The sequence below is a fragment of the Allosphingosinicella vermicomposti genome (assembly GCF_003012815.1).
GTDB lineage: Bacteria > Pseudomonadota > Alphaproteobacteria > Sphingomonadales > Sphingomonadaceae > Allosphingosinicella > Allosphingosinicella vermicomposti.
On record NZ_PXYJ01000003.1, the window covers coordinates 1 to 54,674 of the forward strand.

Annotated in this window: 64 protein-coding genes (1 of these 64 running past the window's edge); 35 read left to right on the forward strand and 29 right to left on the reverse strand. The window is 60.8% G+C overall.

The genetic code is table 11. The features are described 5' to 3' along the window. Positions 1-177: 177 nt before the first annotated feature. Both C7I56_RS08650 and C7I56_RS12345 read right to left on the reverse strand, forming a co-directional pair. Positions 178-582 carry a type II toxin-antitoxin system death-on-curing family toxin gene (locus tag C7I56_RS08650; RefSeq protein ID WP_106640234.1) on the reverse strand — a complete coding sequence of 135 codons (405 nt, stop codon included), beginning with the start codon at positions 580-582 and terminating at the stop codon, positions 178-180. Next, complete coding sequence (locus C7I56_RS12345; protein ID WP_158703063.1) at positions 579-716, reverse strand: hypothetical protein; 138 nt, start codon at positions 714-716, stop codon at positions 579-581. Before C7I56_RS12345 ends, C7I56_RS08650 begins: the two co-directional genes overlap by 4 nt. Positions 717-825: 109 nt before the next feature. Between C7I56_RS12345 and C7I56_RS12735 the strand changes: the two genes are divergently transcribed. Then, positions 826-954, forward strand: coding sequence for a hypothetical protein (locus C7I56_RS12735; protein WP_280951964.1), 129 nt, complete (start codon positions 826-828; stop codon positions 952-954). 475 nt (positions 955-1,429) lie between these two features. Further along, entirely contained in the window at positions 1,430-2,092 is a 663-nt protein-coding gene (locus tag C7I56_RS08655; protein ID WP_158703064.1) for a hypothetical protein, read from the forward strand. Here the strand turns inward: C7I56_RS08655 and map are convergent. Both map and C7I56_RS08665 read right to left on the reverse strand, forming a co-directional pair. Beyond that, positions 2,075-2,863, reverse strand: a complete 789-nt coding sequence (gene map / locus C7I56_RS08660) for a type I methionyl aminopeptidase (RefSeq protein WP_106640236.1) — start codon at positions 2,861-2,863, stop codon at positions 2,075-2,077. The two genes, C7I56_RS08655 and map, sit on opposite strands and share 18 nt — an antisense overlap. After that, complete coding sequence (locus C7I56_RS08665; RefSeq protein WP_106640237.1) at positions 2,860-3,072, reverse strand: ParD-like family protein; 213 nt, start codon at positions 3,070-3,072, stop codon at positions 2,860-2,862. Before C7I56_RS08665 ends, map begins: the two co-directional genes overlap by 4 nt. A gap of 216 nt (positions 3,073-3,288) precedes the next feature. Between C7I56_RS08665 and C7I56_RS08670 the strand changes: the two genes are divergently transcribed. The 4 genes from C7I56_RS08670 to C7I56_RS12350 all read left to right on the forward strand — a co-directional run bounded on the left by C7I56_RS08670 (position 3,289) and on the right by C7I56_RS12350 (position 4,306). Then, positions 3,289-3,468, forward strand: a complete 180-nt coding sequence (locus C7I56_RS08670) for a hypothetical protein (protein WP_106640238.1) — start codon at positions 3,289-3,291, stop codon at positions 3,466-3,468. A gap of 161 nt (positions 3,469-3,629) precedes the next feature. Continuing rightward, on the forward strand, positions 3,630-3,836 hold the full coding sequence (locus C7I56_RS08675; RefSeq protein ID WP_106640239.1) for a cold-shock protein: 207 nt from the start codon (positions 3,630-3,632) through the stop codon (positions 3,834-3,836). 82 nt (positions 3,837-3,918) lie between these two features. After that, positions 3,919-4,146, forward strand: coding sequence for a hypothetical protein (locus C7I56_RS08680; protein ID WP_106640240.1), 228 nt, complete (start codon positions 3,919-3,921; stop codon positions 4,144-4,146). A gap of 7 nt (positions 4,147-4,153) precedes the next feature. Next, positions 4,154-4,306, forward strand: a complete 153-nt coding sequence (locus C7I56_RS12350; protein WP_158703065.1) for a hypothetical protein — start codon at positions 4,154-4,156, stop codon at positions 4,304-4,306. 6 nt (positions 4,307-4,312) lie between these two features. Here the strand turns inward: C7I56_RS12350 and C7I56_RS08685 are convergent, their stop codons facing one another. Then, complete coding sequence (locus tag C7I56_RS08685) at positions 4,313-5,434, reverse strand: S41 family peptidase (RefSeq protein WP_158703066.1); 1,122 nt, start codon at positions 5,432-5,434, stop codon at positions 4,313-4,315. Between the two features lie 491 nt (positions 5,435-5,925). On the opposite strand from C7I56_RS08685, the gene C7I56_RS08690 reads away from it, so the two are divergent. Beyond that, positions 5,926-6,195, forward strand: coding sequence for a hypothetical protein (locus tag C7I56_RS08690; protein ID WP_199792374.1), 270 nt, complete (start codon positions 5,926-5,928; stop codon positions 6,193-6,195). A 97-nt stretch (positions 6,196-6,292) separates the two neighbouring features. Here the strand turns inward: C7I56_RS08690 and C7I56_RS08695 are convergent, their stop codons facing one another. Continuing rightward, positions 6,293-7,198: a peptidylprolyl isomerase gene (locus tag C7I56_RS08695; RefSeq protein ID WP_106640664.1), complete on the reverse strand. Its 906-nt coding sequence runs from the start codon at positions 7,196-7,198 to the stop codon at positions 6,293-6,295. Positions 7,199-7,708: 510 nt separating this feature from the next. On the opposite strand from C7I56_RS08695, the gene C7I56_RS08700 reads away from it, so the two are divergent. Continuing rightward, complete coding sequence (locus C7I56_RS08700) at positions 7,709-7,963, forward strand: hypothetical protein (RefSeq protein ID WP_106640242.1); 255 nt, start codon at positions 7,709-7,711, stop codon at positions 7,961-7,963. 8 nt (positions 7,964-7,971) lie between these two features. Beyond that, positions 7,972-8,283, forward strand: a complete 312-nt coding sequence (locus C7I56_RS08705) for a DUF1905 domain-containing protein (protein ID WP_106640243.1) — start codon at positions 7,972-7,974, stop codon at positions 8,281-8,283. Between the two features lie 3 nt (positions 8,284-8,286). Here C7I56_RS08705 and C7I56_RS08710 read toward each other — a convergent pair whose 3' ends face one another. The 7 genes from C7I56_RS08710 to C7I56_RS08740 form a co-directional block, all read right to left on the reverse strand. Beyond that, entirely contained in the window at positions 8,287-9,048 is a 762-nt protein-coding gene (locus C7I56_RS08710) for a hypothetical protein (protein WP_158703067.1), read from the reverse strand. Between the two features lie 10 nt (positions 9,049-9,058). Further along, positions 9,059-9,766 carry a hypothetical protein gene (locus C7I56_RS08715; RefSeq protein WP_106640245.1) on the reverse strand — a complete coding sequence of 236 codons (708 nt, stop codon included), beginning with the start codon at positions 9,764-9,766 and terminating at the stop codon, positions 9,059-9,061. A gap of 97 nt (positions 9,767-9,863) precedes the next feature. Next, positions 9,864-10,631, reverse strand: a complete 768-nt coding sequence (locus C7I56_RS08720; RefSeq protein WP_207789944.1) for a hypothetical protein — start codon at positions 10,629-10,631, stop codon at positions 9,864-9,866. Between the two features lie 40 nt (positions 10,632-10,671). Beyond that, the gene (locus tag C7I56_RS08725; RefSeq protein WP_106640247.1) at positions 10,672-11,124 is read right to left on the reverse strand and encodes a hypothetical protein; all 453 of its coding nucleotides are present in this window, start codon (positions 11,122-11,124) and stop codon (positions 10,672-10,674) included. Between the two features lie 16 nt (positions 11,125-11,140). Then, the gene (locus tag C7I56_RS08730; RefSeq protein ID WP_106640248.1) at positions 11,141-12,649 is read right to left on the reverse strand and encodes an aldehyde dehydrogenase family protein; all 1,509 of its coding nucleotides are present in this window, start codon (positions 12,647-12,649) and stop codon (positions 11,141-11,143) included. A gap of 352 nt (positions 12,650-13,001) precedes the next feature. Beyond that, entirely contained in the window at positions 13,002-14,915 is a 1,914-nt protein-coding gene (locus tag C7I56_RS08735; protein ID WP_158703068.1) for a glycosyl hydrolase family 18 protein, read from the reverse strand. A 368-nt stretch (positions 14,916-15,283) separates the two neighbouring features. Then, entirely contained in the window at positions 15,284-16,870 is a 1,587-nt protein-coding gene (locus C7I56_RS08740) for a lysine--tRNA ligase (RefSeq protein WP_106640250.1), read from the reverse strand. A gap of 37 nt (positions 16,871-16,907) precedes the next feature. On the opposite strand from C7I56_RS08740, the gene C7I56_RS08745 reads away from it, so the two are divergent. The 3 genes from C7I56_RS08745 to C7I56_RS08755 are packed head-to-tail and all read left to right on the forward strand — an operon-like array spanning position 16,908 to position 20,694. After that, positions 16,908-19,637 (forward strand): ATP-dependent DNA helicase, encoded by a 2,730-nt coding sequence (locus C7I56_RS08745; RefSeq protein WP_106640665.1) that lies wholly within the window; start codon positions 16,908-16,910, stop codon positions 19,635-19,637. After that, the gene (locus tag C7I56_RS08750) at positions 19,634-20,173 is read left to right on the forward strand and encodes a SixA phosphatase family protein (RefSeq protein ID WP_106640251.1); all 540 of its coding nucleotides are present in this window, start codon (positions 19,634-19,636) and stop codon (positions 20,171-20,173) included. Before C7I56_RS08745 ends, C7I56_RS08750 begins: the two co-directional genes overlap by 4 nt. Continuing rightward, entirely contained in the window at positions 20,173-20,694 is a 522-nt protein-coding gene (locus C7I56_RS08755; RefSeq protein WP_106640252.1) for a DUF3828 domain-containing protein, read from the forward strand. Before C7I56_RS08750 ends, C7I56_RS08755 begins: the two co-directional genes overlap by 1 nt. Here C7I56_RS08755 and C7I56_RS08760 read toward each other — a convergent pair. From C7I56_RS08760 to rpmF, 6 genes are all read right to left on the reverse strand, one after another. Further along, positions 20,691-21,416 (reverse strand): energy transducer TonB, encoded by a 726-nt coding sequence (locus C7I56_RS08760; protein WP_106640253.1) that lies wholly within the window; start codon positions 21,414-21,416, stop codon positions 20,691-20,693. The genes C7I56_RS08755 and C7I56_RS08760 overlap by 4 nt on opposite strands. Before the next feature lie 194 nt (positions 21,417-21,610). Further along, entirely contained in the window at positions 21,611-21,976 is a 366-nt protein-coding gene (locus tag C7I56_RS08765; protein WP_106640254.1) for a MerR family transcriptional regulator, read from the reverse strand. Then, on the reverse strand, positions 21,976-22,299 hold the full coding sequence (locus tag C7I56_RS08770; RefSeq protein WP_245409653.1) for an integration host factor subunit alpha: 324 nt from the start codon (positions 22,297-22,299) through the stop codon (positions 21,976-21,978). The genes C7I56_RS08765 and C7I56_RS08770 overlap by 1 nt, the downstream gene beginning before the upstream one ends. An 84-nt stretch (positions 22,300-22,383) precedes the next feature. Next, positions 22,384-23,343, reverse strand: coding sequence for a beta-ketoacyl-ACP synthase III (locus C7I56_RS08775; protein WP_106640255.1), 960 nt, complete (start codon positions 23,341-23,343; stop codon positions 22,384-22,386). Next, on the reverse strand, positions 23,340-24,389 hold the full coding sequence (gene plsX, locus C7I56_RS08780) for a phosphate acyltransferase PlsX (protein WP_106640256.1): 1,050 nt from the start codon (positions 24,387-24,389) through the stop codon (positions 23,340-23,342). Before plsX ends, C7I56_RS08775 begins: the two co-directional genes overlap by 4 nt. A 30-nt stretch (positions 24,390-24,419) precedes the next feature. Then, positions 24,420-24,599 carry a 50S ribosomal protein L32 gene (gene rpmF / locus C7I56_RS08785; RefSeq protein WP_106640257.1) on the reverse strand — a complete coding sequence of 60 codons (180 nt, stop codon included), beginning with the start codon at positions 24,597-24,599 and terminating at the stop codon, positions 24,420-24,422. 193 nt (positions 24,600-24,792) lie between these two features. Here rpmF and C7I56_RS08790 point away from each other — a divergent pair, with 193 nt between their 5' ends. Then, a complete protein-coding gene (locus C7I56_RS08790; RefSeq protein ID WP_106640258.1) occupies positions 24,793-25,254 on the forward strand; it encodes an MAPEG family protein in 462 nt (153 codons plus the stop codon). Here the strand turns inward: C7I56_RS08790 and C7I56_RS08795 are convergent. Together C7I56_RS08795 and C7I56_RS08800 are read right to left on the reverse strand one after the other, a co-directional pair. After that, entirely contained in the window at positions 25,215-26,135 is a 921-nt protein-coding gene (locus tag C7I56_RS08795) for a cation diffusion facilitator family transporter (protein WP_106640259.1), read from the reverse strand. The genes C7I56_RS08790 and C7I56_RS08795 overlap by 40 nt on opposite strands. Further along, a complete protein-coding gene (locus C7I56_RS08800) occupies positions 26,132-26,587 on the reverse strand; it encodes a hypothetical protein (protein ID WP_106640260.1) in 456 nt (151 codons plus the stop codon). The genes C7I56_RS08795 and C7I56_RS08800 overlap by 4 nt, the downstream gene beginning before the upstream one ends. 144 nt (positions 26,588-26,731) lie before the next feature. Between C7I56_RS08800 and C7I56_RS08805 the strand changes: the two genes are divergently transcribed. The 3 genes from C7I56_RS08805 (at position 26,732) to C7I56_RS08815 (ending at position 31,960) form a co-directional block, all read left to right on the forward strand. Beyond that, on the forward strand, positions 26,732-29,911 hold the full coding sequence (locus tag C7I56_RS08805; protein WP_106640261.1) for an amidohydrolase family protein: 3,180 nt from the start codon (positions 26,732-26,734) through the stop codon (positions 29,909-29,911). Positions 29,912-30,123: 212 nt separating this feature from the next. After that, positions 30,124-30,438: a PilZ domain-containing protein gene (locus C7I56_RS08810; protein ID WP_106640262.1), complete on the forward strand. Its 315-nt coding sequence runs from the start codon at positions 30,124-30,126 to the stop codon at positions 30,436-30,438. 67 nt (positions 30,439-30,505) lie between these two features. Next, the gene (locus C7I56_RS08815; RefSeq protein ID WP_199792375.1) at positions 30,506-31,960 is read left to right on the forward strand and encodes an AMP nucleosidase; all 1,455 of its coding nucleotides are present in this window, start codon (positions 30,506-30,508) and stop codon (positions 31,958-31,960) included. Between the two features lie 127 nt (positions 31,961-32,087). Here C7I56_RS08815 and C7I56_RS08820 read toward each other — a convergent pair whose 3' ends face one another. Beyond that, positions 32,088-32,735, reverse strand: coding sequence for a queuosine precursor transporter (locus tag C7I56_RS08820; RefSeq protein ID WP_106640263.1), 648 nt, complete (start codon positions 32,733-32,735; stop codon positions 32,088-32,090). Positions 32,736-32,853: 118 nt separating this feature from the next. Between C7I56_RS08820 and C7I56_RS08825 the strand changes: the two genes are divergently transcribed. The 4 genes from C7I56_RS08825 to C7I56_RS08840 all read left to right on the forward strand — a co-directional run bounded on the left by C7I56_RS08825 (position 32,854) and on the right by C7I56_RS08840 (position 36,789). Further along, a complete protein-coding gene (locus tag C7I56_RS08825) occupies positions 32,854-33,843 on the forward strand; it encodes an adenosine kinase (RefSeq protein WP_106640264.1) in 990 nt (329 codons plus the stop codon). Next, complete coding sequence (locus C7I56_RS08830) at positions 33,840-34,409, forward strand: LOG family protein (protein WP_106640265.1); 570 nt, start codon at positions 33,840-33,842, stop codon at positions 34,407-34,409. The genes C7I56_RS08825 and C7I56_RS08830 overlap by 4 nt, the downstream gene beginning before the upstream one ends. Positions 34,410-34,440: 31 nt before the next feature. Further along, positions 34,441-35,703: a NupC/NupG family nucleoside CNT transporter gene (locus C7I56_RS08835; RefSeq protein ID WP_106640266.1), complete on the forward strand. Its 1,263-nt coding sequence runs from the start codon at positions 34,441-34,443 to the stop codon at positions 35,701-35,703. Between the two features lie 144 nt (positions 35,704-35,847). Next, positions 35,848-36,789: an isopenicillin N synthase family dioxygenase gene (locus C7I56_RS08840; RefSeq protein ID WP_106640267.1), complete on the forward strand. Its 942-nt coding sequence runs from the start codon at positions 35,848-35,850 to the stop codon at positions 36,787-36,789. A gap of 81 nt (positions 36,790-36,870) precedes the next feature. Here the strand turns inward: C7I56_RS08840 and C7I56_RS08845 are convergent, their stop codons facing one another. Then, positions 36,871-37,326, reverse strand: a complete 456-nt coding sequence (locus C7I56_RS08845; protein ID WP_106640268.1) for a cytidine deaminase — start codon at positions 37,324-37,326, stop codon at positions 36,871-36,873. Positions 37,327-37,365: 39 nt separating this feature from the next. Beyond that, positions 37,366-37,740 carry a hypothetical protein gene (locus C7I56_RS08850; protein ID WP_106640269.1) on the reverse strand — a complete coding sequence of 125 codons (375 nt, stop codon included), beginning with the start codon at positions 37,738-37,740 and terminating at the stop codon, positions 37,366-37,368. Between the two features lie 390 nt (positions 37,741-38,130). On the opposite strand from C7I56_RS08850, the gene C7I56_RS08855 reads away from it, so the two are divergent. After that, positions 38,131-39,180 carry an NAD(P)-dependent alcohol dehydrogenase gene (locus C7I56_RS08855; RefSeq protein ID WP_106640270.1) on the forward strand — a complete coding sequence of 350 codons (1,050 nt, stop codon included), beginning with the start codon at positions 38,131-38,133 and terminating at the stop codon, positions 39,178-39,180. 541 nt (positions 39,181-39,721) lie between these two features. Here C7I56_RS08855 and C7I56_RS08865 read toward each other — a convergent pair. The 5 genes from C7I56_RS08865 to C7I56_RS08885 all read right to left on the reverse strand — a co-directional run bounded on the left by C7I56_RS08865 (position 39,722) and on the right by C7I56_RS08885 (position 41,861). After that, a complete protein-coding gene (locus C7I56_RS08865; protein WP_158703069.1) occupies positions 39,722-40,189 on the reverse strand; it encodes a MarR family winged helix-turn-helix transcriptional regulator in 468 nt (155 codons plus the stop codon). Between the two features lie 7 nt (positions 40,190-40,196). Further along, positions 40,197-40,658 carry a hypothetical protein gene (locus tag C7I56_RS12355; protein ID WP_158703070.1) on the reverse strand — a complete coding sequence of 154 codons (462 nt, stop codon included), beginning with the start codon at positions 40,656-40,658 and terminating at the stop codon, positions 40,197-40,199. 73 nt (positions 40,659-40,731) lie between these two features. Further along, positions 40,732-41,094 carry a hypothetical protein gene (locus C7I56_RS08875; RefSeq protein WP_106640274.1) on the reverse strand — a complete coding sequence of 121 codons (363 nt, stop codon included), beginning with the start codon at positions 41,092-41,094 and terminating at the stop codon, positions 40,732-40,734. Between the two features lie 63 nt (positions 41,095-41,157). Then, entirely contained in the window at positions 41,158-41,619 is a 462-nt protein-coding gene (locus C7I56_RS08880) for a helix-turn-helix domain-containing protein (RefSeq protein WP_106640275.1), read from the reverse strand. 44 nt (positions 41,620-41,663) lie between these two features. Then, the gene (locus C7I56_RS08885) at positions 41,664-41,861 is read right to left on the reverse strand and encodes a hypothetical protein (protein WP_106640276.1); all 198 of its coding nucleotides are present in this window, start codon (positions 41,859-41,861) and stop codon (positions 41,664-41,666) included. An 836-nt stretch (positions 41,862-42,697) separates the two neighbouring features. Between C7I56_RS08885 and C7I56_RS12360 the strand changes: the two genes are divergently transcribed. From C7I56_RS12360 to gspD, 14 genes are all read left to right on the forward strand, one after another. Next, a complete protein-coding gene (locus C7I56_RS12360; protein ID WP_158703071.1) occupies positions 42,698-43,117 on the forward strand; it encodes a hypothetical protein in 420 nt (139 codons plus the stop codon). A gap of 665 nt (positions 43,118-43,782) precedes the next feature. After that, a complete protein-coding gene (locus tag C7I56_RS08890; RefSeq protein ID WP_245409654.1) occupies positions 43,783-44,067 on the forward strand; it encodes a hypothetical protein in 285 nt (94 codons plus the stop codon). Between the two features lie 43 nt (positions 44,068-44,110). After that, positions 44,111-44,455: a hypothetical protein gene (locus C7I56_RS08895; RefSeq protein ID WP_158703072.1), complete on the forward strand. Its 345-nt coding sequence runs from the start codon at positions 44,111-44,113 to the stop codon at positions 44,453-44,455. Positions 44,456-44,470: 15 nt separating this feature from the next. Continuing rightward, a complete protein-coding gene (locus C7I56_RS08900; RefSeq protein ID WP_106640278.1) occupies positions 44,471-44,806 on the forward strand; it encodes a hypothetical protein in 336 nt (111 codons plus the stop codon). A gap of 1,919 nt (positions 44,807-46,725) precedes the next feature. Further along, on the forward strand, positions 46,726-48,357 hold the full coding sequence (locus tag C7I56_RS08905) for a GspE/PulE family protein (RefSeq protein WP_158703073.1): 1,632 nt from the start codon (positions 46,726-46,728) through the stop codon (positions 48,355-48,357). Continuing rightward, entirely contained in the window at positions 48,354-49,565 is a 1,212-nt protein-coding gene (locus C7I56_RS08910) for a type II secretion system F family protein (RefSeq protein WP_106640280.1), read from the forward strand. Before C7I56_RS08905 ends, C7I56_RS08910 begins: the two co-directional genes overlap by 4 nt. Next, on the forward strand, positions 49,562-50,008 hold the full coding sequence (gspG, locus tag C7I56_RS08915; RefSeq protein ID WP_106640281.1) for a type II secretion system major pseudopilin GspG: 447 nt from the start codon (positions 49,562-49,564) through the stop codon (positions 50,006-50,008). Before C7I56_RS08910 ends, gspG begins: the two co-directional genes overlap by 4 nt. Further along, positions 49,980-50,369, forward strand: a complete 390-nt coding sequence (locus C7I56_RS08920; protein WP_106640282.1) for a prepilin-type N-terminal cleavage/methylation domain-containing protein — start codon at positions 49,980-49,982, stop codon at positions 50,367-50,369. Before gspG ends, C7I56_RS08920 begins: the two co-directional genes overlap by 29 nt. Continuing rightward, positions 50,359-50,733 (forward strand): prepilin-type N-terminal cleavage/methylation domain-containing protein, encoded by a 375-nt coding sequence (locus C7I56_RS08925; RefSeq protein ID WP_106640283.1) that lies wholly within the window; start codon positions 50,359-50,361, stop codon positions 50,731-50,733. Before C7I56_RS08920 ends, C7I56_RS08925 begins: the two co-directional genes overlap by 11 nt. Then, positions 50,730-51,317, forward strand: a complete 588-nt coding sequence (locus tag C7I56_RS08930; RefSeq protein WP_106640284.1) for a prepilin-type N-terminal cleavage/methylation domain-containing protein — start codon at positions 50,730-50,732, stop codon at positions 51,315-51,317. The genes C7I56_RS08925 and C7I56_RS08930 overlap by 4 nt, the downstream gene beginning before the upstream one ends. Continuing rightward, positions 51,305-52,351 (forward strand): hypothetical protein, encoded by a 1,047-nt coding sequence (locus C7I56_RS08935; RefSeq protein ID WP_106640285.1) that lies wholly within the window; start codon positions 51,305-51,307, stop codon positions 52,349-52,351. Before C7I56_RS08930 ends, C7I56_RS08935 begins: the two co-directional genes overlap by 13 nt. Then, the gene (locus C7I56_RS08940) at positions 52,348-53,013 is read left to right on the forward strand and encodes a GspMb/PilO family protein (protein WP_199792376.1); all 666 of its coding nucleotides are present in this window, start codon (positions 52,348-52,350) and stop codon (positions 53,011-53,013) included. Before C7I56_RS08935 ends, C7I56_RS08940 begins: the two co-directional genes overlap by 4 nt. Positions 53,014-53,324: 311 nt before the next feature. Further along, positions 53,325-53,573 carry a hypothetical protein gene (locus C7I56_RS12365; RefSeq protein WP_158703074.1) on the forward strand — a complete coding sequence of 83 codons (249 nt, stop codon included), beginning with the start codon at positions 53,325-53,327 and terminating at the stop codon, positions 53,571-53,573. Beyond that, positions 53,570-54,674 carry the 5' portion of a type II secretion system secretin GspD gene (gene gspD / locus C7I56_RS08950; protein WP_106640287.1) on the forward strand. Its footprint extends 887 nt past the window's final position, so 1,105 of the gene's 1,992 nt are visible here — the first part of the coding sequence; the start codon lies at positions 53,570-53,572; its stop codon lies beyond the right edge, outside the window. The genes C7I56_RS12365 and gspD overlap by 4 nt, the downstream gene beginning before the upstream one ends.

The following is a 54,674-nucleotide window of genomic DNA, read 5'->3' on the forward strand; positions in this document are numbered from 1 at the left end:
GCAGGCTTCATCGTCTGGAAACTGCTTGAAGAATTGTGCAATGGTGAGAGGCTTCTTGCTCATACCCATTGTATAGCCGAAACGGGTTACGTATGCAAGGGGGATAGACCCCAAACGAATTCAGGGTGACGATTGGGGGCTCAGGGTGACGATCGAGGGAGGCGCTTGTGGTAGGCGCTATTCCAGCGGCTCCACATAGGGATAGAGGTCTTCGATCAGCTGATCTTCGGCGATGTTGCCGGTGACCGTCGCTTCGAACAAAACGCCCAAGGTCGTGTCGTTCGGCATGTCGAGCGCGTAGCCGTTGATGGCGAGGAATTCGATCATCGCTGCGGCGCCGACGCGCTTGTTGCCGTCGATAAAACCGTGATTGCGGGCGAGGCCAACGCCGAGACGCACGGCGAGGGTGAGGAGATCGGCTTCGCCTTCATAATGGCAGAGCTGTTCCGGTCGCGCGAGGGCGCTTTCGACCAAGCGGATATCGCGCACGCCGCCTTTGCCGCCGAAGCGGGCGATCATGAGCGCATGCAAATCCAATATGTCTTCGATGACGAGCCAGAGCGGCTCGACGCCTCTACTCACTTGGCAAGATGTTCGAACGTTTTCGAATGGCGATCGGCGATGGCCTTGCGCAGTTCCTTGCGATCCATATCCGGCTTCGGGCGCGCTGCGATGGGCTTGCGCTCAACCACCGGCTTGTCGGAATATTTCAGCATAAGCGGCGCTCCTGATCCTCCGATATAGGGCGCCTTGCCCTCTAGCGTCAATGTTGGGCGCGGCGTTCTTTGGCTTATACCGCGCCATCGCTCCCGCTATGTTCCGCACATGCGGCTCGACCGGGATCAGCTTGCTTTCCTTGGATTAACCGCCCTCGACGAGATGGTGATGAAGGGCCGTGAGGGGCCGCAGGGGCGGCCGATCTCGCTGCGGGCGACGCTGCCATGCTCTATGTGATGAGCAAGCGGGGGATTTCACGCCGTCATGCTGAACCCTTCGGCGGCGCTCAGGACAGGCTTGTTTCAGCATCCATCTAGCGGGCAACACGGCTCTCTCCGCCATGGACCCTGAAACGAGTTCAGGGTGACGATTGGTGGGGCGCTCCTGATCCCCCGATATGGGCGCGCGCCTTGCCCTCTACCGTCACTGTGGGGCCGGGGGCTGTCATGCCAGCGGAGGTTGGCATCCAAGCGGTGGCGCGTTCGGGCGCTGGCGTTCGGGCGGTGGTGGGGTCTTTTAGAGCGTCTGGACCCCGGCCTGCGTTGGGGTGACGGCTTTTTTTGACGGGGTGGAGCGCTGCGTACTCGCCCTAACCCTCCCACCGCTCCGCGGCGGGCCCCTCCCTCTCCTAGGAGGAGAGGGCTTCGGTTAAAGCCCTTACCTACAGTGTGCCAGATGGGATAAATGCTCTGCCGGATGTGGTGGAGGATCTATGGCTGGGACGAGGAAAGGCGGTGGCCTTCGGCGGGGCGCGGGACGGGCTTTGGCGGGCGCGGGGCGGACGGAGCTGGTGGTGCGGGAAGACCCCCAGGCGCCGGTGCAGCGGGTGCGGCATGACGGGTTTACGGCGGCGCGGCAGAAGGCGTTTCTGAAAGTGCTGGGCGAGACGGGGTGCGTGCGGGATGCGTGCCGGGTGGCGGGGATCAGCTCGACCGCCGCTTATCGCTGGCAGAAAAGGCTGCCGGACTTTGCGGCGGCATGGGAGACGGCGCTCGCCATGGCGTCGACCGAATTGGAGGCGGTAGCGTGGAAGCGCGCGGTGGAGGGCGCGGAGGTGGTGACGGTGCGCAACGGCGTGGTGGTTTCGACCGTGAAGAAGCCTTCGGACAGCATCCTGCGCCTGTTGATGCAGGGCGCGAACCCGGCGAAATTCGGGCGGACGGAGCGGCAGGAGAGCGAAAAGGCGATCGAGGCGCGGCTGCGGCCGAAGATCGAGGCGGAAATCAAAAGGGGGCTGAAGGCGACGCCCGCGCAGCTGACCGAGTCGATCCTTTCAAAGCTCGCCATCTTGCGGAAGCGCGAGATTGCGAAGGGGAATATTGCGGGCGAGGCGGGAGGCGCGGGCGCGCCGGAGGGTTCAGGCGGCGGCCTTTAGGCGGCCCGGCATGTGCGCTTCGTCCGCGCGGAGGGTGAGGACCTCCACACCCGCCGCCGTCACCGCGAGCGTATGTTCGAACTGGGCGGAGAGGGCGCCGTCAACCGTGACGACCGTCCAGCCGTCCTCCTCCGTGCGGACGGCGCGGCGGCCCTTGTTCAACATCGGTTCGATGGTGAAGGTCATGCCTTCCTGAAGGCGCAGACCCGTGCCGGGCTTGCCGAAGTGGAGGATTTGCGGATCCTCGTGCATGTCGCGGCCGATGCCGTGGCCGCAATATTCGCGGACGACGCTATAGCCATTCTTCTTGGCGTGACGTTCGATCACGTGGCCGATGTCGCCTAGGCGGGCGCCGGGGCGGACCTCCCCGATGCCCTTCCACAGCGCCTCGTAAGTGACCTGCACCAGGCGGCGGGCGGCGGGGGCGACGTTGCCGACGAGGTAGGTCTTGCTCGAATCGGCGATATAGCCGTCCTTTTCGAGCGTGATGTCGAAATTGACGATGTCGCCGTCCTTCAGGACATCCGACGCGGACGGGACGCCGTGGCAGACGACCTGGTTGATCGAGCTGTTGAGGACGAACTGGAAGCCGTACTGGCCTTTGCTGGCGGGACGAGCGTGGAGATCGTCCACGATGAAGTGTTCGACCAAAGTGTCGATGTCCAGCGTCGACAGGCCGATGAGCGGCATTGTGTCCAGCATTTCGAAAACGGAGGCGAGGAGGCGGCCCGATTCCGCCATCAGCGCCAGTTCGTAGGCCGCCTTGGTCATGCGGGGTTGAGGGCGAGCGGCGGGAGTGTGAGGCCGGCTTCGCGGCGTTCGCGGGCGGCGATTTCGGTGAAGCTTTGACCCGGATTCATCTCGCACAGCATGCCGAGCCTGATCCAGTAAGCGGCCTGCGCGTTGATCGAGCGGCAGGACATCTTGGCGGCGCGGCGGAGCTGATCGTGCAGCTCGTCATCGATGTTCACGATACCCATGAGGACTTTCTATATGATTCGTATATGAAACATATAGCGACATGTGCACCAGAGCCAAGCGCGGATAATCCATGAAAATCCAACGGATTAGACAGAATGGAGGGACGGTGCTAAAAGCAGTTTATCGCAGGCTTCCGCTGTAAGCGCCTGTGGCTGAGAGACCGCTTTGGCACGCACATGCTCCCGCTTACCTGCGCCGGAGTATGAATCTTGGACATGAACGACCTTTACAGCCGCCAGCAGGTGGAGCTGATGCGCGCCGCCGAGGCCGAAACCCTCGAAGTCCGCGAAGAGCACCAGGAATTGGCGGACGGCTATGGCCGGGAAATTAAAAGACAGCGCGACCTGTTCGTTCCCTACACGATGCGGCGTGAAGCCGCACCCCAAGCAAAGTAATCGATCGGCCCTTACAATTTGCCGAAAATTCCGCTATATGAATTTCGCTACCAGTCGCAAATGACGGTCTTTGGCGCTTTGCGGCCCCTCTTTCCTTCTCTTCGCCTCTTCTAGCGCAAAGGGGCGATTGGCGCCCCGCCATTTTCCAGAAGGAAACAGACATGATTACCGGAACCGTAAAATTCTTTAACGCCGACAAGGGTTATGGCTTCATCGCACCGGAAGACGGCGGCGACGATGCGTTCGTGCATATCAGCGCCGTACAGGCAGCGGGCATGCGCACGCTCGATAAGGACCAGCGCGTAAGCTACGAACTGGAACAGGACCGTCGCGGCAAGACCTCGGCAATCAACCTGCAGAGCGCCTAAGCGTCAGCGGAGCGGGAGCGTTTAAAAAGCGCTCCCGCCCTTCCCGCCCCGGCCCTCTCCCCCCTCATCAGAGGACAAGCCCATGTCATTTGAATATTTTCAGGCCCGCGCCGCCGAAGCGCGGCGAGACGCGGACGCGGCGAACCTTGCCAATGTGCGCGAACGGTGCCTGCGGTCCGAAGCGGCCTTCCTCGACATGGCGGCACGCGCCGAACGCGGCGCGCGGATGAAATCCAAGCTGGAAGCCGAAAAGGCCGCCGCGCAGGCGCAAGATGAACATGACGGAGCGGAGACCCCGCCCCTGGATTAGGAATAGAATGATCATAACGACCAAGCCGCGCCTCGCGGCCTTATTCGAGGCAATTTCGATTTCATCGCTGAAGATGCAGGCCAAGCCGCATCCAGCAACCACGCCCCCTCCCCGCCGCGACCCTGTCGCCTTTGCCGCCGCCATCGAGGTGCTTGGCTAAGCGCGTTCAGTTCCGAAGCTTGATGCGGCGATCCATCGGACCAACGGGGCGATAGGCGGCGGATAAACGTTCCGCCTCCTGGGGCGAGACCCCGGCGCGGACGAGCGCTTCGTACAAAGCGCGTTCGGCCGAGACATCCACGTCGGGCTGGACGCCCGTCCCCTCCCATCCTTTGCCAGTGACAGGATCGAAGGTGCCGCCGATCGGCACGAACGCGCGATAGCCGCCGCCAAGATCGTGCATGTCTCCAAAATTTCCGGCGCCTGCCGTGGTTTCGCCTATCAGGGTGGCCCGGCCCGTCCGCTTCAAAGCCAAAGACAAATGCTCGCCCGCCGATCCGGTGCGCGGCGAGGTGAGCAGATAGACTTTGGCGGTGCGGAGCGGCGTTGCATCGGGCGCGGGCAAAACGATATGTTCGCGGCGGATGATTTCGTCCGGCCCAGCAATGCGGCGCAAGGTCGCGCCATCTTGCAGCACGCCACGGCCAGCCTCCTCGACCGCGCGGCGCGTGTCCATGTGGACAAGGGTTTGGGTCGACCCGAAAATCACGGGAAAGAGGATATCCATTTCATCAAGGCCACCGCCGCGATGAACGCGAGCATCGATGATGAGGGTTTTGGCGTCCCGATGCGCGCCCAGAAAGGCGCGCAGCTTTTCGAGCATCGCCGGATCGCCGAGGAAATCGGAAAAGCTGATATAAGCGATGCCGGGCGCGATCCACGCCGCTTTCTGGATACCCGGTTGCGGCGTGGGGCGAGGCGCGGACGCCGCGCTGCCGGCCTGGGGCGCCGGGCGGGCATAAGGGGGCGGCTGGAGAGTGAGATGGCCATCGGGATGGACGGCCTGAATATCGGCAGTCACCGCTTCAGCGAAACTGCGGGCATCTTTGTGTTTGTCATAAGCGCCACTGCCGAGATTGGCGCGCAACATGGCGGCATAAGCGCGGCCCGCATCGGGATTGAGAAAGTCCCGCTCAAGAATGGCGGCAAGGCGTTCGACGGCCGCCTTGCCTTCCGCGAGATTGAAGGCGGGCGCGGTTTCGGGCGCGCCGCTATTGGGCTGCGGCACGCTTTGCGCCACGAGAGCCGTCGATGCCATTGCCAGACTGGCCGCCAATGCGATCTTCATCCAACTTATCCTCATGCTACTTTTGTAGCATGTTGAGCCTGCGATGGGCGACTGTCAATGACCAAGCGCCGCTTTACAGAGTCTCACGGGCGTTCCGATAGACAGTGAGCCAGATCGCGGACGAAGCGGAAGTTGGGCTGGCTACGGCCGAAGTGAAGGGGGATTCCAGCTTTCGCTGGAATGACGCATTTGGGTTCACGTCATTCCAGCGCACGCTGGAATCTCGCTTCCTTTGCTTAGCGCATCGGCCGCGATCATTGCAGCGCTGCAACAGTGCGGGCCGGACCGCCAAGAGATTGAAAATAAATCAGCTAATAGCGCAGCTCGTCGCTGGCATGGAACGGCCCGGCGATGGCGGAAAAGCGTGGGCAAGGGCGGTTTCGCCGAGAGGATGAGAACCCTACCGGTCACCTTGTTCATGTCAACGTAATGCAACCGGCGCGTGCGATCAGTCGTTATGGCTTCAAGTTCGAGTGAAAAGGAGCCGTGTAATGGCGACGAACATTCTGGAAGCACGTGGCGGCTGTATCGTCCCCAAGGCTGCCGAGCGCGGATATCATATCGTCTATCGCGAGCATGAAACCAATTACTGCCCCGGATGCGGCCGCACCCATTGGTATATCGGGCGCGTCATGGCCGAATGTGCATTCTGTACGACAGCCTTGCCGCTGGAAAATGCGCCGATGATCGCGGGCGGCCAGACGGTGCGCACCTGCCGCCGCCCGATCTATGGATCGCCGGCCCACGCTTTCGCGGCATAAGGAAACCTAGGGCATCGGCCTTCCCGCTCGCCCGCGAGGGGGCGGCGCCCCGACGGGCTAAGCAAAGCCCCAGTTGCGTAAAGAGAAAGGCGTCCGGTCAGGACGCCTTTTTCCGTATCGGCACCGGCGCGTTGCAAATGTCTACGCCGCCTGCGGGCATTTCGTAGAAAGCGTCCCTGCGGTTGGCGCGGAGGTGGAGATAGCGAGCGAAAGACGGGCTCGCCTGATCCATCATTTCATAAGCGGGGCGATCGGCGACAGATATGTCGCTTGCAAGCCGGACCGATGCGATCGGAATGTCCGACGCCCGATTGTCGTAAATGCCGAGCGCCCCCTGCCCGCGCGGGCGGGCCGAAAGCCTGTCCATGCCGTCTACCACCCGGCCGACGATAGCGATGTTGCGGTCGAGCTGGCGCGGCGCATGGCCGATGACGGCATAAAGTTCGCCGCCCATGCCGGTATCGGGCGCAAGATCGCGGGCGACCCCGACATAGGCGTAGCAATGCGGGATGCTGACCGACTTGCCCGATGCATGGACTGCGACCGGCCAATTTTCGAGGAAACCCGCTTTGTCCGCGTAAGAATCCGCAAAGGGCGCCAGCTTCACGCCGCGGTCGCTGGCGGCCTCACCGGTCAAATCCCGCAGATATTCGGCGGGCGGCAGCTTCACGACGCCCGCCGGAAGCGGCACTTGCGCTTCGTTGAGGCCCCATTGGGTGACATAATTGTCCTGCACCCGGTAGATGGCGGCGCCCTTCGCCCAATAGCCTGATTTAGCGAGCGCCCGGATATTAGCGACATGAACGGGCGCGAAGGACGGCGCGAGCTGTATGATGCTCCGCCCGCCATCGGCGAAATCGATGACCAGGAGATCGGCAGGATCGATAGCGCGCCATTCGGCGGCGGGCGCGGCGGCGATAACTTCCGCCGGGGTTTGATGGGCAGGCTCGGCCGAACCGGGCGCGGCGCAGGCAAGGCCGGCGAGGATCAAGGAAAGGCGCATGACAATCTCCCCCAATAGGCAAGTCATGCCCATGGTGACGCGGCGCGCCGTTAAATCAAGCCATGCTGTTTTTTAAACAACCGGGCGCTTGATGCATTGATCGGGCAGAAAAGGCGTGACAATAAGACCCTCCCCACGAACCGGATGATTCCGGTTCTGAAGGCCTGGACGATTTTGATCGTCCGGGCCTTCACCGTTTCTAAGGGCCGGTGAAACCGCCAAGAACGCGCCATTGCGTGCCGGGAAACTTCGCCTGCAGGCAGAAGTCCCGCCTGCAGGCTGGCCCCGCCGCGAAAGGGAGCTACGCGGCGAGGCCATTGTGATGCGGTTGTACCCCACGAACCTCCGCATCACGATTATGGGTTTAGCGTGAGGCCGGGCGGCGCGATATTTATCGGCTGGGGAAAAATGCCTATGCCATTGGATATAGAGACGGAGCACGCGCCTGTTCAGGCGACGATCAGGCGAAAGCGGCCATTATCATCGCGTTGTTTTCAAAAGGGATAGTTCATGCACCGCCCGATTGCCGCAATCCTGCTGCCGTTCGCTCTTACTGGCTGCATCGCCAAGGCCGCGGTGGATGTCGTAACGCTGCCGGTGAAAGCGGCGTCGAAGACGGTGGACGTGCTCACCACCAGCCAGTCCGAAGCCGACGAAAAGCGCGGGCGGCAGATCCGCGAATATGAGGAGTGTATGGGCAAGGAAGAGCGGCGCGCGCGCAAGGACAATCGCGCGCCCGATTACGAACGGTGCGAGAAAGACTGACGGAGGATATGTTGGGGGGCGAGACGATCGAAGTGACGGGCGAAGTGTGGAAGTGGCGCCCTGCCGAGCCGGAGGCGGCGGGCTGGCATTTCCTGACGGTCGACGGCGCCGCGGCCGCCGAGATACGCTATGCGGCGATTGGGCGCACCGGTGGATTTGGATCGATCAAGGTCACGGCCACGATCGGCGGCACGACATGGCGTACGTCCCTATTCCCGCACAAGGAAAGCGGCGGCTTCCTCCTCCCGCTCAAAGCCGATGTGCGGAAGAAGGAAGCCGTTGATGCGGGCAGCATGGTGACGGCGCTGCTGGACGTTTGACGCCTAAAAGTCGGCGTTCTCGTCCTTCAGGCCATTAGCGGCTTTCAGCAATTGGTCGCAGCTCAAGCCATAGATTGCGGCGGCGGCGCGGCCCTGAGCGGATAGCGGATCGAATTTCGCATTGGCATCACCCAAATCCGGCTGGAATTTAAGCAGGATGCGGATGCCCTTGATCGGCGAAAAGCCCTTGTCGAGGCGCTTTACCACAACCTCCACGCCTTCGACGCCGGTCTTCGAATAGCGCGGGCCCGGCCAAAAGCCTTGCCAGCGTGCGCAACCGCCAGGCGTCGGCCCGACATCCTCCTCGTTATAGGCTTTGGCATCGATCTTCCCGAGCTCAACCCGGAAAGGCGCTTCGCTAGTGCCCACCTTCACCGTGAAATCAAGGATCGCGCCAGGCTCGAACCCCAACCTCGTGACTTCAGGAGCCAGGCGAATGGATATGCCGGCGCCACGAAGCGACGGCATGGCGAGGATTGAATCCACCACCGTTTTTGCCCGCTTTTCAACTGCGGCGCGCTCCGCCTCCTTCAGTGGATCACCGAAGAGAATCTTACCAATGGGATACCGGGTGGGAGAAACGAGTGTCGCAGCCGGGGCCGCAGGCTTGCCGGACCAGAAATTGACCAGCGCGGTAGCGGCTTCCCCCCGCCGCTCGGCTTTTTTCGAGGTTTCAGCGCGAAATCGACTATATTCCGTTTCGGCTGCGGAACCAGCTGTGCTCAGCAGAGCCGCGCCGGCAAGGAGCATTGTACCAATTTTCATCCGATAATCCTCAAGGCGTGTTGGAAAGAGCCAGTAGCTTGGTGCAATCAAGATTGTAGCCGAGCGCAGCAATGCGGCCAGTTATCGATTCCGCATCCCAATAAGGTTCGTCTGAGGGTTTGAAGCGCAGCGTAGGCGACACGATCTCGAGCGCGCGGATGGCTGTGCCGCCGCCCGGTCCGGCCTTGCCAACGCGAAGCCGCTCTATGCCCTGGCGCATCCCGCTCGCCAGTTGTTCGCGCCGACATCCGCCCGCAGCCGTGCCTACATTGCGCCAGACTTCACCGGAAGCCGCATAAGGGTTCGTCCACAACTGGAAATCGGCCTTGTCGCTTCCCTTTTGAATTTTGAAATCCAGGATCATTTGCAGATAGCCACCGTCCAAATTGACCCGATACAAGGTCGGCTCGACCGACACTTCGACGTCCGCGTCCTGAAGCGCTGGTTGGGCGAGTATGAAATCGACCAGGGCGCGCAGTCTACGGCCCATCAGCTGACGCTCCGCCTTCGTCACAGAAGTCGCATATTGCTGCGGAATCTCGAATTGCGAAGGAAGATAGACGGTCGCTTTGCCCCTTCCCTTCTGCCCATTCCAATAATCAGCATATTGCGCCGAATAGGTGCGCACGAGTTCAGCCCGCTTGTCGAGCCGACTCGTGTCCTGGGCAGAGACGGGGACCGCAATCACGGCGGCGAACGGCACTAAGAATTTCAACATTCACGATACTCCCGGGTAGTGGAGGCAGCTATCAACCACCCGGACAAGCTACCAATTCCTTGCGACGAAATGAAAAACAGGGCGACGAAGGCGAGGGTCAGGGCGTATTGGCGAGATCGAGGAGCTTGTGGCAATCGATGCTGTAAGCCATCGCGACAATGCGGCCATCGAGACTGTCTTCGTTTCGCATCGGCTTTTCCCCGACAAAGGGGATCTCCGGGACAGAAATGCCGATCTGCGGAACCGCCGAGACGGGAACCGGGCCGGGCCGGTCAATGTAAAGAACTTCGCGCCCTCTCATCCCCAGGTTGGTCATCTGATAGCGCTGGCAGCCACCTGCGGTTTTGCCAACCGTGCGGGAAAAAAGCTTTGTAAAATGGAGTGTCACGTTGAGTTCCGATTCCTCGAACCCTCTCTTCAATCGGAAGTGGAGCGTTGTGCCCAGCCGGCGTTCGGCCCCATTCCTTGACAAATTTGGTTCAATGAGCGTCGCTTTGATGCCGGAATCCTGCATGGCCGGATGGGCGAACAGGGCATCGATCATCGCCCGAATTCTGCGGCCCATGAGCTGCCGTTGCTCCGGCGTTATGGGGTCTTTGTAAGTATCGGTGACGTTGAACTTTGTCGGAATGTCGAGGGTCGGCTTGCCTGTCCCCTCTCGGCCGTCCCAATAAGCGACGAGGCGCGATGAAAACTCTCCAAGACGTTCAGCCTTGGCATCGAGCTTGGCTTGGTCTTCGGCAGTAGGCGCCACAAGCATTGCGGCAAGCGCCAGGAGCGGTGTTAACATCGACGATCTCTCCACCCAGTTACGCAGATCCGTATCGGCGGCCGGGCGCCTGATTGGCCAATCGCCTGCGACCAAAATGAGGCGCTGGGCGATGAACTCTGTGCCCTGAGATATTCTAGGCGGAACCGTTGAAGGCAATATGGCTGATCCGGCCCGCTCCGATATCGAATTCCACACCGAAAAAATCCGCACCGCCGTCGCACACGATCATCGGCGCGTTCCGCCAACTATCCTGCGGTTGGGCGGGGAAGAAATTGCCATAGAGAAAGCGCCGACCATCGCGGACGAGCCCGACATATTGGCGCTCCCATTTCTTGAGATTGGGGGTGCCCGTGCCGCGCATTTCGGGAGCGACGGCGAGGGCTTCGGGAAGGATCGCCTCCAGCCGGTCGATATTATTTTGTGACGGTTGCCAAGTGGCTTCCCCTGCGTCCGGGGCAGGCCGAGAGCATTGATTGAGCATCGCCGCAGCTGCCGAGGCGGGGAGAATGACACGCCCCTCCCCGACGCTCGCCGAGGCGCAGGAGGCGAGCAGGGCGAAGATCGGAAGGGCAAGCAAGCGGACCAAGATGGTGGCTCCGGCTTTAGAGCATGATCGAGACGGTTTTGGTTTCGAGATAGGCCTCGATCCCCTGGCTGCCATTTTCGCGGCCGAAGCCCGATTGCTTGTAGCCGCCGAAGGGGAGCGCGATGTCGGCGCCGGACGGACAATTGCCCCAGACCATCCCCGCTTTGATCTTTGCCGTAAGGCGATGCATGGCGGAGATGTCGCGGGTCCAGACGCTGGCGGCCAGGCCATAAGGCGTGTCGTTCGCGGCCCTTGCGACCTCATCGAGATCGTCGAAGCGTTGGGCGACGAGGACGGGGCCGAAGATTTCCTCCTTCACCACCTTCATGTCGGGCTTCACGTCGACGAGCACCGTCGGGCTGACGAAATAGCCGTCGCCGCCCAAGGCTTCACCGCCGGTGAGGACCGAAGCGCCGGCCTTCTTCCCTGAATCGATGTAGGAAAGGACGCGTTCATGCTGTTCAGCCGAAACGAGCGGGCCCATCTTCGTGTCGGGGGCCAGGCTGGGCCCGACCTTCCAATCCTTCGCATTGTCGGCCACGGCCTCGAGCAAGCGGTCGAAGACGTCGCGATGCGCGTAGAGGCGCGAGCCCGCGATGCAGACCTGGCCCGCATTGGCGAAGATCGAACGGGCGGCGCCCGCAGCAGTAGCAGCAATGTCGACATCGGGGAGGACAATGACCGGGGACTTGCCGCCAAGTTCAAGGGTGACGCGCTTCAACGTGTCGGTCGCGGCGCGATTGATGATCTTGCCGACTTCGGTCGAACCAGTGAAAGCGACCTTGTCCACGTACGCGTGGCGGACGAGACGGTCGCCCGCGGTTTCGCCAAGGCCGGTGACGATGTTGAGCACGCCCGACGGAATGCCGCTTTCCGCGACGAGATCGGCAAGGCGGAGAACGGTGAGCGAGGTTTGCTCGGCAGGCTTGAGCACGATTGTGCATCCCGCGGCAAGGGCGACGGCGACCTTCTGCACCGCCATCATCAGCGGATAATTCCACGGCACGATCTGGGCGCAGACGCCGATCGGCTCCCGCCGGACATAGGAGTGGAAGGTGCCGGTCGGATGCATAGCCGGCTCGATCGTCTGGCCCGCAAGCTTGGTTGCCCAACCCGCCATGTAGCGCAGCGTCGCGACGCAACGGGGAAGGTCGTAGCCGCCCGACAGCGACATGGGCTTGCCGTTATCGATCGATTCGAGCTCGGCGAGTTCGTCCGTATGGGCTTCGAGAAGATCGGCGAGCTTTTCGATAAGGCGCGCGCGGGCGTATGGGGCAAGGCCCGTCCAGCGGCCATCGTCAAAGGCGGTGCGGGCCGCGGCGACGGCGCGGTCGACGTCGGTATCCGACGCATCGACGATGCGGGCGATTTCCTTGCCTGTCGAGGGATCGATAACCGGTAGCGTCTTGCCATGCGTCGAGGCCGTCCAGGCGCCGTCGATGAACAGTGCCGGGTCACGCGCGATAAGGCGGCGGGCGGTTTCGGAATAAGCGGGCTGGGCGGCGATGGAGCTGATTTCGTTCATGCCGCCATTCTACGCGCATGGCCCGTCATCGCCAACAGCCCTTGGCATCCCCTCGCGATAAGAGCGGGGGTTATAGGCTTGGAATGGGACGGATGGGCCGCGATCTGGCGATTTTCATGGCTTTACAATGACCTTGCATGAGTCAAAGATGCCGCGTTCCCATTCTACATGGAACGGTTCAGTGGGGTGACTGAACAAAAGGGGTCGATCCGGATACCGGACGGCCCCTTTTTAGTGCGGCACGACGGTGCGCCGGATCCTGGACACTCGGAAAAAAAGAACCGTTCCTTTTCGAAAAAAGGAACGGTCCAGTGGGGTGAAACGAACCGGGTTTCCCCGGAAACTTGTCAGATCAGAGCGTCATCGGCCCCGGGCAACCCTTTTGCAGGAAGGCGCACTTCACATCCGCCATCAGCGTGTTGGTGCTGCCGGTGTCGCCATAGTTGATCATCCAGATGATGGTGCCAGCCGCACCGCCATTGCGGACGTAATTGCCCTTCGCCTGGATGGAGAGACCGTTTTCGTAGGTAACGTAGGCGATACCGTCGCGCTGATTATGCGGCGACATCGACGGCTTGAACCCCTGCGGATATTGGGCTTCCGGATAGGTCCGGTAAATGGCCTGCGCCTCGTCATCGAACACCAGCTGACCGGCATCGATGTACCCAAGCTCCTTCAGCATGAAATATTCATAGCCCTGTTCGCCGAGATTATAGTGCCGGACATTCTCGGTTTCGAGGCGCGGTCTGCGGCCTTCCTGCCCATTTTCGTCCTTCATATTAAGGCCGAAAGCGGTGCCGTAGAAGCCGATGCCAATGCCGATCTTCTTGCGGGCGTTGATCACACCGGCTTCTTCATAAGCCTTCATGCTGTTGTCGAGATCGACTGGGGCACTTGGATTCTGCCACGGCTCTTCCGCCCAATAGGCGCCGTAGATCGGGCTCGTGAACCAGGATGCCCAACCGGCACCCGCATAGGTCGAACCCAGGCCATAGCTCATCAGATTATACTGATCGACCATGTTGGCGACATCGACCTTATATTGCTCCGGGTCTTCCCCAAGCTTTACGGTGTAGCCCGGGAAGGTGATGAGGACCGGAACATTCTGGTAACGCGGGCGGCCATTCGCCTCGACCCGAATTTCCTGGATCAGCGCGATCAGGCGGCGAATCGATTCTTCGCCAGATACTTCAGTGCCGCAATCCTGCGCCGAACAGCCGTCAGCAAGCCGGTTTTCCCAGTCGATGTCGACGCCGTCATAATCATGCTCGATCATGTAATCGACGATGCTCTTGACGAACTTCGCACGCATATTGTCGGCAGTGCTGAGATTGAAGCCGATGCCGTCTTCGCTGTCGCCGCCGAGCATCAGGATCGTCTTGACCCCGGCTTCATGGGCTTCATCGATCATCCATTCTTCCATGGACAGGCCAGGAACTGGAGAGAGATTGGGATTATGGAAGGTTCCGGCCGCCTCAATGACGTCGCCGACACCCTTTCCTTCCTGCTCGATCGTCCCGCCGCCCGGGGCGACGCGAGCGAGCACGATATGGGTCATGCCCGTCATATCGACTTCTTCCGGCTCATACAGCCAATCCCAGAAGTAGCCGGCATAATAGCCGGTCACCCATGGCGCGGTTGCCGTGCCGGTAGTGACGGTGACAGCCGCAGTCGCTTTCTTGCTTGGGTCAGCGGCGGATGTCGCATCGATGTAATAAGTGCCCGCAGCGGAGGGCGCAGTGTAAAAGCCCGCTGCGCTAATCGTGCCGCCGCCTTGGCCACGCATGGACCAGTTGCACGCCTTGTTGGCGCTACCCGTTACCTCACACGCAAATTGTTGGGTCGAGCCTGCCGTTACGGTGACGGCACCGGGAACGATGGCAATTTTCACCTGTTCCGCCGGAGCGGTGACCGTAACCGTCGCCGTGGCTTTCTTGCTGGTGTCGGCCGCAGCTGTCGCTACGACCTGATAGGTTCCAGCGGTTGCCGGTGCCGTATAAAGGCCGGACGCGTTGACCGCGCCAGCGCTGGCCGTCCAAGTACAACCCGTATTGGTGCTACCCGTCACCTGGCAAGCGAATTGCTGCGTGGCCGATGTCACAATAGATGCCGTCTGCGGCGTCACGGTAACGGAAATCGATGCTGGTGGGGGAGGAGGGGGAGGAGAATTGCCACCGCCGCTGTTTCCATTGCCGCTGCCGCCGCTACCGCCGCCACAGGCCGTGAGAAACAGGCTCGCGCCCAACACCAACTGATTTAACTTCACCCGATACCCCTATTTCTAAAATCTTTGTCCGCCCGTGTCGGCGGAGATGGCTAAGGACGGGGTCGTGGTCCCACCCTATTCCCTCCCCAGGAACGCCATCTCCGCACGCACGCACGGTGAGCAACAACACCGCGCGCAAGCTGACAACATGTGAGCTCGTTTGCCCCCGCAATCGCTCTCGATGCTGCGGATGCGAGCCTGTGCCGGAACACCGGGAAATTTTATCGCAAAGAGACGAACACCCCGTTTTCCGTCGACGAAAACGAAATTTGGACTGTAAAGGCGCGCCGAGAGCTATGCGCAGGGGCTCCGGCGACAGGCAAGTCGGCTGCCGCCGGAGCAATTTCGATCCAAAATGGAATCAGGGCTTAGGCGGCAAGCGCTTCGGCGATCAGTTTGCGGCTACCTTCAAGACCGAAGAGAGCGATGAAGCTGCCCATGCGCGGCCCCTGACTGGTGCCGAGCAAGGTTTCGTAGAGCGTCTTGAACCAGTCGCGCAGGTTTTCCTTGCCGAAATGGGCCTTGCCGACTTCGTACACGATATTCTGATAGACCTCAGCCGGGTCTTCTCCGGGGACCGCTGACGCAAGCTGGGCGTCGAGATCGCGGAGCGCGGCGGCTTCCTTTTCGTCCGGCGCGCGGCGCTGAAGGCTGTCCTTCACGAAATCGCGGAAATAGACGGCGGCATAGCCGATGAGGGCATCGAGTTCCGGATGGGTTTCCGGCGACACGTCCGGCGCGTAGCGCTTCACGAAGGCCCAGAGCAGATCCTTGTCGTCCGTGGACGCGACGCCGACGAGGTTAAGCAACAGGGCGAAGGTGAGCGGCATCCGCGCCTGCGGCGGATTGCCGGCATGGATGTGATGGACCGGATTGCCGAGCTTCTTGTCCGCTTCCTGGGTGGGGTAGGCGGCGAGGAATTGGTGATATTCGTCGACCGCCTTCGGGATGATGCCGAAGGAGAGCTGCTTGGCGCGCTTGGGCTCGCGATAGATGTAGAAAGCGAGGCTTTCCTGCGGCGCATAGGTCAGCCACTGGTCGATAGTGACGCCATTGCCCTTAGTCTTCGAAATTTTCTCGCCATTTTCGTCGAGGAAAAGTTCGTAATTGAAGCCTTCGGGCGGGCGGCTGCCAAGGATACGAACGATCTTCGAGCTTTGCGTGACGCTGTCGATTAGATCCTTGCCCGCCATTTCATAATCGACGCCGAGCGCGTACCAGCGCATCGCCCAATCGACTTTCCACTGCAGCTTCGCGCCGCCGCTAAGGATCGATTGCTCGACCTGTCCGCCGGTCGCGGGATCGGTGTAGCGGATGAGGCCCGCTTCGGCGTCGACGACTTCAACCGGAACTTGCAGCACCTTGCCGTTGACCTGACTGATCGGGAGGACCGGCGAATAGGTCTGGCGGCGTTCCTCGCGCAGAGTGGGGAGCATGACGTCCATGATCGCGTCATATTTGCGCAGCACCTGGCGCAAAGCTTCGTCGAAGCGCCCCGAATGATAGCATTCCGATGACGCCATGAATTCATAATCGAAGCCGAAGCGGTCGAGGAAGGCCTTCAAGAGATTGTTGTTGTGATCGGCATAGCTTTCATGACCGCAGCCGAACGGGTCGGGCACGCGGCTGAGCGGCTGATCGAGATGATCGTGCATCATGTCCTGGTGCGGCACGCCAGGCGGGACCTTCCGCATCCCGTCCATATCGTCCGAGAAAGCGATGAGGCGGGTCGGCCAATCGACCATTTCGGTGAGGGCGTGGCGCACCATCAACGTGCGGGCGACTTCCTGAAAGGTGCCAAGGTGCGGCAGGCCCGAGGGACCGTAGCCGGTTTCGAAGATAATCCCCTTCTCGCCCGGGCCGTCCGGATAGCGTTTCAGCAGCTTCCGCGCCTCTTCATAAGGCCAGGCCTTTGAAACCTTTGCGGCTTCGCGGATCTCTTGCGGAATTGTCACTGTTGCCCTTTCGTTCCGGCTGTCCCAAATGGAGCGGATGACGGCCTCTTTGCCTTATCCGGCGCTCTACGCAACCCATGGCGGCATCTGGATCGCCGATCGGCAAGGCGAGGTGCGTGGCGTCGGGCGCGGCGAGGCGATAGCGCGGGCGGCCGAAACGCCGATGGTGATGCTGAATGCGCCGCTCGTCGGGCAGCGCCTGGGCTATCCGGATCTGTCGGGACTCGATCTGCTGGAATTGTTCGCCTTTGTGCATCCCGCGCGGTTCGTGGTGCCGACGCCCAAGGGGCTGGCTGCGGCATTGAGCCTTGATCCGCCGGAAGATGACACCAATGCCGCTGCTTTCCTGCTGAAGGCGGCCGAGGCGCTGCTGGCACGGATCGAGGCTGCGGATTGGCCCGAGCGCGAGGGTGCCTGGGTCTCGGCGCAATCGCTCCACCGGCTGCGCTGGCCGTGGGGGGCGGCGGTGGCGCAAAGGCTGAAGCGGCCGGAGCGGGATGAGCGATGGCTGTTTTCCAAGCTTCCGGAATGGGAGGAAGGCGGCGCACGCGGACAGCCGAAGCCGGTGCGGGTGGCGGCGGATGAGGCGGTGGCGCGGCTCGAACAACTGACCGGCGCGGGGGCCGAGGCGCGCGAAGGGCAGAAGGATTATGCCGCCGCCGCCGCGCAGGCCTTCGGGCCGCGCGTCGCGGAGGGTTTACCCAACATGCTGCTCGCTGAGGCGGGGACCGGGATCGGCAAGACATTGGGCTATCTCGCGCCTGCTTCGCTCTGGGCGGAGAGTGCGGACGGAGCGGTGTGGGTGTCGACCTATACCAAGGCGTTGCAGCGGCAATTGGACCGGGAGGGGCTGCGGCTGTTTCCCGACGCGGCGGAGCGGAAGAAGAAGGTCGTCGTCCGCAAGGGACGGGAAAATTATCTCTGCCTGCTCAATCTTGAAGACGCACTACAAGGAGGATTTGCGGGCCGCGCGGCGATCCTCGCGCAATTGGTGGCGCGGTGGGCGGCCTATTCGAAGGATGGGGACATGGTGGGCGGCGATATGCCGGGCTGGCTCCCCACCCTCTTTCGGCGCGCGGGATCGACGGCGCTGACCGACCGGCGCGGCGAATGCGTCTATGCCGGATGCCCGCATTACCGCAAATGCTTCATCGAACGGGCGGCGCGGGCGAGCCAGGATGCCGACATCGTCATCGCCAATCACGCACTAGTCATGGTCAATGCGGCGCGGGGCCGCGAGGCAGGGAATACGCCAACGCGGCTGATCTTCGACGAAGGCCATCATCTGTTCGACGCGGCGGATTCGACGTTCGGCGTCGCGCTCAGCGGGCAGGAAGCGATCGAAATGCGGCGCTGGCTGATCGGGCCGGAAGGGAAATCGCGCGGGCGCAGACGCGGCCTGTCGGCGCGGCTGAGCGATGTCGCATCCTATGACGAGCAAGGAGCGCTGGCGCTGGACGCGGCGGTGCAGGCGGCTGGGCTGCTGCCGGGCGACGGCTGGATCGGGCGGATCGCGGAAGGGTTGCCGTTCGGGCCGCTCGAAAAGCTGCTGAGCGCGGTGCGCGGATCGGTCTATGCACGGGCTTCGGCGCAGGATGCGGGCTATGGGCTCGAGACCGAAATGGCCGAGCTTGACGGTGATATCGTCGCGGCCGCGCAGCCTGCCGCCGAAGCGCTGGAAGCCCTGATGCGGCCGCTGATGGCGCTCGCGAAAAGGCTGGAGGCGGTGCTGGAGGATGCGCCCGACTGGCTCGACGCGCAGGCGCGGGCGCGGATCGAGGGCGCGATTGCTGGACTTTCGTGGCGGACGCAGACGCTTGCCGCCTGGGTTGCGCTCGTATCGCGCCTTGGCGGGCCCGCCGATCCGGATTTCGTGGATTGGCTTGGCGTCGAGCGGGTGGACGGGCGCGAATTCGATATCGGACTCCATCGCCGCTGGCTCGATCCCACGCGCCCGCTTGCCGAGACGGTGCTGAAGCCCGCTCATGGCGTGATTGTTACCTCGGCTACTCTACGTGGGTCCGAGGATTGGGCGGCTGCGGACGCGCGGACGGGCGCCTGGCATCTCGACCGGCCGCCGTTGCACTTCGAAGCGCCGAGCCCGTTCGATTATGGCGCGAACAGCGAGGTGCTGGTGGTGACGGATTTGAAACGCGGAGATATTCCGCAGCTTTCCGGCGCCTATGCGCGACTGATCGAGGCGGCTGGCGGCGGCACATTGGGACTGTTCACCGCGATCCAGCGGCTGAAGGCGGTGCACGCGCGGATCGCGGACCGTTTGGCCCGGGCGGGCTTGCCGCTCTACGCCCAGCATGTCGATCCGATGGATACCGGCACTTTAGTGGACATATTCCGCGACGATCCACGCGCGTCGCTGATCGGCACCGACGCGCTCCGGGACGGGGTGGACGTCCCCGGCCATTCGCTGCGCCTGGTCGTCATGGAGGGCGTGCCCTGGCCCCGGCCCACCGTGCTTCACGCCGCAAGGCGGGCGGCGGGCGGGGGATCGGCCTATGACGACCGGGTGGTGCGGGCGCGGCTCGCCCAAGCCTTTGGGCGCCTTATCCGGCGGGCGGAGGACAAGGGCATGTTTGTGCTGCTGTCGGCGGCGACGCCGTCCCGGCTGCTTACCGCCTTTCCGCCCGGCGTGGCGATCAGCCGCGTGACGTTCGATGAAGCCGTGGCGCGGGTGCGTGAGCGGCTTTCCCATGAAACCTTTTTGGTGCAGGATCGCTCCGACGCTACGGCATCCCAAGGGGCGAAATGAAAATCCTGACGCTGTTGCGCCACGCCAAATCGACATGGGACGACCCCGTGGCGCGCGATTTCGACCGGCCGCTGAACCGGCGCGGACGGCGGGCGGCGCAGACCGTGGGGCGGGAGATGCAGGCGCAAAAGCTGCGCTTCGACGCGGTGCGCGCCTCGCCCGCCGTCCGCGTGGTCGAGACGCTGGACGATGTCGAGACCGGTTTTGGCAGGGCGCTTTCGCCCGATTACGACCAGCGCCTGTATCTGGCGGACGCGGAAACCTTGCTCGAGATCGTGCAGGACACTGAAGACACGGTCGAGCGCCTGATGATCGTCGGCCATAATCCGGGGCTGGAACGGCTAGCGCTGATGTTGACAGCCAGCGGCGCACTGCGCGAGGAAGCTGCGGTCAAATATCCGACAGCGACCTTGGCGGAAATTGTGTTCGCCGTGGAACGCTGGCGCGACGTGACCGAGGGCGGCGGCACGCTCGCGCGTTTCATCCGCCCGCGCGATCTCGATCCGGAACTGGGGCCGGACGAGGACAGCTATTGATGGGGAAATATATGAAGTTCGCAGCAGCATGGCTTTGCCTGATCGCCCTTGCAGCGCCCGTGCAGGCAGTTCCGCTGACCGCGCCGCCCGCCGAGGCGCCGGTGGCGCGCGGCGTCAAGGATCCGCGCGCATTCGTGCAGGCGCAATATGCACAATATATCAAGGCGTCCGCCGACCCTGCAATGGATGTGCCCACGGTCGATTTCGCCATGAGCCCCGGCCTGTTCGCGCTCATCGAAAGAGACCGGGCGGAATCGGATGGCATGTCGCCGCGTCTCGATTTCGATTATTGGGTGAATGCCCAGGAGATTGCGGTCAAATCGGTGAAGGTGGCCGAACGACCCAAGAAGGGCGGAAAGCGCATCATCCGCGCGACGTTCAACAATGGCCGTCCCCAAACCATCGACTTTTATTTTGTCGCGCAGGACGGCCAGTGGGCGCTCGACGATGTCGTCAACGCGGCCAAGACCGCCGAGGAACGCTGGACGCTGCGCGAGATTCTGAGCGGCCCGCGCCCCTAATCGCGTTCCAGCCACCAGCGCTGGACCCAGCCTTTTTGATCCGCGACCGGACGGCCTGATGCATCGCGCGCGGGCTCGAAGCGGTAGCGCTGCTGGATGAGGCGGCAGGTGGTGGCGTCGAGATCGGCGCTGCCGCTTGAGCGCAGGACCGTGCAGGCGCCGACGCGTCCATTGGGCTCCACGGTGAAGCGGACGAGCACTTCGCCTTCCACGCCTGCTCGTTTTGCCGCGCGGGGATAGTCGGCATTGACGATGCGGCCCGCAGTCTGGCGCGCCTTGACCGCCGCGCCGCCCCCGCCGCTTCCCGCTCCCGATCCGCCGCTGCCCGTCCCGGTCCCTGCTCCTCCCGCTCCGGTCCCAGGGCCCGCCAGGTCCGAAGCGCCGACCGATGGCATCGCCCCCTCACCCGCGCGCGTCGCTGCCGTGACAGGCGGCGGCACCGGCAGCGGAACTTCCGGTTTTGGCGCGACGATCGGAGCGGGCTGCGCCTTAAGGCCCGGAGGCGCGGCGGCGCCTTCGGGGTCCGATGCCGCCCGGGGTGCGGGCGCCGGGGGACTGGGAGGGGGAAGGTCAGGGGCAATATCGAAAATGGCGAGTGGCCGATCGGCAACCGGAAGCAAGCTTGAGTTGAGCCCGGCAAGAAAGGCATAGCCAAATAAGGCGTGGAGCGCGGCCACGCCGAGGATCGACAGGCCTTTGTCCCGATTCGCCACGTTGATCATGCCTGCGATTATATCAGGACGGGCTGTGTGGGGGCTGAATAGAAGACCCGATTTGCCCTGAATGATCGTAACTTCCCGCCACCGCTAGTCCTGAGCCTGTCGAAGGACGGCTCTAGCTGGAACGGGGTTGGCCTGCGGCCGCCTTCGGCCCGACAGGCTCAGCCCTAACGGGGTTGAGAGGGCGGTTCCCTCTTTTAGTCTTCCAACGCCTTTGCAAGGAGGTTGCGGAGCGCCCTCAGCGCTTCTGCGGTGGTTGCCGGAAGAGCGGAATCGGTAGGCGGCGGTGCGGTCGGCGTGGGCCCGGGCTCTCTTTCACCCTTCCCCGCCAGCAATTGCTGGACACCGCGTATCGTATAGCCTTCGCGCTCCAGAAGCTGGTGGATGCGGCGGGCGAGCGCGACGTCTTCCGGCCGATAGTAACGGCGGTTTCCGGCGCGCTGGAGCGGCTTTAACTGCGGGAAACGGGTTTCCCAGTAGCGCAGGATGTGCTGCTGGACTCCAAGCTCGGCGGCGACTTCGCTGATCGTGCGGAAGGCGCCTTCGGTCTTGGAGACTCCCATCAGTCGCCGCTGACGATCCGCTCCCGCATCAGCTGGCTGGCGCGGAAGGTGAGGACGCGGCGCGGCGCGATCGGCACTTCGACGCCCGTCTTGGGATTGCGGCCGATACGTTCGCCCTTGTCGCGCAGGATGAAGCTGCCGAAACCCGAAATCTTGACGTTTTCACCGTCCGACAGCGCGGCGCACATATGGTGGAGGATCCGCTCGACAATGTTGGCGGATTCAGCGCGCGACAGGCCGATTTCCTGATGAACCACATCAGCCAGGTCAGCGCGCGTCAACGTACCGGCCTTGGGCTGCCTCATCACTCCTGCATCCGCCATAATATTTCCCCTTCCCCGAAAAATTCCCCGCGCGGACATTAGGGACGGTTTCGAAACAGTCAATCCGCGCTTTGCCCTTTAAAATCAATAACGCGCGATGGCCGCACCCCAGGTAAAGCCGCCGCCCATCGCTTCCATGACGATCAGGTCGCCCTTCTTGATTCGGCCGTCGCGCACTGCGGTATCGAGCGCCAGCGGCACCGAAGCGGCGGAGGTATTGGCGTGCTGGTCGACCGTTACGACCACTTTCTCCGGCGCAAGGCCGAGCTTCTTGGCCGTCGCATCGAGGATGCGCTTGTTCGCCTGATGCGGCACGACCCAGTCGATTTCGTGTGGCTGGTGGCCGGTAGCGGCGAGCACTTCGTTGAGGACATCGGCAAGGTTCACGACCGCGTGGCGGAACACTTCCTTGCCCTTCATGCGCAGCTTGCCGACCGTCCCGGTGGTGGACGGGCCGCCATCGACATAGAGAAGTTCATTATGACGCCCGTCGGCGTGGAGCCGCGTGGCGAGGATGCCGCTGTCTTCCGTGTCCTCGGCCTTCAGGACCAAGGCGCCCGCGCCGTCGCCGAAGAGAACGCAGGTGGCGCGATCCTCCCAATCGAGGAGGCGGCTGAAGGTTTCGGCGCCGATGACGAGCGCATAATCGGCCATTCCGCCCTTCACCATATTGTCGGCGACGGAGAGGGCATAGAGGAAGCCGGTGCAGACGGCGGCGACGTCGAAGGCGATGCAATCGTTGATGCCGAGCGCGGTTTGCACCTTGGTGGCGGTGGCCGGGAAGGTCTGGTCAGGCGTCGCAGTAGCCAGCACGATGAGACCGATCTTGTCCGCAGGCACGCCAGCGGCGGCCAGCGCCTTCTTGGCGGCCTCCGTCGCGAGGGTGGCGGTGGTTTCGCTCGCATCGGCAATGTGGCGCTGACGGATGCCGGTGCGCTCGACGATCCATTCGTCGCTGGTGTCGACCTGCTCGGCAAGCTGCGCATTGGTGACGCAACGCGCCGGAAGGGCCGAGCCTGTGCCCGCGATGACCGAACGCCTCATTTCGAGGGCCCTCCATTGATGTGATCGGACGGGAAACGGCCGAGATCGTCCATGATCTTTCGCGTCAGATCCTCGCGCACCATGCGCGCGGCGACGCGAATCGCATTGGCGACGCCCTTCGCATTGGCATTGCCGTGGCTTTTGACGACGAGGCCATTGAGGCCCAGGAAGACCGCGCCATTATGATTGTTGGGATCGAGATGGTGCTTCAGAAGCTCGGTCGCCGGACGCGAGATGAGGAAGCCGATCTTCGAGCGGACCGAACTGGTGAAGGCACGCTTCAGGAGATCGGTGACGAAGCGGGCGGTGCCTTCGGCGGTCTTCAGGGCGATATTGCCGGAAAAGCCGTCGGTCACGACCACGTCGACATCGCCCCGCGCGATCTTGTCGCCTTCGATGAAACCGTCAAACTGCATGGAAAGATCGCCGGCCGCGCGAAGGGCGGCGGCGGCGTCCTTCAATTCGTCCGTGCCCTTCAATTCCTCGGTGCCGATGTTGAGGAGCTGTACGCGCGGACGATCCAGCTCCAGGATCACGCGGGCATAAGCCGCGCCCATCACGGCGAACTGGATGAGGTTCCGGGCGTCAGCCTCGGTATTGGCGCCAAGGTCGAGCATGACGATGTCATTATCGCCAAGCGTCGGGAGAAGGGCCGCAAGCGCCGGGCGGTCGATGCCGGGAAGGGTGCGCAGCGCCAGCTTCGCCATCGCCATCAGGGCGCCGGTATTGCCGCCCGACACGGCGGCATCGGCGCGGCCTTCCTTCACGGCGGCGATGGCCTGGCCCATGGAGGTGGTCTTGGCGCGGCGGATTGCCTGGCTCGGCTTTTCGGTGCCCGCGATCACATCGTCACAATGGACGATATCGCAAACGGCGGCGAGTGCCGGGTACGCGGCAAGTTCAGCGCGAATCGCGCTTTCGTCGCCAAAGATCAGGAAGTGGAGGTCGTCGCGCCGTTCGAAGGCGAGAGCGGCGCCGGCCACCAATATGGCCGGGCCGACATCGCCACCCATCGCATCAATGGCGATCCGTGGCGAGCTGCCCACGCGCAACGCCTCCCTTAAAATCCGCTTGTCTTATGCCTCGACGGGCAGGACTTCGCGGCCGTTATAGTGACCGCAGGCCGTGCACAGATTGTGCGGGCGGTAAAGCTCGCCGCAATTCGGGCATTCCTGGAAGGCTTCGACGCGCAGCGCGTCGTGGCTGCGGCGCATGTTGCGCTTCGAGGGCGAAGTTTTTCTCTTAGGGACGGCCATCCTGGCACCTGTTCCATTGATTCGTGTTGATGCGGGCGAAGCGGGAGGCCTAGGTCAACGGCCTAAGGGGCCGCGGGCCTGGGCGGCCTTCTGCTCGCTCTTGAGCGATGGGGCCTATACCGATTTTCCCCGCTGTTGCAAGCGCCGCCTCTTCGTGCGAGCGGGGCAATAGATGATTTTGGGAGGGCCATTCATGATATTGCCGATCACGCTGACCATTGCCGGCGCAGCAGCTTTGCTCAACCAGTGGCTCGCCTGGCGGGTGGGACAGATGCGCCGTCATCACAAGGTTCTGATCGGAGACGGCGGCCACAAGATGCTGACTGCGCGTATGCGCGCCCAAGCCAATTTCGTCGAGTATACGCCGTTTTTCCTGATCCTCCTCGGCCTCGTTGAACTGGCGATAGGGCAGGCGACCTGGCTTTGGGTGGTGGCAATCACCTTTATCGTCGGGCGCATCCTCCATGCGTTCGGCATGGATCGGGACGCGATGAACAAATCCCGGGTTATCGGCATGATGTTGACCTTGGGACCGCTGCTCGGCCTCGCCATCTACGCGATCGTGCTGGCGTATAGTCAGCCGGCGCCGGGCGAGATGGACCTGCGCCCAGTCGATCAGCTTTCCTCGCCTGGGGGCGGCACGAAGCTTAACTGAGCGAGGCGCCAGCGTCGCTCCGGCGGGCCGGGCCATAATGTCTCGAGATCGGGCAGCGTGGCGGGAGCTTCCGCCCGCACCTCGGCATGGATGAAGCGGCCCATTTCGCGCAGGCGCACGTCCGCACCGGGGAAGCGGACGGCCAAGGCATTGCGAAGGAGCGCGGCATCATCGGCGATGTCCGCATTTTCGAGCTTGCGGGGTGCGCCGTCGACCAGCTCGGCGGTGGCGACGCGAAGCGCATTGAGGCCGTCCTGGAGAATGCTGACCGAGATGAGCGCGGCGGCGAGCGCGTCCGCCCACCAATAGCCGAACCCCAGACCGATCACCCCCGCGACACCGGCAAGGCCCGTCATCCAATCGGCCTTCTGCATCATCGCATCGGTATGAAGAACCTTGTCCTGCAGACGCCGGGCGACAGGGAGCTTCAGACGGCCGAGGATGAAAGGCGGCACGACCGAATAGACGAGCGCCGCAACCATCAGCCAGCCGGACCAGAGGCTGTTCCCGAACAGGGTGACGGGCGGGATGGTCGCATGGTCCTTCGACAGCAATGTCATCGTCGATTCGATGAGCAGGCTTGCGCCGACCGCGCTCAAGGCCACGGCGGAGATGAGGAAGGCAAGGCTGTTCACCCGCTTGAAGCCGAAGGGGAAGCGACGGGTGGGCGGACGATGTTCGAAATGAAGCGCGATGAGGAAGACGATGGCCGGGACCATGCTCAACATGTCCTCGATCCACGCGGTGCGCATCGCCTGACTCGATCCGGCGGTAAGCCCCATCACGGCGACGATTGAGGCGAGCCAGGCAAGCGTCCACCATTCGAGGCGGATGGCGCGGCGAAGGTCCGGTTCGATTTCGGGCGGGATGGGACGGGTCATTGCCTGCTACCCAAACGCGCTTCGGTCAGTGCTTCGGCCTCACGGTGGAGGAGGCCGATCCATTCATTCTCGCCATTGCGCGCGGCGGCGAGGAGGAGGATGTTGCCGTAGGGGGTCATGCGTTCGGCGAGCGGCGGCATGAAACTCACCCGCGTAACCCAGGGCGTCGTGGGTGAAAATTCACCGATAAGAAGGTCGATCTCCCCAGCTTCCAGCTTGCCGATGAGCGATTCGGCCGTGCCGCTTTGGACGATGGCGCGGGCACCGGCGCGGCGGGCGACGGCGGCGAGATAGGCGCGCTCCAGATCATTGCCGTCCCGCCCCGCGACGATGCCGGCACGGACGATCTTTTCGGCCCGGATCCTGTCCAGCGTCCCTTCCGGGTCGCGCGGAAGAGAATCGCAGGCGGCGGCAAGCAGGAACAGACTGGCGATAAGCAAGCGCGCGATCATTTCGGATCGACAACGCCGGGCAAAGAGAAGGCGTTCCAGCGCTTTGGCGCGGCGCTTCCGTTTCTTACGCTCAAATCCTTGCCTTCACCCCCTCTTCATTGCACCACTCGCCCCCAAGAAAATATCTGCCGGGGAGTTCCACACATGTTGAAGCGCGTTGCAGCCCTGTCGCTGCTCCTTTTGTCCACGACCGCAATCGCTGCCGACGACAAGGCGAAGTGGGACGTCGCCAAGCCGCCGCTGAAGACGCGCGAGGTGAAAGTCGACACGAGCGAAGGCACGTGGATGAACCTGGACGTAAGCCCGGACGGACGCACGATCGCCTTCGACCTCCTTGGCGACATCTATGTGATGCCGATTACGGGCGGCACCGCCAAGCGGATCGCGGACGGCCTCGCCTTCGATCAGCAGCCGCGTTTCTCGCCGGACGGGCGGCAGATTGCGTTCACGTCCGACAAGGGTGGCGGCGACAATATCTGGATCATGAATGCCGACGGATCGGGCAAGCGGCAGCTCACCAAGGAAAAGTTCACCCTCCTCAACAACCCGACCTGGAGCGCGGACGGCAAATATGTCGCGGCGCGAAAGCATTTCACGACGCAGCGTTCGGCGGGCACTGGCGAAATCTGGATGTACCATGTGGCAGGCGGAGACGGGGTTGTACTCGTCGAGCGGCCCAATCCGCAATTCCAGAAGGAATTGGGCGAGCCGATGTTCACGCCCAAGGGCGACGCGGTCTATTTCAGCCGCAACGTCACACCCGGCAACACATTCGAATATGCGCAGAATTCGAACACCGACCTGTTCCAGATCGAACGCTATGACCTCAAGACCGGCGAGCGGACGGTGGCAGCGTCCGGCCCCGGCGGTTCGGTGCGCCCGACTCCGTCGCCCGACGGCAAATATCTCGCCTTCGTGCGGCGCGAGCGGGCCAAGTCCAAGCTCTATGTGAAGGATCTGGCGAGCGGCGAAGAGCGCAAGATTCACGACAATCTCGATCAGGACATGCAGGAAACCTGGGCGATCACCGGCCTTTACCCGAACATGGATTGGACGCCAGACAGCCGGTCCCTCGTGTTCTGGGCGGGCGGCAAGATCCACAAGATCGATGCGGACGGTTCGAACCTTGGCGAAATCCCGTTTCGCGTTGCCGATACCCGCCAGGTGATTGATCCGGTACGGCCGGAAGTCGCGGTGGCGCCGGACAGCTTCACGACCAAGATGCCGCGTTTTGCCGTAGTGTCGCCCGATGGCGGCCAGGTTGTGTTCGAAAGCCTTGGCCGCCTTTACATCAAGGATATGGGCAATGGCGCGCCGCGCGCGCTGACCGGCGCCGATGGCGACTTCCAGCTGTTCCCGAGCTGGTCGCGCGACGGGCGTCAGATCGCCTTCGTGAGCTGGAACGACCAGCGCCTTGGCGAAGTGCGCGTCGTCGATGCGAGCGGCGGCAATATGCGGACGGTGACGGAGCAGCCCGGCCATTATCGCCGCCCGCGTTTCTCGCCGGACGGCCAGACCATCGTGTTCGAACGCGGCGGCGGCGGCGGTCTCACCTCCGATGCGTGGAGCGAGGATCAGGGCGTGTTCGCGGTTCCGGCAGCGGGCGGCGCGATGAAGCGGCTGACGCGGCAGGGCGGCAATCCGCATTTCGGCGCGACGAATGACCGCGTCTATCTCGAGCGGTCCGGCGACCAGAAGCTCCGTCTCGTCAGCGTCGACATGAACGGCAAGGATGAGCGCGTTCATGCCGAAGGCGCGATGACGACCAATTACGAGGTCGCGCCAACTGGCGACACACTCGCCTTCCGCGAGAATTACAACGTGTTTGCAGTGCCCTTTTTCGCGGGCGCCAAGGCGATCGACGCCAATTCGAAGTCGACGCAATTGCCCGTCACCAAGGCGAGCGGGGATGGTGGCCAGTTCCTGCATTGGGCAGGCAACAAGCTGGCCTGGAGCATGGGGCCGACCCTTTATACCGCAGACGCCTCCGCGCTCGTAGGATCGGGGGGCAATGATGCGCCCAAATATCTGGCCCCGGCCAAGGGCGTGTCGCTCGCGCGCAATGTTGCGGCGGACAAGCCGCAAGGCGTGGTCGCGCTCACCGGTGCCAAGGTCATCACCATGACGGGCACCGATGGCGGCGTGATCGACAATGGCGTTATCGTCATTGAAAATAACCGCATCAAGGCGGTGGGCCGCGCGGGCGAAGTCGCCATTCCGGCGGGCGCCAAGACGGTGGACCTCGCGGGCAAGACGATCGTCCCGGGCTTCATCGATGCGCACGCCCACGGACCGCAGGGTGAGGACGAGATCGTGCCCCAGCAGAATTGGGAGGCGATGGCGCATCTCGCCTTTGGCGTAACGACCGTCCACGATCCGTCGAGCACGTCGAGCGAGATCTTCCCGGCGGGCGAGATGCAGCGGGCGGGCGTGATTTTGGCGCCGCGCACGTTCTCCTCAGGCGAAATCGTCTACGGCGCGAAGATGCCCTATCGCTATGCGGTGGTGGAGGGTCTGAACGATGCCCTCGGCCATATCCGGCGCCTCAAGGCGCAGGGCGCGCACAGCATCAAGAATTACAACCAGCCGCGCCGCGATCAGCGCCAGCAAGTTGTCGCCGCCGCGCAAAAGGAAGGCATAGCCGTCGTCGCCGAGGGCGGATCGCAATTTGCGATGGACATGACGATCATCGCGGACGGCAATACGACGCTGGAGCACAACATCCCGCAGTCGATCCTCTATAAGGACGTGCTCGACTTCTTCGGCGCGACGAAGGTCGGTTATACGCCGACGCTCGGCGTCACTTATGGCGGCCTTGCGGGTGAGCCCTATTGGATCGCGCATACCGATGTTTGGAAGCACCCGCTTCTCACCCGCCACGCGCCTGCCGCCGCGCTCAATCCGGAACTGGTGCGCGTCACCAAGGCGCCGGAAGAGGATTATGTCGATGCGGTGAGCGCCGCGACGGCGAAGAAAATCGCGGAGAAAGGCGTGCCGGTATCGATCGGCGGCCACGGCCAGCAACAAGGCCTCGCCGCGCATTGGGATATGTGGTCGCTGGTGCGCGGCGGCTGGACACCGTTCGAAGCGCTGAAGGCCGGCACGGTGGTTCCGGCCAAGTCGCTGGGCTTCAAGGATATCGGATCGCTGGAGGCGGGCAAGCTCGCCGACCTCGTCATCCTTGATGCCGATCCGCTCGCCGACATCCGCAACACCGACAAGATCGCCAAGGTGATGCTGAACGGGCGGCTTTACGACGCGGCGACGCTGAACGAGGAAGTGACGGGGACGCTTAAGCGCCAGCCTTATTATTGGGAGAAGTGAGGGAACTCTCTCAGCTAAGCCCCTCCCCCTTGATGGGGGAGGCTGGGTGGGGGTGATGCCGGGATAGGTCACTGCTCTACGTCGAACATCACCCCTCCCCAACCCCTCCCCATCAAGGGGAGGGGCCCACCGGCTGAGGGGGCTCAGGCACCGTAAGGCTTCGGTAACCCTTTTCATTCATGCTCCCGCCAGAACGATGAGGGGGAGCGCCGATGCTGGCCTTGCACCACGATCAATTTGAAGGGGCGCCACAGGCGGCCATTGGCCTGACGCCCGCCGATCAGCGCTCCGAGTCGCGACGGGATGGCGTCGACGGCGCGATGCTGACCTTTCGCGGCCATCGCATTCCCGCCCAGGTGCTCAACATTTCCTCGCGCGGTACGATGATCGAATGCCCGATCGCGCCGCGCCTTGGCGAAACGATCATCGTCCAGTTCGACCGCTGCACGCCGGTTCACGCCTTCGTCCGCTGGGTGAAGGAAGGGCAATTGGGCCTGCGCTTCGGGCATGAGATCATCCTCGCCTGAACGCTTGCCCGGTCTGGCGCGGGCCAGGGAATTCTGTCACTGACCTCGCCACATCAAGAGGTGAGACGTGACGCGCATCGAAGACATTTCCGGCCTGATCGACCAACTTTGCGAGATTTCCGACAAGTCGGTCGCCTGCCTGCGCTCGGCGCTGGCCCGCTATTTGAGGAATGGCGAGCGGCCGTCAGCCGAGGACCGCGCCGACGGCATCTTCGCCTATCCCGAACTGCGCATCGATTATCGCCACGATCGCGCGGTGGAATTTCCCAACCGCTCCTTTGCGCGACTCAACCAGCCCGGCCGCTACGCGACCAGCATCGCGCGCCCGCACCTCTTCCGGGCCTATCTGACCGAGCAATTGAGCCACCTTGTACGCGATTATGAGGTCGATATTTCGGTTGGCCGGTCGGCGAGCGAAATCCCCTATCCTTACGTCCTCGACGGATCGGACGACCTGCGCCTCGACAGCGTTCACACCGCAGAACTTGGCCGCTGGTTTCCGACCACCGATCTGTCGCATATCGGCGACGAAATTGCCGACGGCATCTGGATCCAGGATCCCGACGCGCACCGGCCCTTGTCGCTGTTCGATGGCCCGCGCATCGATTTCAGCCTTGCGCGCCTCAAACATTATACCGGCACACCAGCCGAACATACGCAGCGTTACCTGCTTTTCACCAACTATGTCCGCTACGTCGATGAGTTCGTCCGCTGGTCGGTCGAGGAATTGGGCCGCGAGGGTAGCCCCTATGTCGCACTCTCGGCGCCCGGCGGCGTCTATGTGACGAAGGACACGCCGGATGCATTCGACCTCGTGTCGAACGGCACGTGGCGCAAGCATCAGATGCCGGCCTATCATTTGATCGCCGAAAACGGATCGGGCGTGACGCTCGTCAATATCGGCGTGGGGCCGTCAAACGCGAAGACGATCTGCGACCACCTTGCGGTGCTACGCCCCGAAGCGTGGCTGATGATCGGCCATTGCGGCGGCCTTCGCCCGAGCCAGACGATTGGCGATTATGTGCTCGCCCACGCTTATCTGCGCGACGATCACGTACTGGACGACGTACTACCGATCGAAATCCCGATCGCGCCGATCGCCGAAGTGCAGCAGGCCTTGTTCAACGCCACGGTCCGCGTGACGGGCGAGGAGCCCAAGGATCTGAAGCGGCGCTTTCGCACCGGCACGGTGGTGACCACCGACGACCGCAACTGGGAATTGCGCTTTGCCCAGTCGGCGCTGCGCTTCAACCAGAGCCGCGCCGTGGCGATCGACATGGAATCGGCGACGGTTGCCGCTCAGGGTTACCGCTTCCGTGTGCCTTACGGGACATTGCTCTGCGTTTCGGACAAGCCGCTTCACGGCGAGATCAAGCTGCCGGGCCAGGCGAACAGCTTTTACGAACGCGCGATCAGCCAGCATTTGCGGATCGGCATCGAAACGCTGTCGATCCTGAAAGAGGAAGGCGACAAGCTCCACTCGCGGAAATTGCGCAGCTTCGACGAGCCGCCGTTCAGGTGATTAAAGGCTGAGCCTGCCCTCCCCCGCTAGCCCTGAGCCTGTCGAAGCCCGTGTGAACCCTGCCCACGTCCTTCGACAGGCTCAGGACTAGCGGTGTTGGGTAAGAACCTGGTGGGCTATCAAAAGCTTAAGCGCGATCGAGCCGCTTGCCGAGTGCGACGAGGCCGGTGATGAGCAAAGGCACGACGACGAGGCTCAGCACCACCTTGGCCGTCGCCTGGCCCATCATCAGTTCGCCGATCGGGCGGACGCCGTAAAAGGATACGGTAATGAAGATGATCGTGTCTACGATCTGCGAAATCGCGCTGGCGATCGCGGCGCGCACGGCGAGCAGCTTGCCCGAATCGCCGAAGATCTTGGAAAACAGGTAGATGTTGAGGAATTGCGACACGCCGTAAGCGATGATGCCGGCCGCCATCAGGCGCCAGCTTTGCCCGAGGATGATCGGAAAGGCTTCCTTGGCCGGTTCGTACATCCCCTCGTCGGTCGGCAGCTGGATGACGAGCCAGATGAGCGCGATGGAGGTGAGGAGCGGGATGAAGCCGAAGCGCACCAGCCGGTTCGCCGTTTCCCGCCCGTGCAGCTCAGCCACCGTGCTACCCAAGACGACGAGCAGCAGGAATGGGAAAATGCCCGCTTCCACGGCGAGGGGCCCGAGGGCGACCTGCTTGGCGCCGAGAACGCCCGCAATGCAAGTCATGCCCCCGTAAAGGATGGCAAAGATGAAGAGGGAGCGAGTTATGGAGGGCGCTGGCGCCGCGTCGGTGCTGGTCATCGCCAACCACCTAGCCGGTTTCGGTTCACCTAAAAAGCCTTTCCATTCGCCGCCAATCGCGCCATCAGGGGCGCCACAAATCCACCCTTCAGCCTTCCACGCGAGAGTCTGCCCTTAAGTGTCTGAAATCCGACTGGACGTTTTGGCCATCGGCGACGCCGTCGTGGACGTCATAGCCACAGCCGACGATGAATTCCTGATCCAGGAAGGCCTGGTGAAGGGATCGATGCGCGTGCTCGCCCCCGAAGAAGCGACGCGGCTTTATGCCCATATGGGCCCGGCGCGCGAGACGAGCGGCGGATCGGCGGCCAATACGATGGCGGGAATCGCGGCGCTCGGCGGCAAGGCGGGCTTTGTCGGCCTGGTCGCCGCCGACCAGCTTGGCGAGGTCTTCGCCCACGACATTCGCGCGCAGGGCGTGGAGTTCGCTACTCCAGCGAGCCGGGACGGCGTTCCCACGGGCCGCTGCCTGATCCTCGTCACACCCGATGCGCAGCGGACGATGAACACATTTCCGGGCGCCGCCCATCGCCTGAGCACGGACGTGCTTGACCATGAGCAGATTCGCGGGGCCGCGATCCTGTATCTCGAAGCCTATTTGTGGCGGGCCGAGGCTCCGCGCGCCGCAATGAAGGCAGCGATGAAGGTCGCCGCGGACGCGGGCCGGAAGGTCGCCTTCACCCTGTCCGACATCGCGCTCATCGCGCTCCACCGGCAGGAATTTCTCGACCTCATCGGCAGCGGTGCGATCGACATGCTGTTCGCGAACGAAGCCGAGGCCCGCGCGCTTGCCGGCACCGACGATCTCGACGCGGCGATCGCGATGATTGCGCCGCAGGTGCGGATGCTGGTCGTCACCTGCGGATCGCGCGGAGCGATGGCGGTGGCGGGTGAAGAGCGCGCCTCCATCCCCGCAATCTGGATCGAGGAAGTGGTCGATACGACCGGCGCGGGCGATCTGTTCGCCGCCGGATTCCTCGTCGGTCAGGCGCAGGGCAAATCGCTGGAACAGAGCCTTCGCATCGGGGCGGGCGCCGCGGCCGAAATCATCTCCCATTTCGGCGCTCGTCCGGAGGTGGACCTTCGCCCGCTCGTGGAGGCGGCGTGAAGCGCCTCGCGGTCTATTGCGGATCGAGCATGGGCGCGGACCCGGCTTATGCCGATGTCGCGCGAGCGCTTGGGGAAGCCATGGCCGCGCGCGATATCGCCCTCGTCTATGGCGGCGGCAGGCTCGGCCTGATGGGCGTGGTGGCGGATGCGGTGCTTGGCGCAGGGGGCAAGGCCTATGGCGTCATTCCGCAGGCGCTGACCGACCTGGAGGTCGCCCATACCGGCCTTACCGAACTCCACGTCGTCCAGTCGATGCACGAGCGCAAGGCGAAGATGACGGAGCTGACCGACGCTTTCGTCGCGCTTCCGGGCGGTATCGGCACGTTCGATGAATTGTTCGAAGCCTGGACGTGGAATGCCCTTGGCTATCATGCCAAGCCGTTCGCACTTTTGAACGTCTCAGGCTTCTGGGACGGGATGACCGCCTTTCTCGATACGGCGACGGCGGCAGGCTTCATGTCGCCAGCGCGGCGCGGGCAATTGCTGGTCGCCAGTACGATCGACGAGGTTCTGCTGAAACTCGATGCCGCCATTGACGCGGCGGAAACAAAAATGGTCTGGTAACGGCCAGGCAGCGGGTGGGGATTTCAATCAAATGACCAGAATTTTGACCGGCCTTGCAGGCATGGCGCTTATCTTGTTGATCGCCTTCGCCCTCTCCTCCAATCGCAGGGCAATCCGCCTGCGCGTCGTCGGCGCGGCCTTCGCGCTGCAGGCGGGGATTGCAGCGCTTGTCCTCTATGCGCCCTGGGGGCGGCAGGCTTTGGCCTTTGCGAGCGGCGGCGTGTCCAATCTCTTGGGCTATGCCAATGCGGGTACAGCCTTCCTGTTCGGCGGATTGGCTTCCGATCCATTGGGGCAGAATTTCGCGATCCAGGCGCTGCCGGTCATCATCTTCTTCGCGGCGCTCATCTCGATCCTTTATTATCTCGGCATCATGCAATTCGTGATCCGCTGGATCGGCGGGGGTCTTGAGAAAGTGACGGGGGTGTCGAAGGTCGAATCGCTCTGCGCCGCGGCGAACATCTTCGTCGGTCAGAGCGAATCGCCGCTCGTCATTCGCCCCTATCTCGCGGCCCTCACGCCTTCTCAGCTTTTCGCTGTAATGGCCGTGGGCATGGCGGGCGTCGCGGGCACGATCCTCGCGGCTTATGCCGCGATGGGCATCCGCATCGACTATCTGCTTGCGGCGTCCTTCATGGCGGCGCCGGGCGGCCTGCTCATGGCCAAGATCATGATGCCGGACGGGCCAGAGCGCGCGGATGAACTGCCGCTTGGCGATGATCGGCAGGAAGGCGAACTCGCGCTCGCCGAAGCGACGCATGACGAGGAAAAGCCCGCCAACATCATCATGGCCGCCAGCCAAGGCGCGCAGACGGGTGTGAAGCTCGCCGTGGCCGTCGGCGCCATGGTGCTGGCTTTCGTGGCACTCGTCGCGCTGGCGAATGGTTTGCTGACCGGCGTCGGCAATTGGTTCGGGGTTGAAGGCCTCACCTTCCAGCGCATTGTCGGCACCGTATTCCAGCCGGTCATGTATCTGATCGGCGTACCGTGGGAAGAAGCGGCGCGAGCGGGCGGGCTGTTTGGCGAGAAAGTCGTGCTGAACGAATTCGTCGCCTTCATCAGCCTCGGCGCGCAGCAGGGCACCTTGTCGCCGCAGACCGTTGCCATCGTGACCTTTGCTCTCTGCGGCTTCGCCAATTTCAGCTCCATCGCGATCCAGATGGCGGTGACGGGCAGCCTTGCCCCCAATCAGCGGCCGGTGATCGCCAAGCTCGGCATTCGCGCGCTGATCGCAGGCAGCCTCGCAAATCTGATGAGCGCGGCGCTGGCGGGCATGATGGTGAGCGCGATTTAAGACACTCAACCGTTCGCCCTGAGCCTGTGAAGGGCTGCCCTTCCTTCCGCGCCAGCCAAGAAGAAGGACAGGGCTTCGACAGGCTCAGCCCGAACGGTTTAGGGGACTGGAAATTCACTTGAATTCGGATCAAAGGCACAGGCCATGACCAAGATTTCCTCAATCGCCTCCGTTTCGCTGACTGAGTCCGAAACCGATCCCGAAGGCTTTGCCCGCGAGCTTGGGCAATCGTTCGAACGCTACGGCTTTGCGATTATCGCCGATCACGGCATTCCGGCCGATCTCATCGCGCGCGCGGAAGAGAAAGCGAAAGCCTTTTTCGCGCTGCCGGAAGCGGTGAAGCGCGCCTATCATGTCGCGGGCGGCGGCGGTGCGCGCGGCTATACGCCGTTCGGCATCGAGACCGCCAAGGGCGCGACCGAGCATGATTTGAAGGAATTCTGGCATATCGGCCGCGAGCTCGCCGAAGGGCACACGTTCCGCGCGGTGATGGCGGACAATATCTGGCCGGCGGAAATCGAGTCCTTCAAGGCAACCTTCCTCGAACTCTTCTCAGCCTTCGATCAGGCGGGCGGGCGCATCCTGTCGGCGATTGCCCGGCATCTCGGCCTGTCGCCGGACTTCTTCGACGATACGGTGCGTGACGGCAATAGCGTGATGCGCCTGCTCCACTATCCGCCCGTGTCTCCGGAAGCCTCGGGCGTGCGCGCGGGCGCGCATGAAGATATCAACACGATCACTTTGCTCCTTGGTGCGGAAGAAGCGGGGCTCCAGCTTCTCGACCGCGATGGCGAATGGCTGCCCGTGTCGCCGAAGGAAGGTGAACTCGTCGTCAATATCGGCGACATGCTGCAGCGCCTCACCAACAATGTGCTGAAGTCGACTTCCCACCGCGTGGTGAACCCGCCCCCCGAACGGCGCGGCCATTCGCGTTATTCGATGCCTTTCTTCCTGCACTTCCGGCCCGATTATCTGATCGAAACGCTGCCGGGCTGCGTGTCGGAAGAGCGGCCGAACCTCTATCCCGAACCGATCACCGCGCACGATTACCTCATGCAGCGGCTGCGCGAGATCAAGCTGGTTTGATGCTTGTGCTCCTGCGAAAGCAGGAGCCCAGTGGCACGGCCGGAACGGCTGGGCTCCTGCTTTCGCAGGAGCACAAATGCGTTACCCCGCGTCCTTAAGGTTCGCCGGGCCGAAGCCGTAGGGGATGAGGTCGGAGATCGGCGTCGCGAGCATTTCCGTGCCGTCGCCGTTGGACGCGATCACTTCTATATTGCGGCCCGCGACATGGGCGGCCTCCAGAATCGACTGACGGCATCCACCGCAGGACGTGACAATCATGCTACCCGAAAGCGCGCCATCCGCCACATGCCCGCCGGAGACGGCAATGCGCGCGATCTTGTCCAAACCGAAGGCGGCCTGAGCGGCGGTTAATGCGGAAATCTCGCCGCAAACACCAAGCCGGTAGCAGGCGTTTTCCATATTGGCGCCGGTGACGATCTTTCCATCCACCGATTCGATGGCGCAGCCGACGCTGAAGCCGGAATAAGGCGCATAAGCGCGAAGTGCGGCCTCGCGGGCGCGGGCGACAAGAGCGTGTTGAGTGAGGTGATCGGCCATCAGGCGATGCTATAAGGCTGACGTGCCATTGGCCAGCCTTCAGAGCGCGTCGGACAGGAGCCAGGCGCGGGCGGTGGTGCGATCTTCAAAGCACAAGGCATCGCGGCTGAGCAGCGCCCGGGTCAACTGCCCGCGCACCTGAGCTTCGTTGACCACGAAGGCAAGTCTGCGCGACTTATATTCGGGATCGCCGAGAATCGCCTGAAAGGCCATGACGATTTCCTTGGGCTGCTGGCGGAGGCCGGACAGGTCGTTGAGCGTGACATGGCGGTTGGCCGGCCAGCGAAGCGCACGATGCGCGTCCATGCGCGCGTCGAGAAAGGCCGCGACATCCTCCAGCGTGAACACGCCGCGCATGACGATCTCAATCAGCCCAAGCGATCGATCCAACACAAAGGAGAATTTGGCATTCATGACGTCATGATGATGCCATGGCAGAAACTACCAAGTCATTAAGGATATTCACTTTATCGCCCTGACCCGCCCTTGTCCGACCCGGAATAACGAAGCGCAAATTTGCAGAATCAAGTCCCTGCGACCGTGTTTGTCTGGGAGGCGAGCGATTTCACTTCGTTTGCTACGACGGCGAACCCCTTCCCGGCGCCCGACACCTGGATCGGAAGCATTGCGGTTTTGGCACAATGGCATCGATCAATTCGGTGACTTCGCCAACCTTGCCCGCGCGGAAGGCGTTTTATAACGGGATGCCCGATGACGAACGCCGGTCGGCGCCCTATTTAGGAAGGCGGTGCCTGCCTGTTCGGGCCCCCTCCCCTCCCTGCTCCATTAAAGAGGCCCCTTTCGATGCTCACCAAAGCCTATGGCGCCCATGCCGCCGACCAGCCGATCGTTGCGATGGACATCGAACGCCGCGAACCCGGCCCGCATGACGTGGCGATCGACATCGCCTTTTGCGGCGTCTGCCACTCTGATCTGCACACCGTCCGTTCCGAATGGGCGGGCACGCTATATCCCTGCGTTCCGGGCCACGAAATTGTCGGCCGCGTGCGCGCCGTCGGACCGGATGTGACCAAGTTCAAGGTCGGCGACACGGTGGGCGTGGGCTGCATGGTTGACAGTTGCCAGCACTGCGCGCCCTGCGCCGAGGGGCTGGAGCAATATTGCGAGACGGGCTTTGCCGGCACCTATAACAGCCCGACGCCGGACGCGCCGGGGCACACGCTCGGTGGCTATGCGCAGAGCATCACGGTGGATGATAAGTTCGTGCTGAAGATTTCGCATCCACAGGACCAGCTGGCCGCCGTCGCGCCCCTGCTCTGCGCCGGGATCACCACTTATTCGCCGCTGCGTCACTGGAATGTCGGCCCGGGCAAGAAGGTGGGCATCGTCGGCATTGGCGGCCTTGGTCATATGGGCGTGAAGCTCGCCCACGCGATGGGCGCCCATGTCGTCGCCTTCACCACATCGGAAAGCAAGCGTCAGGACGCGCTTGACCTCGGCGCCGATGAAGTCGTGGTATCGCGCAACCGCGACGAGATGAAAGCCCATACGGGCAGCTTCGATTTCATCCTCAACACTGTCGCGGCAAGCCACAATCTCGATGCCTTCACCGCGCTCCTGAAGCGTGACGGCACATTGTGCCTGGTCGGTGTCCCGGAACACCCCCACCCCACGCCCAATATCGCGGCGCTCATCTTCAAGCGGCGCGCCATCGCCGGATCGCTGATCGGTGGGATCGCGGAAACGCAGGAAATGCTCGATTTCTGTGCCGAAAAGGGCATCGTCGCCGATATCGAAATGATCGCCGCGGACGAGATCGACGCGGCCTATGAGCGGATGCAGAAGAGCGACGTCAAATATCGCTTCGTGATCGACAACGCGACCATGGGTTGAGCCTGTTAGGAGGGCCGTTGCGCACGGCCCTCCTAAGCCACCGCAGCCTCAACCGGCGCGCGTGCCGACCCCGCTGGGGACTTCCCTCAGCCCATAACGAAATACAAATTCTGGACAAGAAGGTGGCGGTGCTGCCAGTCTGATCACAACTCGTCTCCAAATTACAGTTGGTTCTTTTCGTTTCAGTCGTGATGCCGAATGGAAGTTCATATCCCAAAATTTTGACAGCCTATGACTGTTGACTGTTATCCCCATGAGAGCGATTCAGGCACAACGCGGGGTGAACATGGGCCATATGACTTATCTACTTACTCAGGACGAAACTGGCACGGAACACGTGCAGCAACTGAACGCCGCCGAATTTGCGCAGGAGTTTACGGTCTCCGAACAGAATCAGTTAGAAGGCGGCGAGACTGTTGTAAGGTTAACGCGGTTGGGCGCTTTGCGATTCACGAATATGGTCGTCGCAGCGCAAATAATGCGTGCGAAAGCAAGTAGACAAGCAAACCAGCCATAGGCGCCCTGTAGCCTCATGAGTAATTTAATTGGCATTTTGCAAAAGCGCCTCATCCACCCATGTTCCTACTGCATTACTCCCACTGAGGGATAGCCGCACATAGGTACGACGCGCATCAACCTGATCGTCAGTTTTGGTCACAAGCCCATAGGCAATCAGCCTGTTCAACCAGCGGAGAGCTGTCGTTGCGGGAACAGAAGCAGCGATACAGGCACTCGAAATCGAGACTTTTTTTTGCTCAAGGTCTGCCGCATATAGATCCACGAGGATGTCCCACGCCGGCTCCCCGAATAGATCGCCCGGTAGAAGTTGCTCTCGCAAGCGTCGGGTGCGGATATAGGTGCGCACCTTTCGCATTTTCTCCAAGCGATATCCTTCTGTATCGTAGGGCGAGGCCGAGGGTGGATCGAAGACCGTAAGAGCTTCAAGTTGCTTTACCGCTTGAGCAATACGCCGGGTAACAAGGCCCAATTCATTGCCAGTGTCAGCCACCAATGGCTCATCCCGGATTTTGTGCCCCTCGCTCATGCCGGAACGGTTTCCACGGCGCGCTCTTTGGAAGCCCCGCCCGGCGGTCCATCATGATGCCGGCTACCATGGCGAGCAGCCCCGGAACGCTCCAGAAGGACTGAAGCGCGAAATATATGGTTGGCGGCAGATCGCCCTGACCAATACGCGCTATATGGGTAACAATGCTCACCAGATGGAAGCCCGTTATCCATAGCGGCCAATATCGCTGGCTCCGAACCGCAACGATGCCTAAAGCCAATAGAAGAAGTACGTCGACGCCTAATACCGGCAGTTGGACATCTCGCCACTGGTGGCCCAGAGAGCCAGCTGGTATACTCAGCACTGCCGCTGAAATGATGAAGAAGGTTACCCATCGCCCTTCTTTCCCGCCTTCGAAGCATGCGTAGAGGCAGCTTGCGAACAAAAGAATTGTGAAAAGACCGTCCACCATCGCCTTTAGCCCAACACAGCATAGCCGGAGCGTCAAGGCGAGGCGGAACCAGAGTGAGACCGTACTGGTGGTTTCAAGCCTCTTGTCGCGCAACGGCCGTCAAAGTTTTCGAGGCGCTTGCATCGATGAAGAATTTTTGCGGACCGCCCCAGCAACCGTAATTCACAGTGGCGATATTACTCAAACGCTGGATAACGATCATTTGGCTGTGCGCATCGATCATATCTTTGCGGCCCTCTAGGATTTTGCCGTACCCGGTACTCATGCTCTGGAGCAGTTTTTGCTTGATTCGTGGATGCATTCCGGACTGAGCGGTTCCCTCTAAGACCGATACGGTAAGGCGCGCGCTGTTAAGAAGTGCGTCGTCGGTCGAGTGGAAGACGGTAACCATGTCGGCTGCAATAACCTGGCCAGCCCCTTCGGTTAGCTGAATCACAACTTTCCTCCTCGCGCTGGAGCGCAGCGCGTTAATGAATACAAAAATGTAGATGGGGCGACCTCAGGTCAGTGCGTAAAAACTCGCCTTGACGATCATCAACGCTGCGATGAACAAAAGCGCCCCGAACAGTGCGACATGGAAGACCGCTAAGATGGTTTGAGAAGTTGAAAGCGCATTTTCCTGCCCTCCCATCCGAGGGACGATCCAGGTCCAAACCCGGCGCCATCCCGATGGCTGTGTTGCAGGGACTTCATCTTCGACATCCAAGGCATGGACAAGCCCGGCTGATTGACTAGGCAATTTGTGCCTAGATGGGTCTGAATAGAGTTCGAGGTAAAGACGCGCAGCCTCGCCCTTATCTCGGGTTTGCAGCGCATTTTTCGCATCATTGATGTGGTTATTGACGGTAGAATCCGACAGCCCAAGATGGCGGCCGATTTGCTTCGCGGTGTAGCCCTGGGCGACAAGGTCAAGACAGTCCTTTTGCCGCTGGGTCAGTTTGGGAGGCGTGGATCCAAGCATGTTCGAGGTTAATGCTGTGCCTGACGCCAAAGCGTCAAGCCAGTCTAATCAGTGCGGTGAGGCATTCCTAATTCATACAATTCCGGCTTGGTTCCTTCAGCCTGAAACTGGTCGAACGCCATCTGCAGATAACATCCGACGACCGAAGTGCCCAAATTATCGCTGATAGTAAGCGCTGCCTCGATGAGGGTCTTTAACTCTTCACGACTGGCAGGCAGCCGATGCACCACGAGGCTATTCATGAACGGGTTCTAGCATTGGCGGCAAAAGAGCGAAACGCTCTTCTCATGCAAGCCGGCAAGGGATGTTATGTAAAATGCGGTTCGAGTTCTTGTGAAGCTCGCAGGTGCTTGGAGTATAAGCGCTGGGACGGGAGAACCGCTGCCACGCTGCTTCGTTTCTCACCCGCGTTCGCCGCAAACGCCTGCAACTAAGCACCCCCGCCGCTAAATCGATATGGTGGAGATGGATCTTGCGCCCCTACAGGGAATGATGACATCGGCGACCATCACGTCGCGCCGAAGAGCCGCAGGATTTGATTTGATATCCTTGTATTGACCCAGCATCGTCGCATTACAATGATCTAAAAGGGGCCTCTATGAGAAAATCTATAGCTTTGGCAATCACAGCTTTGATGACCTGCAATCCGGCTTCAGCACAAGGCAGCGTCAGCTGTAGTGGCGACGTCCAATACCTTGGCACGGGGAGTGATGGCAGCGTCTATGTAAATGTCGGGTGGGGAATCTGGGACATCTGTAGCGTTTCAGTAGAAAGGGCAGACATTACTCCCGATGCTTGCAAAACCTGGTATTCCTCACTGACGACAGCGAAACTTAGCGTGCGAAAGGTTGTCCTCTTCTTCAATCCTGCCCATCCCGCCAATCAAGGCGCTTCGGAATGTTCCGGGCTTGGCCATTGGGTTACAAGAGCACCCTATCATCTTGAGCTGCTGTAGCCTGCAGGCAGGCCATCATCCGGATCACGACTAGCCATATGGTGAAGTCGCTATACGAAGAAGCTAGCCCGGTCAGATCAATAAAGACTGGCCGTAGCATCGCAGCCTAAACCGGGGGAACATATGAAAAAATTTCTAAAGCACATGGTTGGGATTGCCTGCCTGAGTTTGGCAACGCCAGCTGCTGCTGAAGTCTACTGCTCCGGTTATGTCCGGAGCGCCTTCACGGATGGCGGGGGAAATGTGGTAGTTTCCCCAGAATGGCATCCGGATTGGCTGCAGATATGCAATTTGAACGAGAGCTGGAAAGGGATATCTCCCCAGATCTGCTGGTCGTGGTTCAGCCAGATCCAGAACGGCATGGCCAATAATCAGACCAATTATTTCTATTATGCCTTGCCGAGCCAGACCGCCTGCAACTCTTTGCCAACCTATGGGCAAGCACCTGCCCCAGGATATATTATGAACGTTCGGAACGCTGGCAGTTCCTTAACCGCAGCCCCGATGCCGGCACCGCCGGGCTCGAACCATAAACAACAATAGCTAGCGCAATCAAAGCGGCACGACAGCAGGACTAACTTAGGAAGACCAGCTATCGTGCCGCCGGTAATGCTTGCAGGCTGACCGAGGATGCGTCTGCGGTGGGCATTACGTATTCCGCGCGCGGACTATCCCGGTAGATTGGCATTGTGGAACAGCCGGAAGGCGGGAGATCTGGATAATGGATCACCACAATTCGCCCCCGTTGGACAGCCTCGTTCAGCTGCGCAAACCACCCCCAACAGGTTTGAGCTTCCACGCCTTTCCAAGCAACATTCAGATTGCAAATGTCAGTCCATTCATTGCGCCAGCTCGATTTAATCATAACCTGGCCATCGGAATAGGTGAGAGCAGCTGAGATTGTGCCTAAGCAGTAGGCTTGCGCGTGCGCCGTGCCCGCCTGCGCGATCAGGCTAGATGCCACGATTAGAAGTATTCGTTTTCGCATCTCAATCCTCGCTTATGTTACATGACAGACATGCAGAAGTTTATGGCCGAATATTTGCACATTCCTATAGTTCGGCAATAAAAGTGAATAAAATCAATTAGGATGGCTAAAGTGCAGCGCCCTCTATACAGACAAATAGTGTATGTCCTATGATTGGCATGGTGTCCACTGAAGAATATTTCGGTTCTCAAAGGGCAGGTGGCATTAAAAGGGGGGAACCATGGCATCTTTGCTAAAGCAGCTGGGTATGGCGGCAAGCATAGCTGGCGGCGCCTTAGGCTTGTCGCCAGTCTCAGCGAGCGAAACCACGGCATACAAATATGACGCCTTGGGCCGCCTGGTGCAGACGAATGTGTCTGGGGGAGCCAATAATGGCCTTGCAAATCAAATCAGCTATGATCCGGCAGGAAATCGCGAAAATTATCAGACAACGGGTGCAAAGCCCCGAACGCGCAAAGTTATCGTACTGCCTTTGAACGGCTATACGATCATACCCCTGCCCTGAGACCAAGCTGCGCTTGAATCTTTTTTTTGGGGGGGGGCATAGGATGTTACGATTTTTGCAGATTTTAGCAGCAGCTATGATGGCGCTGCTTCCTCATTCGGGACTTGTCGCTCAAACTTATAACGGCAACGCGGTTGTCAAAATAACGGGCGTCTTCACTTACACCACCAGCAATTACGTCCTGTTCACTGTGGAAGAAAAACCTGCCGGAATCGCCTGCGAAAAAGCCTATTTTGGCCTTCCTTTGAACATGACCGATGCCGCGCGACAGATTGTCGTAGCTCGCTTGCTTCTCGCTTACAGTCTCAAAGAACCTGTAAATATCGGATTTGACGCGACCGGGCCCTGTATAGCGGACGAATTTATCTGGGTCGCCCGCGTTGGTTAAGGAGAGTTTCCGGATATGAAACGCACCGCTAGCATAGCTATACTTTCGCTTTTCATTGTGATGTCATCTACTGAGCCGCTCCGGGCCGCTAACGATACACTGTTCATTCCAAATGCTGCGGATGTGAAATGGGCCATTCACGGTGATCGCGTTTACTTCCGAAATTTAGATGAATTTGACGCCGGATGGCTCGGCTGTTGCTATAATTACTATGTTGATCTCAACACTGACAGCGGCAAAGCCATATTCTCTGCGTTTCTTAGTAAACACATGGCCGCTCAAGCGCTCAAAATTTACGTTGAGGAGAAGGGTGTGAAAAGCCCCATTCTCATGATTGGAAATTGGGATTGAGCATTTGCGATCACTGCCTTGGCTGAACGCGAGCGATTCGGCGAGGTGGTTTTATCAGCCCGGTGGTCGTGCCTTGCAGCTTACGCAAAGTCGATCATTTCAGGCTAGCGCGGTGTCAAACCTAACATATCGAGACAAGAACTATGCGAATTCTCGTACCCTTGCTTGTAAGTCTCGGCTTAATTTTAACGTCGCCAGCCTCTGCGAATTATTGCGGTGGGACAGGGCCGGCACTGCGTATTCTTACGTACCGCGATGGGAGTGTCCTGGTGCAAACCGATTGGCGAGGGGACTTCATCCAGATTTGCAACCTGAACCAGGAATGGAAAGGAGTGTCGCCAAGCACGTGCTTTGCCTGGATGTCCAAAATCACTAACGCTGTTGCAACCGCTAAACGCACTGGCTTCTATTATGACGAAAGCAGCCCAGGTTTTTGCGCGACAGTGCCAACCTATGGCTCAGCTCCATCCCCCGCGTATGTTGACGTCGCACCCTGACAAACTGATCAAATCTTCAGTTAACAAGCTATTGTTTGGAGGCCCGATAAGATTTTTCACTTTCAGCCTCGCCTTGGCCGCATGTCTTTCACCAGCGCCCGCCGCTGCGTCTAGCTTCATATGCTCGGGCAATGTACAGCGTCTTGGCAGCGGAAACACCCTTACGATTGATATTGGACACGGCGTGTGGTCGATCTGCAGTCTGGAGATTAGCTTAGGGGGAATTGACCCTCGTTCGTGCGCCGCCTGGTATGCTTTGTTTACGTCAGCTAAAATGACGCAGCATCCAGTCGCGCTTTATTTTGCTACGACCCATCCTGCCAATCAAGGAGCAGTTGACTGCACAGCTCTTGGCAACTGGACAGAAAGAACCCCCTATTTTGTGGAGCTGGCAACTTCGCCTTCTTTGAAGGCAGAATTACCACCGCCACCGCCATCTAAAGCGCGCTAAAGCGCATAGGAGGTAACTCGCGACTGTAGTTGGCGGGCGCGCGCGCACTCACTGTAAATAGTTGCTTGCCCGCAAAATCCTGCCGCAGGGCGGCAAGGCTCAATCCCCGAAAGTTTCCATCAACCTTGGTAACTGCAGTCACGATGCCAGCCTGGCTCACATTGACGGTCAGGATTATCACACCCTTTGTCCGGGGATACTTTCGCAAGAGGGCCGATTGCAGCTCCCTGAAGTTGGTTTCAATAAGGTGAGAACTGCCTCCCGGGTCAGGACGCGGTGGGGCAGAATATGAAGACTGAGCATCTCGCATTGGCGCTGCGCCTGCATAGGGATCATATCCCCCGCTACCCGCCCCTGTTCCATCATTGCCAGATCCTGCCTGAGCACCGATTGAGACCGAGCCTGACGTCGTCACTGCGGCCGCTGCTGAAGGTGCCGATTGAGAAACAGGTTCGGATCGAGGCAACTTTATCGACACCATGCTCCATTCAACCGGCAGCGTGGTGGAGTCGGAAAGGTCGATTTCAGGCTTAGACGGGGCCTGCTCCTTAGACACCGCGTTTGCTGATGCTGCGGGCGTAGAAGTGGCTGCAAGATCCACGACGGTTAGAAATCCGCCCGCGCTCCCCAAATTTTCCTCAGGTCGCTCGCTCACGTCCAGGCGCGATACAAACCACCATAAGATCGCGGAATGGATTAAAAGAGAGATCGCAACAGCGCCCACGCGAAACACACGAGGGTCGTGAGCTTTTCCCGAAAACGCCCTTACTGATGGCGCGGATATAGAGGCCCGAATTGACGGACAAAAGTCGAGCTCGACGAATGCCATCTACCCTTTCCCCCCAAGGCCTTCGGCATAGCCTCATAACCAAATAAATAAAATGCACTAGACGGCGCGAAAACTACTGGCCGATTGATCAGTGTCGCGATAGCATTGCGACGGGGAATGGGGGCAAGTTTTCGTGGACGTCTTGGCGACATTATTGGTCGACAAGGGGCTGGTCAGCGCCTCTGATGTTACGCGCGCGCAGGAAATTTCTGCCCAAACGCGTAGCCGCATGTCATCGGTCCTGGTCAAACTTGGCCTTGTGTCGGAAAGCGACCTCTTAAGCATTCAACAGGACCTGACGGGTCTGCAGGTCGTCAAACGTGCCGAATATCCTGACACTCTCCCGGAAGCGGACGGGCTCATGCATGCCTTCCTGGCTCGCCATGCAGTCATTCCTCTGACGCTGGAAAACCGCACCCTAACGCTAGCCATGGCCGACCCTCATGATGAGATCGCTGCGCAGGCCGTTGCTTTTGCTTATGGCGCAGAGGAGGTCGTTCGGACGCTCACCACCTTCTCTGATGTGGAAGACGCGCTGGGCACGGATAATGTCGAGTTCGATGTCGAAGGTGGGGCCAGCGCCGGCGCTGCTGCAGACCTTGAAAGGCTCATTGAAGGCGAAAGCGATGCGCCGATCATACGCCTCGTGCAGCGCCTGATCACGAATGCAGTCAATCGTCGTGCTTCGGACATTCATATCGAACCGATGGCTCGGCATCTCTGCGTCCGCTACCGGATCGATGGCCGCCTAAGCGAAGTCGAACGGCATCCCGACAATATTGCTGCGCCAATTGCTTCGCGCATCAAGGTCATGGCAGGTCTCGATATTGCGGAAACCCGGCTTCCCCAGGACGGGCGTCTCCGAATGGCAGTGCGCGGCCAGGACGTGGACGTCCGCGTCGCCACCTCTCCGATTGCCCATGGCGAAAGTATCGTCCTGCGTATTTTGGGTAGAACAGAAGTGCCGCTCGATCTCGATCGGCTCGGTCTTCCAGCCGTCGCGCTTGCCAAATTAGGCCGCGCGCTCGAGCGCCCGCACGGGATCATCCTGGTGACCGGCCCCACAGGCAGTGGAAAGTCGACCACGCTTTACGCAGCGATCAATCGACTGAAGAGGCCTGACGTCAAGATATTGACCGTTGAAGACCCGGTGGAGGTGATCCTTGAAGGGGTCAACCAGGTTCAGGTCAAACCGGAAATCGACCTTAGTTACGCGGCAACGCTTCGCGCCTTTTTACGGCAGGATCCCGATATTTTGATGATCGGCGAAATCCGCGATCATGAGACAGCCGAAATCGCCATGCGGGCTGCGCTTACCGGCCATCTCGTCCTTTCTACCCTTCATACAAATAGCGCGATTGGCGCTTTCACGCGCCTTAAGGATATTGGCGTTGAACCCTATCTGACAGCCTCCACGGTAATTGCCGCGATCGCACAGCGCCTCATCCGCAGCCTGTGCGAAGAATGTCGAGTTGCGCGCGCACTAAAAGCCAATGAAACGCTGCTTTTCGAGAAGACAGGTATTGAGGCTCCGGCTTTGGTCTATGAACCGGCGGGCTGCATCAGCTGCGCCCATAGTGGCTATCGAGGCCGGCTACCACTTATGGAAATCGTTGAAGTCGACGAGCCGCTTCGGGATCACATCCGCAGTGGCCATACAGAAGCCCTTGCAGCGTCGAGCGATGCCGAAAGCCTTTTGGGCCATGGCCTTTCTTTGGTCGCCAAAGGCCGGACATCTCTCGCCGAGGTAGAACGAGCGGTTCAGCTCGGATGACGGAATTTCGCTGCATAGCCATTTCCTCTGAAGGCCGAGAGATCCGCCGCGTTGTCGAGGCGGGATCAAGCAAGAGCGCGGCCGCGCGCCTTATCGCTGATGGCCTGACGCCTCTGGAGATCAAGAGCGGAGCGCTGAGCCTCGCCGATCGCCTCAATCAACCGATCCGGATTGGAAGTGGCATCGGCCTAGCCGAGCAATCCCTCATACTGACTCAGTTGGCGACGCTGAATACGTCCGGCCTGCCGGTCGATCGATCGCTTGATCTACTCCGCGAGCAATCGCCGCGACCCGCTCAGCGCGACTTTCTCGCGCAAGTCCTTGCTGGTGTTCGCGCAGGCCAGGGATTGGCTCAAGCGCTCGAACGGCAGAACATCTTTCCGGATTATGTGATCGGCGTTTTGCGCTCGGCGGAGAAGTCGGGCCAATTAAGCGAAGCCCTGACAGCGCTGGCAACACGCATGACTGAGACGGCGGCTACGCGCCGTCAGCTCATTACCTCTCTTACTTATCCCGCTGCAGTTTTTGCGGCCACCATCATCGCCCTTGTCCTTGTTCTTACGGTCGTCGTGCCTCAGTTCGAGCCGGTTTTTGCAGGCGAGGAAGAGCGTCTGCCTAATTTAACCCGGGCTGTGCTTGCCCTGTCTGCCGCGGTCACAGATCATGGCCTGATTGCTTTAAGCGCTTTGTTGGCAGTCGCTATCTTGGGCTTCGTGCTTCTACGCACTGGCCTCTCAAAAGTCGCGACTTCCAGATTCCGGCATCGAATTCCCGGCCTCACGCTTCGCGATCAATATCTTGCCGCAGAATTTACCGGTCTGCTTTCTACTCTTGTTGGGAACGGTGTGACCGTAATTGCAGCTTTGCCGCTCGCGCGGAGTGCAATTGGAAGCCGGCGCTGGCGCGGGCATATCAGAGAGGTCGAGCAGCGAGTTCGGGAAGGTGCCTCACTGTCCTTGGCTCTGGCAAGCGGCGCCTTTGTCCCACGAACGGCCGTTCGGCTGATCGAAGTCGGCGAACGCTCAGGCCAGCTCGCAGAAACCTGTCAGAAAGCCAGCCGGATCATGGGCGATGGCGCACGTGCACGGATCGAGCGCATCGTCAGCCTGGCCAATCCAATCGCGATCGTCAGCCTTGGCGGAATTGTCGCGCTGCTCGTGGCAGGCGTCATGCTCGGAATTTTTGCAATCGGGGATTTTGCCGGATGAAGAGGATCGTCAAACCGGCAGCTGGCTGCTCGGATAACGAGCGCGGCTTCACGCTAATGGAAATGCTCGTCGTCCTGGTGGTGATCGGGATTATCGCCGCGGTGGCCATCCCGCAGGTTATGGGGCTTTTGGAAAGCGCAAAATATAAGGCCGCACGCATCCAACTCGAAACGCTAAATCAAAGCCTAGCATTTTATCATCTCGACACCGAAAGCTATCCCACAACCGAGCAGGGCTTGGCCGCCCTCTGGCAAGCCCCGCCGCAAATGGATCTTTGGAACGGCCCATACGTCCGCCAGGAACGGCAACTGCTCGACCCATGGGGCAAGCCCTTCGTTTACCGATCACCGGGCAAGAACAGGCCGTTTGACCTTATGACCCTTGGCGCTGACGGCAAAGAAGGGGGGACTGGCGATGACGCAGATCTTAACGCCATCAAATAGGCAGGACGCCGGCTTCACGCTTATTGAATTGCTTGTGGTCCTTGCGATCATGAGCTTTGCTGCGGTGATCGCAATCAGGAGCTTCGACGCTCGGCCAGGCAGCCTGGCGCGCAAAGAAGCGGCAGCAAAGCTGATCGCGGCCATCAAGAATGCGCAGCGGGAGGCAATCCGGTCGCAATCGCCCAAAGAGATCATGCCCGCTGCAATTGTTGAGGGTGTAGAAACCGAGCTGGTCCTGACTGGCGCTTCCGACTCTATAATTGTTTATCCAGATGGCTCTTCCAATGGCGCCTCGATCAGCCTTGGCGGACGGTCGCTCCTGCGCGTGGAATGGCTAACAGGAGCAGTCGATGTTTCCTGACCGCGAAAGGGGCTTCACGCTCATCGAAGTGCTCGTAGCGCTGGTACTCGTCTCCTTGCTGCTTGGCATTGTGATGAATGCCGCCCTCCTCGCCAAAGAACGGTCAAACAGGGCAGCCCGGAAAACTGAAGCGCTGACCCTTGCCAAGGATCTCGTGATCAATCGAGCAGCGGAGGCCGTTGCCCTCGGCCGCGCTGAAGGCGAACAAAATAAGTTGGGATGGCAGGTTCACGAAACGCCGGTCGCGAGCGATCCGCGCGGTTTGTTCGTGTTGACGAGAATAGAGGCCATAGTACGGAACGAACGCGGCCAGATTCTCGCATCTCTTAGCACGCGCAAACTAAAAGGCGTGACGCCATCATGATGCGCGAGGAGGGCTTTACGATCATCGAGCTCCTTGCTGCTATGGTGGTGGGATCATTATTGCTCGTCGCTTTAAGCTGGAGCGTGGGCAGCCTGGCGCGCGAGCTTCGAGCCTCGTCGGAAAAGCCAAAACAGCAACTCGAAAAAAGGGCGTCGTCATTAGCGACTCTTATTGAACAAGCTCTTCCCCAAAAAGACGGAGCAACCGCGATAGTTGCGGAGCGGGAACGGCTGATCCTAGTGACTCCGCCGCCCGCAGCGCTCGGCGCAAACGGACCGCTTCAGCTCACGCTGCGGGTAGAAAGCCGGGGGGGCGGACAAGCCCTCATCGCGCAATTTAAAGCAACAGGAGACGGCACGCCATTGCCAGCACCTGCCAATGAGAATCTTCCCTTGGTGCAGGGCTATCGCGAAATCTGGTTCGACTATGCGCGTGGAAGCGAGGGGAGAGCCTCCCAACTACGGCGTGTGACGATTAATTTCCGGGACGATAAGGATGAGGTAACCCGGCTCTCTGCTATCCCGCGCACCAATAGTAGCGGCGCCTGCCGCTTTGACCCGATTTCTATGTCATGCAGAGCCTGACCGCGGTTCAGAATGTGGCCAGTGCCTCTGCCGATGCGTGGCATTGGTGGGTGGGCGAACTATCCGCCATGATTCCTGAGAGACTGAAAGCTAGGTTTCGACCTTCCCGCTCCAGCCAAATTCACTTACGGACCGATGCTGTCGAAATCCTGGTCTTGGAAGCCGACGGAGATGGCCGACGTTATGGCGACGCCCGGTCTTTGGAAATGCTGGACGAAGCAGCTTGGGCAGAGCTCTTGCTTCTTATCGATGGCACCAAGCCTTTCGTAATATTGAGCCCGCCAGATTGCTTTGTAACGGAAGTTCGACTGCCTAGGGCTGCTCAGCAGCGTCTGCGCTCCGCAGTTGAATTGCAGATGTGGCAAATCTCTCCGCTAGATCCCTCCATCGTGAAGTGGGAGGCACAAGTTCTGGAAGCGGATGAGCAGGGCCTGATTGTTCAAGTCGGTATGGCACGGGCCACGCGTATCGAAGCCATCCAATCTGCCTTTGAACTAAATGGCCTGGACGTGCCTGCTATCCATGCCCGGACAGCCAGCAGCATAATCAAGATCGCTTCGGGTCGTGCGGGAAGTTATGGAGCAGCAAAGCTCACGGATCGCAAGATCTGGCTCATCGCGTTCGCGCTAATTTGCTCGATCCCCTTCACGATCGCAGGCGGAGCGATGTTGTTAAGCTCGGCTGCGCAGGATGAAATTGCGGAACTTCAAGAGACCGTAGCGCCTCGCCTGAAAGCTGAAAGAGAAGCGCGAAATGCAGAGACGGTGCGCCGCGCACTTCGCCTCATTCTTGCACCGCCGCAGGTGGGAGCCATCGTCGAGGAATTAGCCGCTATTTTACCCTCTACGGATCATGTCCAAGCGTTGGAAAAAGGTTCAGGGCGTGAGGTGCAGATCATTGCCGAAGTGGCAGATACGGATGCAGCCGATATAGCACTCGACGGCTCGGAATTTCTTGCCAATCGCGAAACGGTTGATGTCACTCCAACCGACACAGATCGCATGCGTGTTACATATAAGGTGCGTATCCAATGATGAGCACCTTCTCGCCATTAACACGGCGCATCGTTGCGCTCGGCATTCTTTTCCTGGGCCTTAGCGGGCTCATCAATCTTGTGATCATTCCTGTGGGCGCTCTAGTGTCTGATAGTGTATCCGAGCTGCGCGACACCCGCTTTGGCCTTCAACGTTTAAAGGCGATCGAAGCACGACCATTACCAAAGCCTGGCGCGACGGTGCCGACCAGCTTTTACATCAATGCGCCATCACGAAAAATCGCGGGTGATGTGCTGGCCAGCAAAATTAGCGAGGCCGCTGGTCGGTACCAAATTCAGATTGCGAATATCAGCTTTCATCCAGCGAGCTTGAACGAGCAGCCTACTTTGAGCCTGTCTTTCTCCGCTTCTGGCGAACAAACTAACCTGCTGTCGTTCCTGCATGAGCTGGAGAATGGCGCACCAATTGTCCGCTTTTCCGCTTGGTCCATTTCATCGCAGCCGGCGCCCAGCCCTGCACCTGCACCTGCACCTGCACCTGCACCTGCACCTGCACCTGCACCTGCACCTGCACCTGCACCTGCACCTGCACCTGCACCTGCACCTGCACCTGCACCTGCACCTGCACCTGCAAACTTAAATCAGACTGTTCAACTGACTTTTTCAGGCACGGCGACGATAGTGTGGATTAATCAAGGATGAGCCTCATTGACTTGCGATGGGCGTGGGCAGCGGGCGCTGCGCTTGGTGCGATCGCTATTCCCGTCGCCGTTCTTCAGCAGCCGCAATCGGATCGATCCGGCTCCGCTTTTACCCCTACCTTGACGAAGTTTGAGGCACCTGAGCAGGTCAGCCTTTCCCTTGCTTTGTCAGCTCCTCTTTTCTCTCCCTCGCGGAGCGTCCCCGATCCTGTTGATGTTACGGCGGCAGCTGACAGTACGACCACGCCTGCACAGGCTGCCCCTCCTCCCGTACTGGTTGGGATCGTTGGGCGAGCACGAGGCAAGAGTGTCGTGCTCATCAAGAAGAATGACGGCACCACAGTCACCGCCTCTTCCGGCGAGGATGTGGATGGATGGCAGGTCGGAAAGATCGGGCGTGACCGTGTCAGCCTCATTATGAACGGTGAACATGTGGAGGCAGTTTTGGGCTTCGCCAACAAGCCGCCTCCTGGAAACACCCCACAATCGACGCAGCCCTCTCCGCCGATCTCCCCTCAGCAAACCGAAGCGCAGCCGCAGACACCAGGACCATCTTCATGAAGTTCGATCATACATTAATTCGCCTGTCCGTTTGCGCGTCTTTATTGAGCAGCTCTGCGCTCGCTCAAACGGCTGATAAAGCCCCAGCGAAGCAAAGCGCTTCGATGAAATATGACACACGCAACGGCTATAATCTTGCCTTCGTGGAAGCCGACGTCCGACGTGTCGTGGATGCAGTTCTGGGCTCAATGCTCTCTCTCGACTATAATGTTGATCCTTCTATCCAGGGCAACATCACACTTCGGACAAGCCAGCCTGTCTCTAAAGACTCCCTCATACCCCTCCTTGAATCGGCATTAGGGTCAGTCAACGCAGTGCTTATCGCACAGGGCTCATCCTATCGCGTTGTGCCGCGTGAAGCAGCGCGTAGCCGCGCATCATTCTCTTTAGGAGGCGAAAGCTCGTCTCCGGCAGCGCCCGGCTATGCGACCGAGGTCGTCAGCCTCAAATACGGAAGCGCGCGTGAGATCGGGCGTCTACTGGAACAGTTTCTAGGTAAAGAAATCGTAGCCGGGACAAATAATCCGATGAACCAGGTGCTCGTGAGCGGCACCGGTGAGGAACGGGCGGCGGCACGCGATCTGATCCAGAAATTCGATGTCGACACGATGGCCGACATGAATTTCGAACTCTATCGCCTCGAAAATGTCGATGCCGATACTCTTCTTGCAGAGCTCGAAAAGGTGTTCGCACCGCCCTTTGACATCATCGGCTCTCGCGTTCGCGTCGTGCCCTTGGGGCGCCTGCGGTCGGTGCTCGTCATCGCCCGCGACCGGGGCGACTTTGCTCGCGTTGAGCCGTGGATCAAAAGGCTCGATGCCGGGGGTTCTGGAAAGCGTAAGCTCTATAGCTATTCGATACAGAATGGTCGCGCGCGCGACATCGCAACCTCTCTTCAACTCGTCATGGGCGGGAGTGGCAGCGGTGATGGGCCATTATCCACGCCGACACCTTTGGTAGACAACTCACTCAGCGCCGAAGGCGGCGCCGTAAGCGTTGAGCCTGAAGATGCCATTGGCGCGCCAACGCGTCTGCCGGGCTCGTCGACACCACTTGTCAGCGGTGGCAACGGGCCGCGCATTGTCCCTAACGACCACAACA

Bases quoted from the DNA above. Each gene is read 5' to 3' on its own strand.
- C7I56_RS12345 (WP_158703063.1), bottom strand. From the start codon at position 716: ATGCTGAAATATTCCGACAAGCCGGTGGTTGAGCGCAAGCCCATCGCA.
- C7I56_RS12735 (WP_280951964.1), top strand. From the start codon at position 826: ATGCGGCTCGACCGGGATCAGCTTGCTTTCCTTGGATTAACCGCCCTC.
- C7I56_RS08655 (WP_158703064.1), top strand. From the start codon at position 1,430: ATGGCTGGGACGAGGAAAGGCGGTGGCCTTCGGCGGGGCGCGGGACGG.
- map (WP_106640236.1), bottom strand. From the start codon at position 2,863: ATGACCAAGGCGGCCTACGAACTGGCGCTGATGGCGGAATCGGGCCGC.
- C7I56_RS08665 (WP_106640237.1), bottom strand. From the start codon at position 3,072: ATGGGTATCGTGAACATCGATGACGAGCTGCACGATCAGCTCCGCCGC.
- C7I56_RS08670 (WP_106640238.1), top strand. From the start codon at position 3,289: ATGAACGACCTTTACAGCCGCCAGCAGGTGGAGCTGATGCGCGCCGCC.
- C7I56_RS08675 (WP_106640239.1), top strand. From the start codon at position 3,630: ATGATTACCGGAACCGTAAAATTCTTTAACGCCGACAAGGGTTATGGC.
- C7I56_RS08680 (WP_106640240.1), top strand. From the start codon at position 3,919: ATGTCATTTGAATATTTTCAGGCCCGCGCCGCCGAAGCGCGGCGAGAC.
- C7I56_RS12350 (WP_158703065.1), top strand. From the start codon at position 4,154: ATGATCATAACGACCAAGCCGCGCCTCGCGGCCTTATTCGAGGCAATT.
- C7I56_RS08685 (WP_158703066.1), bottom strand. From the start codon at position 5,434: ATGAAGATCGCATTGGCGGCCAGTCTGGCAATGGCATCGACGGCTCTC.
- C7I56_RS08690 (WP_199792374.1), top strand. From the start codon at position 5,926: ATGGCGACGAACATTCTGGAAGCACGTGGCGGCTGTATCGTCCCCAAG.
- C7I56_RS08695 (WP_106640664.1), bottom strand. From the start codon at position 7,198: ATGCGCCTTTCCTTGATCCTCGCCGGCCTTGCCTGCGCCGCGCCCGGT.
- C7I56_RS08700 (WP_106640242.1), top strand. From the start codon at position 7,709: ATGCACCGCCCGATTGCCGCAATCCTGCTGCCGTTCGCTCTTACTGGC.
- C7I56_RS08705 (WP_106640243.1), top strand. From the start codon at position 7,972: ATGTTGGGGGGCGAGACGATCGAAGTGACGGGCGAAGTGTGGAAGTGG.
- C7I56_RS08710 (WP_158703067.1), bottom strand. From the start codon at position 9,048: ATGAAAATTGGTACAATGCTCCTTGCCGGCGCGGCTCTGCTGAGCACA.
- C7I56_RS08715 (WP_106640245.1), bottom strand. From the start codon at position 9,766: ATGTTGAAATTCTTAGTGCCGTTCGCCGCCGTGATTGCGGTCCCCGTC.
- C7I56_RS08730 (WP_106640248.1), bottom strand. From the start codon at position 12,649: ATGAACGAAATCAGCTCCATCGCCGCCCAGCCCGCTTATTCCGAAACC.
- C7I56_RS08745 (WP_106640665.1), top strand. From the start codon at position 16,908: ATGACGGCCTCTTTGCCTTATCCGGCGCTCTACGCAACCCATGGCGGC.
- C7I56_RS08750 (WP_106640251.1), top strand. From the start codon at position 19,634: ATGAAAATCCTGACGCTGTTGCGCCACGCCAAATCGACATGGGACGAC.
- C7I56_RS08755 (WP_106640252.1), top strand. From the start codon at position 20,173: ATGGGGAAATATATGAAGTTCGCAGCAGCATGGCTTTGCCTGATCGCC.
- C7I56_RS08760 (WP_106640253.1), bottom strand. From the start codon at position 21,416: ATGATCAACGTGGCGAATCGGGACAAAGGCCTGTCGATCCTCGGCGTG.
- C7I56_RS08765 (WP_106640254.1), bottom strand. From the start codon at position 21,976: ATGGGAGTCTCCAAGACCGAAGGCGCCTTCCGCACGATCAGCGAAGTC.
- C7I56_RS08770 (WP_245409653.1), bottom strand. From the start codon at position 22,299: ATGGCGGATGCAGGAGTGATGAGGCAGCCCAAGGCCGGTACGTTGACG.
- C7I56_RS08775 (WP_106640255.1), bottom strand. From the start codon at position 23,343: ATGAGGCGTTCGGTCATCGCGGGCACAGGCTCGGCCCTTCCGGCGCGT.
- rpmF (WP_106640257.1), bottom strand. From the start codon at position 24,599: ATGGCCGTCCCTAAGAGAAAAACTTCGCCCTCGAAGCGCAACATGCGC.
- C7I56_RS08790 (WP_106640258.1), top strand. From the start codon at position 24,793: ATGATATTGCCGATCACGCTGACCATTGCCGGCGCAGCAGCTTTGCTC.
- C7I56_RS08795 (WP_106640259.1), bottom strand. From the start codon at position 26,135: ATGACCCGTCCCATCCCGCCCGAAATCGAACCGGACCTTCGCCGCGCC.
- C7I56_RS08800 (WP_106640260.1), bottom strand. From the start codon at position 26,587: ATGATCGCGCGCTTGCTTATCGCCAGTCTGTTCCTGCTTGCCGCCGCC.
- C7I56_RS08805 (WP_106640261.1), top strand. From the start codon at position 26,732: ATGTTGAAGCGCGTTGCAGCCCTGTCGCTGCTCCTTTTGTCCACGACC.
- C7I56_RS08810 (WP_106640262.1), top strand. From the start codon at position 30,124: ATGCTGGCCTTGCACCACGATCAATTTGAAGGGGCGCCACAGGCGGCC.
- C7I56_RS08820 (WP_106640263.1), bottom strand. From the start codon at position 32,735: ATGACCAGCACCGACGCGGCGCCAGCGCCCTCCATAACTCGCTCCCTC.
- C7I56_RS08835 (WP_106640266.1), top strand. From the start codon at position 34,441: ATGACCAGAATTTTGACCGGCCTTGCAGGCATGGCGCTTATCTTGTTG.
- C7I56_RS08840 (WP_106640267.1), top strand. From the start codon at position 35,848: ATGACCAAGATTTCCTCAATCGCCTCCGTTTCGCTGACTGAGTCCGAA.
- C7I56_RS08845 (WP_106640268.1), bottom strand. From the start codon at position 37,326: ATGGCCGATCACCTCACTCAACACGCTCTTGTCGCCCGCGCCCGCGAG.
- C7I56_RS08850 (WP_106640269.1), bottom strand. From the start codon at position 37,740: ATGAATGCCAAATTCTCCTTTGTGTTGGATCGATCGCTTGGGCTGATT.
- C7I56_RS08855 (WP_106640270.1), top strand. From the start codon at position 38,131: ATGCTCACCAAAGCCTATGGCGCCCATGCCGCCGACCAGCCGATCGTT.
- C7I56_RS12355 (WP_158703070.1), bottom strand. From the start codon at position 40,658: ATGGTGGACGGTCTTTTCACAATTCTTTTGTTCGCAAGCTGCCTCTAC.
- C7I56_RS08880 (WP_106640275.1), bottom strand. From the start codon at position 41,619: ATGCTTGGATCCACGCCTCCCAAACTGACCCAGCGGCAAAAGGACTGT.
- C7I56_RS08885 (WP_106640276.1), bottom strand. From the start codon at position 41,861: ATGAATAGCCTCGTGGTGCATCGGCTGCCTGCCAGTCGTGAAGAGTTA.
- C7I56_RS12360 (WP_158703071.1), top strand. From the start codon at position 42,698: ATGAAAAAATTTCTAAAGCACATGGTTGGGATTGCCTGCCTGAGTTTG.
- C7I56_RS08890 (WP_245409654.1), top strand. From the start codon at position 43,783: ATGGCATCTTTGCTAAAGCAGCTGGGTATGGCGGCAAGCATAGCTGGC.
- C7I56_RS08895 (WP_158703072.1), top strand. From the start codon at position 44,111: ATGTTACGATTTTTGCAGATTTTAGCAGCAGCTATGATGGCGCTGCTT.
- C7I56_RS08900 (WP_106640278.1), top strand. From the start codon at position 44,471: ATGAAACGCACCGCTAGCATAGCTATACTTTCGCTTTTCATTGTGATG.
- C7I56_RS08910 (WP_106640280.1), top strand. From the start codon at position 48,354: ATGACGGAATTTCGCTGCATAGCCATTTCCTCTGAAGGCCGAGAGATC.
- gspG (WP_106640281.1), top strand. From the start codon at position 49,562: ATGAAGAGGATCGTCAAACCGGCAGCTGGCTGCTCGGATAACGAGCGC.
- C7I56_RS08920 (WP_106640282.1), top strand. From the start codon at position 49,980: ATGACGCAGATCTTAACGCCATCAAATAGGCAGGACGCCGGCTTCACG.
- C7I56_RS08925 (WP_106640283.1), top strand. From the start codon at position 50,359: ATGTTTCCTGACCGCGAAAGGGGCTTCACGCTCATCGAAGTGCTCGTA.
- C7I56_RS08930 (WP_106640284.1), top strand. From the start codon at position 50,730: ATGATGCGCGAGGAGGGCTTTACGATCATCGAGCTCCTTGCTGCTATG.
- C7I56_RS08935 (WP_106640285.1), top strand. From the start codon at position 51,305: ATGCAGAGCCTGACCGCGGTTCAGAATGTGGCCAGTGCCTCTGCCGAT.
- C7I56_RS08940 (WP_199792376.1), top strand. From the start codon at position 52,348: ATGATGAGCACCTTCTCGCCATTAACACGGCGCATCGTTGCGCTCGGC.